This is a genomic window from Bradyrhizobium sp. SZCCHNR1051, assembly GCF_032489615.1.
In the GTDB taxonomy this organism is placed as follows: Bacteria; Pseudomonadota; Alphaproteobacteria; order Rhizobiales; family Xanthobacteraceae; genus Bradyrhizobium.
Window position 1 is genome coordinate 114692 of the sequence record NZ_JAUEYJ010000023.1, and the last position, 43669, is coordinate 158360.

The 43669-nt window shown below is 66.5% G+C and carries 37 protein-coding genes and 1 pseudogene (1 of these 38 only partly in view); 23 read left to right on the forward strand and 15 right to left on the reverse strand.

The genetic code is table 11. The annotated features are described in order from the left end of the window. The 3 genes from QW868_RS26280 to QW868_RS33615 all read left to right on the forward strand — a co-directional run. Positions 1 to 359: the 3' portion of a PTS sugar transporter subunit IIA gene (locus tag QW868_RS26280; protein ID WP_315734995.1), read on the forward strand. The gene continues 43 nt to the left of window position 1, outside the view; 359 of the gene's 402 nt are visible here — the last part of the coding sequence; its start codon lies beyond the left edge, outside the window; it ends in the stop codon at positions 357 to 359. Continuing rightward, complete coding sequence (locus QW868_RS26285) at positions 356 to 685, forward strand: HPr family phosphocarrier protein (RefSeq protein ID WP_315734997.1); 330 nt, start codon at positions 356 to 358, stop codon at positions 683 to 685. Before QW868_RS26280 ends, QW868_RS26285 begins: the two co-directional genes overlap by 4 nt. A gap of 87 nt (positions 686 to 772) precedes the next feature. After that, positions 773 to 1306, forward strand: coding sequence for a putative immunity protein (locus QW868_RS33615; protein WP_410051326.1), 534 nt, complete (start codon positions 773 to 775; stop codon positions 1304 to 1306). Between the two features lie 47 nt (positions 1307 to 1353). Here QW868_RS33615 and QW868_RS26290 read toward each other — a convergent pair whose 3' ends face one another. After that, complete coding sequence (locus tag QW868_RS26290) at positions 1354 to 2958, reverse strand: glycosyltransferase family 39 protein (RefSeq protein ID WP_316231883.1); 1605 nt, start codon at positions 2956 to 2958, stop codon at positions 1354 to 1356. A 116-nt stretch (positions 2959 to 3074) separates the two neighbouring features. On the opposite strand from QW868_RS26290, the gene lepA reads away from it, so the two are divergent. From lepA to QW868_RS26305, 3 genes are all read left to right on the forward strand, one after another. Further along, positions 3075 to 4886 (forward strand): translation elongation factor 4, encoded by a 1812-nt coding sequence (gene lepA / locus QW868_RS26295; RefSeq protein ID WP_315735001.1) that lies wholly within the window; start codon positions 3075 to 3077, stop codon positions 4884 to 4886. A gap of 73 nt (positions 4887 to 4959) precedes the next feature. Further along, positions 4960 to 5886 carry a hypothetical protein gene (locus QW868_RS26300; protein WP_316231884.1) on the forward strand — a complete coding sequence of 309 codons (927 nt, stop codon included), beginning with the start codon at positions 4960 to 4962 and terminating at the stop codon, positions 5884 to 5886. Positions 5887 to 6306: 420 nt separating this feature from the next. Further along, on the forward strand, positions 6307 to 8274 hold the full coding sequence (locus tag QW868_RS26305) for a methyl-accepting chemotaxis protein (protein ID WP_316231885.1): 1968 nt from the start codon (positions 6307 to 6309) through the stop codon (positions 8272 to 8274). Between the two features lie 18 nt (positions 8275 to 8292). Here QW868_RS26305 and QW868_RS26310 read toward each other — a convergent pair whose 3' ends face one another. Next, positions 8293 to 8691, reverse strand: coding sequence for a rhodanese-like domain-containing protein (locus QW868_RS26310; protein WP_316231886.1), 399 nt, complete (start codon positions 8689 to 8691; stop codon positions 8293 to 8295). A 97-nt stretch (positions 8692 to 8788) separates the two neighbouring features. On the opposite strand from QW868_RS26310, the gene ftrA reads away from it, so the two are divergent. Continuing rightward, positions 8789 to 9820 carry a transcriptional regulator FtrA gene (gene ftrA / locus QW868_RS26315; protein WP_315735007.1) on the forward strand — a complete coding sequence of 344 codons (1032 nt, stop codon included), beginning with the start codon at positions 8789 to 8791 and terminating at the stop codon, positions 9818 to 9820. Here the strand turns inward: ftrA and QW868_RS26320 are convergent. Beyond that, positions 9794 to 12013: a putative bifunctional diguanylate cyclase/phosphodiesterase gene (locus QW868_RS26320; RefSeq protein ID WP_316231887.1), complete on the reverse strand. Its 2220-nt coding sequence runs from the start codon at positions 12011 to 12013 to the stop codon at positions 9794 to 9796. The two genes, ftrA and QW868_RS26320, sit on opposite strands and share 27 nt — an antisense overlap. A 393-nt stretch (positions 12014 to 12406) precedes the next feature. On the opposite strand from QW868_RS26320, the gene mepA reads away from it, so the two are divergent. Both mepA and QW868_RS26330 read left to right on the forward strand, forming a co-directional pair. Next, on the forward strand, positions 12407 to 13348 hold the full coding sequence (mepA, locus tag QW868_RS26325) for a penicillin-insensitive murein endopeptidase (RefSeq protein ID WP_315735718.1): 942 nt from the start codon (positions 12407 to 12409) through the stop codon (positions 13346 to 13348). A 175-nt stretch (positions 13349 to 13523) separates the two neighbouring features. Continuing rightward, positions 13524 to 14042, forward strand: a complete 519-nt coding sequence (locus tag QW868_RS26330) for a hypothetical protein (protein ID WP_316231888.1) — start codon at positions 13524 to 13526, stop codon at positions 14040 to 14042. Positions 14043 to 14045: 3 nt separating this feature from the next. On the opposite strand, the gene QW868_RS26335 is transcribed toward QW868_RS26330, so the two are convergent. Further along, complete coding sequence (locus QW868_RS26335) at positions 14046 to 15839, reverse strand: potassium/proton antiporter (RefSeq protein WP_316231889.1); 1794 nt, start codon at positions 15837 to 15839, stop codon at positions 14046 to 14048. A gap of 209 nt (positions 15840 to 16048) precedes the next feature. On the opposite strand from QW868_RS26335, the gene QW868_RS26340 reads away from it, so the two are divergent. The 3 genes from QW868_RS26340 to QW868_RS26350 all read left to right on the forward strand — a co-directional run bounded on the left by QW868_RS26340 (position 16049) and on the right by QW868_RS26350 (position 19191). Next, the gene (locus QW868_RS26340) at positions 16049 to 17368 is read left to right on the forward strand and encodes a mechanosensitive ion channel family protein (RefSeq protein WP_315735015.1); all 1320 of its coding nucleotides are present in this window, start codon (positions 16049 to 16051) and stop codon (positions 17366 to 17368) included. Positions 17369 to 17465: 97 nt separating this feature from the next. After that, the gene (map, locus tag QW868_RS26345; RefSeq protein WP_315773590.1) at positions 17466 to 18290 is read left to right on the forward strand and encodes a type I methionyl aminopeptidase; all 825 of its coding nucleotides are present in this window, start codon (positions 17466 to 17468) and stop codon (positions 18288 to 18290) included. A 97-nt stretch (positions 18291 to 18387) separates the two neighbouring features. Then, on the forward strand, positions 18388 to 19191 hold the full coding sequence (locus tag QW868_RS26350) for an intradiol ring-cleavage dioxygenase (protein WP_316231901.1): 804 nt from the start codon (positions 18388 to 18390) through the stop codon (positions 19189 to 19191). On the opposite strand, the gene QW868_RS26355 is transcribed toward QW868_RS26350, so the two are convergent. Next, positions 19192 to 20382 carry an MFS transporter gene (locus tag QW868_RS26355; RefSeq protein ID WP_316231890.1) on the reverse strand — a complete coding sequence of 397 codons (1191 nt, stop codon included), beginning with the start codon at positions 20380 to 20382 and terminating at the stop codon, positions 19192 to 19194. It abuts the gene before it with no gap. Positions 20383 to 20567: 185 nt separating this feature from the next. Continuing rightward, positions 20568 to 21347 carry a methanethiol S-methyltransferase gene (gene mddA / locus QW868_RS26360; RefSeq protein ID WP_316177513.1) on the reverse strand — a complete coding sequence of 260 codons (780 nt, stop codon included), beginning with the start codon at positions 21345 to 21347 and terminating at the stop codon, positions 20568 to 20570. Between the two features lie 146 nt (positions 21348 to 21493). Here mddA and QW868_RS26365 point away from each other — a divergent pair, with 146 nt between their 5' ends. The 4 genes from QW868_RS26365 to QW868_RS26380 all read left to right on the forward strand — a co-directional run bounded on the left by QW868_RS26365 (position 21494) and on the right by QW868_RS26380 (position 24892). Then, the gene (locus QW868_RS26365; RefSeq protein WP_316231891.1) at positions 21494 to 23044 is read left to right on the forward strand and encodes an alpha/beta fold hydrolase; all 1551 of its coding nucleotides are present in this window, start codon (positions 21494 to 21496) and stop codon (positions 23042 to 23044) included. Between the two features lie 33 nt (positions 23045 to 23077). Further along, positions 23078 to 23245 (forward strand): hypothetical protein, encoded by a 168-nt coding sequence (locus QW868_RS26370; protein WP_316231892.1) that lies wholly within the window; start codon positions 23078 to 23080, stop codon positions 23243 to 23245. Positions 23246 to 23315: 70 nt separating this feature from the next. Next, the gene (gene radC / locus QW868_RS26375; RefSeq protein WP_316231902.1) at positions 23316 to 24029 is read left to right on the forward strand and encodes a RadC family protein; all 714 of its coding nucleotides are present in this window, start codon (positions 23316 to 23318) and stop codon (positions 24027 to 24029) included. 149 nt (positions 24030 to 24178) lie between these two features. After that, positions 24179 to 24892: a hypothetical protein gene (locus QW868_RS26380; protein WP_316231893.1), complete on the forward strand. Its 714-nt coding sequence runs from the start codon at positions 24179 to 24181 to the stop codon at positions 24890 to 24892. An 11-nt stretch (positions 24893 to 24903) separates the two neighbouring features. On the opposite strand, the gene QW868_RS26385 is transcribed toward QW868_RS26380, so the two are convergent. Continuing rightward, complete coding sequence (locus QW868_RS26385; protein ID WP_315753878.1) at positions 24904 to 25764, reverse strand: DMT family transporter; 861 nt, start codon at positions 25762 to 25764, stop codon at positions 24904 to 24906. 155 nt (positions 25765 to 25919) lie between these two features. Here QW868_RS26385 and QW868_RS26390 point away from each other — a divergent pair, with 155 nt between their 5' ends. Then, positions 25920 to 27326, forward strand: a complete 1407-nt coding sequence (locus tag QW868_RS26390; protein WP_316231894.1) for a PLP-dependent aminotransferase family protein — start codon at positions 25920 to 25922, stop codon at positions 27324 to 27326. Positions 27327 to 27329: 3 nt separating this feature from the next. Here QW868_RS26390 and QW868_RS26395 read toward each other — a convergent pair whose 3' ends face one another. The 7 genes from QW868_RS26395 to QW868_RS26425 form a co-directional block, all read right to left on the reverse strand. Further along, positions 27330 to 27659 carry a hypothetical protein gene (locus QW868_RS26395; RefSeq protein ID WP_315715302.1) on the reverse strand — a complete coding sequence of 110 codons (330 nt, stop codon included), beginning with the start codon at positions 27657 to 27659 and terminating at the stop codon, positions 27330 to 27332. A gap of 107 nt (positions 27660 to 27766) precedes the next feature. Beyond that, a complete protein-coding gene (locus tag QW868_RS26400; RefSeq protein WP_316231895.1) occupies positions 27767 to 29419 on the reverse strand; it encodes a PAS-domain containing protein in 1653 nt (550 codons plus the stop codon). Positions 29420 to 29578: 159 nt separating this feature from the next. Beyond that, positions 29579 to 30175 (reverse strand): AprI/Inh family metalloprotease inhibitor, encoded by a 597-nt coding sequence (locus QW868_RS26405; protein WP_315774075.1) that lies wholly within the window; start codon positions 30173 to 30175, stop codon positions 29579 to 29581. A gap of 92 nt (positions 30176 to 30267) precedes the next feature. After that, positions 30268 to 31251 (reverse strand): 2-hydroxyacid dehydrogenase, encoded by a 984-nt coding sequence (locus QW868_RS26410; protein WP_315753887.1) that lies wholly within the window; start codon positions 31249 to 31251, stop codon positions 30268 to 30270. Continuing rightward, positions 31251 to 31979: an ABC transporter permease gene (locus tag QW868_RS26415; RefSeq protein ID WP_410051328.1), complete on the reverse strand. Its 729-nt coding sequence runs from the start codon at positions 31977 to 31979 to the stop codon at positions 31251 to 31253. The genes QW868_RS26410 and QW868_RS26415 overlap by 1 nt, the downstream gene beginning before the upstream one ends. An 83-nt stretch (positions 31980 to 32062) precedes the next feature. After that, a complete protein-coding gene (locus QW868_RS26420; protein ID WP_315753889.1) occupies positions 32063 to 32863 on the reverse strand; it encodes an ABC transporter ATP-binding protein in 801 nt (266 codons plus the stop codon). A gap of 25 nt (positions 32864 to 32888) precedes the next feature. After that, positions 32889 to 33908, reverse strand: a complete 1020-nt coding sequence (locus tag QW868_RS26425) for an ABC transporter substrate-binding protein (RefSeq protein ID WP_410051327.1) — start codon at positions 33906 to 33908, stop codon at positions 32889 to 32891. A 99-nt stretch (positions 33909 to 34007) separates the two neighbouring features. On the opposite strand from QW868_RS26425, the gene QW868_RS26430 reads away from it, so the two are divergent. After that, entirely contained in the window at positions 34008 to 34838 is an 831-nt protein-coding gene (locus QW868_RS26430) for a creatininase family protein (RefSeq protein WP_315774066.1), read from the forward strand. A 229-nt stretch (positions 34839 to 35067) separates the two neighbouring features. Beyond that, positions 35068 to 35343, forward strand: a complete 276-nt coding sequence (locus QW868_RS26435) for a hypothetical protein (RefSeq protein ID WP_315774068.1) — start codon at positions 35068 to 35070, stop codon at positions 35341 to 35343. Between the two features lie 176 nt (positions 35344 to 35519). Here the strand turns inward: QW868_RS26435 and QW868_RS26440 are convergent, their stop codons facing one another. Next, on the reverse strand, positions 35520 to 37580 hold the full coding sequence (locus QW868_RS26440; protein ID WP_316231897.1) for a carbohydrate porin: 2061 nt from the start codon (positions 37578 to 37580) through the stop codon (positions 35520 to 35522). A 518-nt stretch (positions 37581 to 38098) separates the two neighbouring features. On the opposite strand from QW868_RS26440, the pseudogene QW868_RS26445 reads away from it, so the two are divergent. From QW868_RS26445 to QW868_RS26460, 4 genes and pseudogenes are all read left to right on the forward strand, one after another. Then, positions 38099 to 38590: pseudogene (locus QW868_RS26445) on the forward strand (creatininase family protein); the annotation flags it as partial. A gap of 146 nt (positions 38591 to 38736) precedes the next feature. Next, positions 38737 to 39021, forward strand: a complete 285-nt coding sequence (locus QW868_RS26450) for a hypothetical protein (RefSeq protein WP_316231898.1) — start codon at positions 38737 to 38739, stop codon at positions 39019 to 39021. Positions 39022 to 39285: 264 nt separating this feature from the next. Beyond that, positions 39286 to 41271 (forward strand): carbohydrate porin, encoded by a 1986-nt coding sequence (locus tag QW868_RS26455; RefSeq protein WP_316231899.1) that lies wholly within the window; start codon positions 39286 to 39288, stop codon positions 41269 to 41271. A 309-nt stretch (positions 41272 to 41580) separates the two neighbouring features. After that, positions 41581 to 42891 (forward strand): hemolysin family protein, encoded by a 1311-nt coding sequence (locus tag QW868_RS26460; RefSeq protein WP_315783982.1) that lies wholly within the window; start codon positions 41581 to 41583, stop codon positions 42889 to 42891. The last annotated feature ends 778 nt before the right edge of the window (positions 42892 to 43669 follow it).

Genomic DNA, 43669 nt, shown 5'->3' on the forward strand with positions numbered 1-43669 from the left:
AGTTCAAGGCGGCGCTGGAACACGTCATGGGCCCTCAAAAACAAATCGAAGCGGTCACGATTGGCGCCGACGATGATTCCGATCTCTGTCGCAGCGACATCATCGAAGCCGTGAACCGCGTCGACACCGGCGACGGTGTCGCCATTCTCACCGACATGTTCGGCGGCACGCCTTCGAACCTCGCCATCTCCTGCATGAGCCGGCCCAAGGTCGAGGTGCTCGCGGGCATCAACCTGCCCATGCTGGTCAAGCTCGCCAAGGTGCGCGAGGAGCGCTCGCTGCCCGACGCCATCGCCATGGCGCAGGAGGCAGGACGCAAATACGTCACCATCGCCAGCCGCGTGCTCGCCGGCAAATGAGCGACGAGGACGCCCCGCAGGACAACGTCGCCGGCCCGGCGGTCCCTGCCGGAGCCCTCTCGCGAGAGCTGCTGATCACCAACAAGCGCGGCCTGCACGCGCGGGCCTCGGCGAAATTCGTGCAGATGGTCGAAAAGTTCCAGGCCGAGGTCTGGGTGACGCGCGGCGGCGAGACCGTCGGCGGCCGCTCGATCATGGGCCTGATGATGCTGGCGGCGGCGCCGGGAACCAAGATCCTGGTGTCCGCCACCGGGCCCGAGGCGGAGGCCGCGCTGCAGGCGATCACCGACCTGGTGAACGACAAGTTCCACGAAGAAGGCGTGTGAGGGACTCCCGAACCTCGCTTTGCCTGCCGCAATGGGCATTCTACCCGATGTGCGCCTATCCTCGCATAGCGACGCGGTAAGGATGGCATGTCCAATAGCGCTATTCGGCTGAGCGAGGCAGACCTGCGAGCGGTGGCTGAATACGCAGCCCTCTCTGCACTTCCGGCGCTGGCGATCTTCGAACGCGACCGACCGGATGATCTTCGCGCACGAGCCGCAATACAGGCCGCCCGGAGCTTTGCGAGCGGCAGGAGTCGGAGCAAATCCCTACGGGATAGCGCGTGGGCGGCGCAGCGGGCGGCAATCGAGGCCCGCGATGAGGGGTTGCGCGCGGCCTATGAGGCCGCTCGCGCTGCCCTCGCCGCGGCGGGCGCGGGCTTCCTTCATCCCCTCCCGAACCCTTCCCAGGTCAAGCACATCCTCGGAGCTGCCGGCCACGCGGCGCGAGCTTTCGAAATCTCAGCCGGAGACGTTCCCGCCGTCGGCGCTGACTACCTCGCGCGATCACGGCTTCTTGCTTCTCAAGAGGTCGTGGACGTCCTCAGACGTTATCCTTGTCCACCGCCCGGCGGAGGCCGGGTCGGAGAGCTGATCCGCCGGCTCGATACCCTGCTCCGGTGATCGGGAGGCCTCGCGCGCAGGAGCGCTTGGCCGGGACGACAGCGAAGCTATCTCCCCGGTCCCTGAATATACACCTTCCAAACGATTGCAGGGCCCGCCTGGCCGTGGAAGAAGCGCTGGGTGGTCATCACCAGCGGCTCGGCCTTCGGCGCCTCCTTGGCCATCCAGGCCTCGCAGGCCGCGATCCGGTTGTCGGTGGTGTCGCAGATGCCGATGAATCCCTCGCGCTTGAGGTCCTCCAGCGTGCTCAGGCCGGAACTCCAGGTCTCCTCCGCCGTGGTGGGCACCGTGAACGACCGCGGGTGGTCCGGGCTATAGAAGGTCATCGGCGTGTTCATCTCGGAAAAGCCGGCCACGAGGGGCCAGGGCGAGCCGAACCGGGCGTGCCAGGCCTTGGTCAGCTCCCGCGCCAGCTCCGAACGGGCGCCATAGCCGGTGGCGCCGTTCGGATTGGCGGCCATCTCGCGCCGGGCAATCCAGGGCGAGGCGATCAGCGTGAGCAGCGACAGGACGAGCCAGACGGCGGCGAGCCGCGGCACCATGACCCGCCGCAGCCGCAGCGCGGGGATCGCGACCAGCGCCAGCGGCACCAGGAAGAACAGCGAGATGCCCCAATCGGTCTTCATGTAGATCGTGAAAGCGAGCCCGCCGAGAGGCGGCCCGACGGCGACGATCGCCTGCACCAGCCAGACATTGATCGCCTGGCTCACATTCACGCCGGGATTGGGACCGCCGCGCCAGTTGTGAAACGCAAAGCGCGGCGGCCAGGCCAACACGAGTGCCGCCAACACGACCGGCAAAGCGAGCAGTGCGAGATTGTGGCCGACATAGCCGAGCACGAGCTCGGCGGCCCGGCCGCGATCCGACAGCGTATAGACGTCCCCGGCATAGGTGATGGCGACGAAATCGACCCGCCACAGCCAGACCAGATGCGGGATCATCGCCACCAGCATCGTGACGATGGCGACCCAGGGCGCGGGCGACGCCAGGAAGCGCAGCCGCTCCGGGTGCAGCAGTGCCGCAAGGCCGATGGCGCCGATCATGGTCAGCACCCAGTATTTGGTCATCAGCGCCGCCGCGCCGGCGAGGCCGAGCCACAGGCCGGAGGCGGCGCTGCGCTTTTCGAACGCGTTGAGATAGGCCAGCACCAACAGCGGCAGGGTCAGCAGCTGGACCAGGTCGGCGTTGTACTTGAAGCCCTTGAAATTGAAGATCGGGTACAGCGCGACCATCACCACGACGAAGAAGGCGCGGCGGCGGTCGACCACCTTGAGGCTCGCGAGCCAGACGATCACGAGGCCGCTGCCATTCACGGCCATCGCCAGCGCATAGGTCGCCCAGTCCTTGACCGGAAACACTGCGAACCACAGCCCGGCGATCCAGCCCGACAGCGGCGGATGCTTGCCGTAGCCGAGCAGGAAGCGGCTGCCCCAGGCATAGGCCTCGGCGACGTCCATGTGGACGTCCTGCGCTGCCTTCAGATTGGTGAGGATCGCCGTCCACAGCACCGCGTGGACCACCGCGAAGCCGATGACGACCCAGATCGACGTTGCCGGCGCCGTGGCGCGCGCCACCAGCCAGGCGGAGATTCGCCGCGGTCCGAAACGGCCGCGCATGCGCGCCGCGAGAGGCGGGAGAGAGGTACTCGACATCCGCCCTCGGTAGCCTGTTTTCAGCGCCCGGGGAATCAGCTTGCCGTGAAGAAAGGCCCTGGAAATTCAGCAATATGGTTGCTGGTTGGGGGCTTGGGGTGCTATCTGCGCGACCCATGACGACCGCCCCCATTCCCAACATCCGCAACTTCTCCATCGTCGCCCATATCGACCATGGAAAGTCCACGCTCGCCGACCGCCTGATCCAGATGACGGGCGGGCTGTCGGACCGCGAGATGGCGGGCAAGGAGCAGGTGCTCGATTCGATGGACATCGAGCGCGAGCGCGGCATCACCATCAAGGCGCAGACCGTGCGCCTGCGCTATCGTGCCAAGGACGGCAAGGACTACATCTTCAACCTGATGGACACGCCCGGCCACGTCGACTTCGCCTACGAAGTCTCCCGGTCGCTGGCGGCGTGCGAGGGCTCGCTGCTGGTGGTCGATGCCAGCCAGGGCGTCGAGGCGCAGACGCTCGCCAACGTCTACCAGGCGCTCGACAACAACCACGAGATTGTCCCGGTCCTCAACAAGATCGACCTGCCGGCGGCGGAGCCCGAGAAGATCAAGCAGCAGATCGAGGACGTCATCGGCATCGATGCCTCCGATGCCGTGATGATCTCGGCCAAGACCGGCCTCGGCATTCCCGACGTGCTGGAGGCGATCGTCACCCGGCTGCCGCCGCCGAAGGGCGATCGCGACGCCACCCTGAAGGCGCTGCTGGTCGACAGCTGGTACGACGTCTATCTCGGCGTCGTCGTGCTGGTGCGCATCGTCGACGGCGTGATGAAGAAGGGCCAGCGCATCCGCATGATGGGCACGGGTGCGGCCTATGACGTCGAGCGCGTCGGCTTCTTCACGCCGAAGATGACCCAGGTCGACGAACTCGGCCCTGGCGAGGTCGGCTTCATCACCGCCGCGATCAAGGAAGTGGCGGACACCCGCGTCGGCGACACCATCACCGACGACCGCAAGCCGGTGACGGAGATGTTGCCGGGCTTCAAGCCGGCAATCCCCGTGGTGTTCTGCGGACTGTTCCCGGTCGATGCCGATGATTTCGAGACCCTGCGCGCCGCGATGGGCAAGCTCCGCCTCAACGACGCCAGCTTCTCCTTCGAGATGGAAACGTCGGCCGCGCTCGGCTTCGGCTTCCGCTGCGGCTTCCTCGGCCTGTTGCACCTCGAGATCATCCAGGAGCGCCTCTCCCGCGAGTTCGATCTCAACCTGATCGCGACCGCGCCAAGCGTCATCTACAAGATGAAGCTGACCGACGGCGAGGAGATCGAGATCCACAACCCGGTCGACATGCCCGACGTGGTCAAGATCGCCGAGATCCAGGAGCCGTGGATCGAGGCCACCATCCTGACGCCTGACGAATATCTCGGCAGCGTGCTCAAGCTCTGCCAGGACCGCCGCGGCAATCAGAAGGAGCTCACTTACGTGGGCAGCCGCGCCATGGTCAAATACGACCTGCCGCTCAACGAGGTGGTGTTCGACTTCTACGACCGGCTGAAATCGGTCTCCAAGGGCTACGCCTCGTTCGACTATCACCTGACCGACTACAAGCCGGCCGACCTCGTCAAGATGCAGATCCTCGTCAACAACGAGCCGGTCGATGCGCTGTCGATGCTGGTGCACCGGACCCGCGCCGAAGGCCGGGGACGCGCCATGGTCGAGAAGATGAAGGACCTGATCCCGCCGCACATGTTCCAGATCCCGATCCAGGCGGCGATCGGCGGCAAGGTGATCGCGCGCGAGACCGTGCGCGCGCTGCGCAAGGACGTCACCGCCAAGTGCTACGGCGGCGACATCACGCGTAAAAGAAAACTTCTGGAGAAGCAGAAGGAAGGCAAGAAGAAGATGCGGCAGTTCGGCAAGGTCGACATCCCGCAGGAAGCCTTCATCGCCGCGCTCAAGGTCGACAGCTGAGGCAGTGTGGTGTCCCGACACAACCGGCGTGCTACCTTAGATAAGTCCGTCGTTAGAGACCGGGAGACCAATAATGAGTTTATTGAGGGATATTCAAGGATCATTAGTCGAAGGAAAGCCGTTAGGTCCAATTCTGCTTAAGCTGCGTCTTCTAGCATCACGTTTAGGTAGCGAGACTCTTGAGGAATGGGTCAAACACGAGTCTGAGGGCTACCCTTCCGATATTGATTTACCGGACTACAGAAAGATCCCGATAGCTTACAAAGCCACCTTTACAGGTCCGTTTGGGAGCGGAATGCAGAATGCTCCCATACCTCCGTACTTAATTGAGAAATTTGCGGGCGCCAGCTGGAATTTCAGCCACATGCGCCAAAGCATCGCAGGCATCGATAAACTTGTAGGTGCAGAGCAAGACCCAGGACAGACTCTGCATATCAATGCGTCAAACCTGATCCTTCTGCTACAAGGTAACGTATACGAAGATTATGCCTGCAACAGCGTAACCGGCATAATATCGGTCGGGGCTCTGGTAGAAATACAGAACGTTGTTCGAGCCAAGATTCTCGAACTGACTATCCAGTTGGAAAAGTCAGTTCCTGATGCGGTCGAGATTGGCTTGGGTATCTCGCCGACAAATCAATTCAGCAAGGATCATGATCGAGTGACACAGATTACGCACCAGGTAATCAACGGCAATGTAACATCAATTTCGAACACTGGGGACAACGCTCTATTCTCTTTCAACAATTCAGCAGGCGACCGAGATGCTTTCGTAAACACGTTGACAAAGGCAGGCATAGCGAAATCGGACGCGCAAGAACTAGCCACGGTTATTGCTTCCGAGAAGCCAGATAGCAAAGCTGAGCCGTTTGGGCCTAGGGCCAAGGGGTGGATCGTGAAGAACATTGGCAAAGCTGCCGACGGAACCTGGAAAGCAGGAATGGCTGTTGCTACTAATGTGCTGACCGAAGCGGCATTGCGGTACTACGGACTGAAGTGAGCTCTTGAGCGGCTTGTTGATTTTGGGCAACGAGATCAGACGCGCCCTTCTCCAACATTCGCCATCGAGCGGATCGGCGGTCGGAGACGCATTCGCGCCAGCCGACTGCTCCGACGGACTGCCGCCCTGCCCGGCGCAGCCCGACAACATCAATCCCAGGAGCGCCACGACAGCGCGCGGTGGCACTCGCCCTTGGCGCGAGCCCGATATAAAGGCACAGCCTACACGCTCGTTTCAGAGGTATTGCACTCGCGTACGGACGACGTGTGGACCAGTGAGAAGCAATCACGGCCCTGCAACCCGCGCGGAGAGGAGGGGATGTCCGTAAGGATGATCAACAATCCGCGCCCCCGTAGAATCACGGTATTCGTTCCTTAATGGTATTCTGGGACCCTTGCTGCAAAGCAAGGAATGCCCCGAATGTCCCGCCTCCGGTCCATCTCCGCCCGCCTCATCGTCGCGCTCTCGCTCACCGTCGCCATCGCCTGTGCCGTGCTCGGCACCTTCTCCGTCATCCAGCAGCGCACCCTGACCCGGCTGGCGCTGGAGCAGCAACTCAAGCTGCAGTTCGACAGCGTGTCGGCCGGCATCGACTATGAAGGCCGCGCCGCGCTGGCGGTCAGCTCCACCCTGGCGGCGCTGCCGCCGATCGCCGATGCCTACCTCAAGGGCGACCGCGACGCGCTGGGCGCCCTGCTCGGCGGCGCCATGACATCGCTGAAGGCGCAAGGCATTCCGCTGGTGAACGTATGGGCGCCGCCGGCCACCAATTTCTATCGCGTGCACGAGCCCAAGGTGTTCGGCGACGACACCTCCAAGCGCCGCATCACCGTGGTGCAGGCCAACCAGACCGGCCGCCTGATCGCCGGCGTCGAGCAGAGCCGGCTGTCGCTCGGCATCTTCGGGATGACGCCGATCGTGCGCGACGGCAAGGTGATCGCGACCGTCGACGTCGGCGCCGCCTTCGGCAAAGAATTCGTCGAGCGCGCCAAGCAGCGCTTCGGCATCGATCTCGCGGTCTACTGGATCGACAACGGGCAGCCGAAGCGGCTGTCGTCGACGTTCGGCGACGATGTCGTCGCCACGCCGGACGAGGTGCTCGCGGTGTTCAAGGGCACGGCGCTGCTGCGCGATGCCACCCTGGCCGGCAAGCCCGCCGCGGTCTATGCCGGCCAGATCAGGAACTACGCCGGCGACCCGATCGCCGTGCTCGAGCTGATCAAGGACACCACGGCCTATGAGGCCGCAGCCAGCAGCGCGCAGCAGCAGCTGATCATCGGCACGGTCGTGATCCTGCTGCTTGCCGTCATCGTCGCGCTGTTCGTCGCCCGCGGCATCTCGCGGCCGCTGGTCGCGATCACCGCCGTCATGCACCGGCTGTCGAGCGGCGACACCGAGGTCGCGATCCCCGGCGGCCAGCGCAAGGACGAGCTCGGCACGATGGCGCAGGCGGTCGACGTGTTCCGCCGCAACATGATCGAGACGGCCAGCCTGCGCGAGGCGCAGGAGGCGACGCAGCACCGCGCCGAGCAGGAGAAGCAGGCGCTGCAGCGGCAGATGGCCGACCGGTTCGAGGCCGACGTCAAGGGCGTGGTGTCCTCGGTTGCCAAAGCCACGGCGGACATGGAGCGCGTCGTCCACGAGATCACCGTCAGCGTCAACGGCACCTCGCAGCGCGCAGCGGCCGCCGCTGCCGCGTCCGAGGAAGCCTCGAGCGGCGTGTCGACCGTCGCCGCGGCCTCCGAAGAACTCGCCTCCTCGGTGACCGAGATCGGCCGCCAGGTCGCGCATTCCAGCAAGGTCGCCGATGCCGCGGTCGTCAAGGCGCGCCAGACCACCGAGATGGTCGGCAGCCTCGCCGCAGCCGCCGAGAGGATCGGCGACGTGCTGCGCCTGATCGACGCGATCGCGAGCCAGACCAACCTGCTGGCGCTCAACGCGACCATCGAGGCGGCACGTGCCGGCGAGGCGGGCCGCGGCTTCGCGGTCGTGGCCGCCGAGGTCAAGGAGCTGGCCGGCCAGACCGCCAAGGCGACGGAAGAGATCGCCGGCCAGGTCACCTCGATCCAGGCCGCGACGTCTGACTGCGTGACCGCCATCGGCGGCATCAGCACAACGATCCAGGAGATCAGCGGCATTGCCGCGACCATCGCCGCCGCCGTCGAGCAGCAAGACTCGGCGACGCGCGAGATCGCGCGCAGCGTCCAGCAAGCGGCGTCCGGCACCAACGAGGTGTCGCAGAACGTCGTCGGCGCCAGTGACGCCGCCGAGCAGTCACGCCAGCTCGCCGACCACGTCATGGTCGCCACGCGCGACCTCGGCAAGCGTGCGAACGACCTGTTCAAAAGCGTCGACACCTTCCTCGCCGGCCTGCGCAAGGCCGCGTAGCTGGCGGGCCGCTTGCGCTCAGCCGCCCGGCGTGAGCGCAAAGCCCTCGTCGAGCCAGCCGGCAATGCCGCCGATCATCATCTTGACCGGCAGCCCGAGCTGCGCGAGGCGGATGGCCGCCCGGTTGGCGCCGTTGCAATGCGGACCGGCGCAGTAGACGACGAAAAGCTCGGTCTTCGGATACTCTGCCATCCGCTCCGCGGTCATGGTTCGGTGCGGAATGTTGATGGCGCCCGCGATGTGGCCCTTCGCGAACGAGGCCGGGCCGCGGACGTCGACCAGGATGAAGTCCGGGGCGGCCGCGCGGAGGCTCTCGTGAACGTCCCAGCAATCGGTCTCGAATCCGAGCATCGCCTCGAAATGCTGGAGCGCCAGCGCTGAGGGAGCGGCGGGTACTTCGGTGACACGCGTGGTCATTGGGTCTCCATTCGGTGATGTCAACAGACCCGAATCTCGCCCGAGATGCCCGGCGCCCCAAGTGACGGATCCGACAAAGTCCGGTAAGTTTCCGCCAATGCCGCCAGCCGCAGCCAGCAGCCATCGTCAGGATCCCGGCCTCGTCGCCGTCATTGCCTATGACGGGCTGTGCACGTTCGAGTTCGGCATCGCGGTCGAAGTGTTCGGACTGCCGCGGCCGGAGTTCGATTTCTCCTGGTATCGGTTCAAGGTGGTCTCGGCCGAGGGACGGCGGTCACGCGCGATCGGCGGCATCGTCGTTGAGGCCGGCGCGCCGCTCGCGCGCCTGAAGGACGCCCGCACGATCATCGTGCCGGGGTGGCGCGATCGCACCGAGCGGCCGCCCGAGCGCCTGCTGCGCGCCATCTCGCAGGCGGCTGCGCGCGGCGCGCGATGCCTGTCGATCTGCTCCGGCGTGTTCGTGCTCGCAGCCGCAGGCCTGCTGGACGGCAAACGCGCCACGACGCATTGGCGGCACATCCCCGACCTGAAGCGGCTCTACCCCCGCATTCAGGTCGAGGAGGACACGCTCTATGTCGACGAGGGCAACGTCATCACCTCGGCCGGCAGCGCGGCGGGCATCGACGCCTGCCTGCATCTGGTCCGGCGTGATTTCGGCAGCAAGGTTGCGAACACCGTTGCGCGGCGGTTGGTGATGCCGCCGCACCGGGACGGCGGGCAGGCGCAGTACGTCGTCGCACCGGTCCAGGCGCGCCCGGGACGGACGATCGGCGAGGTCATGGACTGGGCGCGGGCGCGACTGGCGCAGCCGATTGCGATCAGCGCGATGGCAAAACGCGCCGGGATGAGCGAGCGCACCTTGCTGCGGTCGTTCAAGGACAGCACTGGCGCGAGCCCTGCGGCCTGGCTGCAGCAGGAGCGCATGGCGCGGGCGCGGGAGCTGCTGGAGACTGCGACGCTCTCCCTGGCGGACATCTCGGCGCAGTGCGGCTACCGGTCACTCGAAACGTTTCGCGTCGCTTTCCGTCGCATCGTCGGAACATCGCCCGCGGCGTATCGCCGGCGCTTCGAGGCGCGCCCGACATCAGCCAGCGTCGCTCGCTCAAGCCACCAGCGCGTTGCCAGATGAGGCACCGTCCATGGCATCTCGCTGCGCCTGCAACAGCCGGACGATGTCGACATTGGGCCGGGGCCGGCTGAACAGATAACCCTGCCCTTCATGGCAGCCCTCGGCGCGCAGACAGCGGAGCTCCGCCTCGGTCTCGACGCCCTCGGCCGTGATGATGACGCCGAGCCCCTTGCCGAGGCTGACGATCGAGCGGACGATCGCCTGCGCCTCGCGATTGGCGGCGAGATCGCGGATGAAGGATTGGTCGACCTTGATCTTGTCGAACGGAAAGCTGCGCAGATAGCTCAAGCTGGAATAGCCGGTGCCGAAATCATCCATCGAGATGCGGACGCCGAGCGCGCGTAGCGCATGCAGGGTCGCCAGCACCTGGCCGCTCTTTTCAAGCACCAGGGTCTCGGTGATCTCGAGCTCGAGCCGGCTCGGCGGCAGGCCCGACTGCTTCAGCACGTCCATCACCAGCGACAGCACGTTGCCGACGCGAAACTGCAGCGGCGACATGTTCACGGCGACGCGGACGTCGTCCGGCCATTTCGCGGCGTCGCTGCAGGCCTGGCGCAGCATCGCGCGGCCAAGCGCCGAGATCAGGCCGGTGTCCTCGGCGACCGGGATGAACTCCGACGGCGGGATCATGCCGCGCTCGGGATGCGGCCAGCGCACCAGCGCCTCGAACCCGGTGATGCGTCCGGTCGAGAGGTCGATCAGCGGCTGATAATGCGGCTGCAGCACGTCGCGCTGGATGGCCTCGCGCAGCTCGGATTCGATCTTGCGCCGGCTCTGCGCGCGGGCATCCATGCCGGGTTCGAAATAGCTGAAGGTGCCGCGCGTCTCGTTCTTGGCGCGCGACAGCGCCATGTCGGCGTTCTTGAGCAGCTTCTCGGCATCGTCGCCGTCGTTCGGCGCCATGGCGATGCCGATCGTGGCGCCGATCGTCACCGAGCTGCCGTCGATGAGATAAGGATCGGCGATCGCCTGCAACAGCCGGCGGCAGAGCTGGGCCGCATCCTCCGGCCGTGCCTGCCCGCCTTGCACCACCGCGAACTCGTCGGAGTTGAGACGGGCGACGATGTCCTCCTGGCGCAGGATCGAGCGCAGCCGCTTGCCGACCCCGCGCAGCAGCCGGTCGCCGACGGCGTGGCCCAGCGTGTCGTTGATCGACTTGAAATGGTCGAGGCCGAGCACCAGCACGGCGATTTTCTCGGAACCGCGCCGCATCTGGGCGAGCTTGTCATCGATCTTCTGGCGCAGCAGGTTGCGGCTCGGCAGGCCGGTCAGTGCATCGTGCTGGGCCAGGAAGGCGAGCCGCGCCTCGGCGCGCTTGCGTTCGGTGATGTCCATCAGCGCCAGCAGCACGGCGGGCTGGCTGTTGTGGACGAGATGGCGTGAATAGATCGCGAGATCGATCAGGGCGCCATCGGCGCGGACATGCTTCCAGGTGCGCGCCGCCTGCTCCTCGGCGGACTGCTCGCCGGCCCAGGGCGGCTCGCTCTCATAGGCCTGCAGGTTGCGGATGCCGAGCCGCTCGAAGGCGGCGCGGCTGTAGCCGTAATGCTGGGCCGCCGCTTCGTTGACGCCGAGCACGCGCCCATCATCCGTCGCGCAGACGATCATCGGCACCGGATTGCCGTCGAACAGCAGGCGGAACGATTCCTCGCGCTGCTTCAATTCGGTGATGTCGACGCGCAGGCCGACGATCCCGCCATCGCCGGTCAGGCGCTCCTCGATCAGGATGGTGCGGCCGTCGGACAATTTCTGCTCGTGGCGGCCGCTCGGCTGGAACAGCCTCTCCAGCCGCTCGGCGATCCATTCCTCCTCGCGCCCGGCGGCTTCCGGATAGTCGCCCCGCGCCACGCCGACCCGGATGGTGTCCTGCAGCCGCGCGCCGGCTTCGAACAGGTCCGAGCTGCGGTTGTAGATTTCGGCGTATTTCTTGTTCCAGAGAATGTAGCGGCCGTCGGCGTCGAGGAACACGATCCCCTCGGGAAGAATGTCGATCGCTTCGATGAGACGATCATGCGCCTTCTTCGCCTCCGCCATCGCCACTTCGGCGCACTTGCCCGCGCTCTCATCGACGGGGCCGAGGTTACGCAGGTTGTGCCGCCGCAATTTCGGGCTCGGCTTGACCGGGTGAATTGCATCGCGGGCGCTTGGCACGCGATTGCGCTTTTTTGCCGTGGGTGGCCGAACGGGCCGCATTGCGTGCCTCACTCTCCTTCTCGACGAGCAGTTTTCGGCCACGTTTCTGAAAAAATGGTATCTTGATGCGGGGCACGACAGCCACTGGTTACGGGAACAGGCAGACGCACTCGCGTATTTGGAGAGCTGAGACTTGCGCGGAGGATCAACCAAGGGCTGCGGTACAACCAGCGATAAGTGACGTCGGTTGCCGCAGACCAAAAAAGACCCGCATACCGTGCAATGGCCCCGCACGTGGTGTTCATTTACCGAACGAACTCACGCAATTGAGCCGTGTTCAGCCTGTTCCGCCAATCCGGCAGCAGGGTTAAAATCAGGTTAAAGTGGCTCGAATGCCTGACGTTGACGCAGAATTGGGCATCTCGACCGGTCGGCAGCCGCTACACTCGCTCCATGCATGTCCGCCTGATTCTGGTCGCCATCATCAGTTCGGCCGTCATTGCCGCGACGGCTCCGGCCCATGCCCAGGACAAGGGCAGCGTCGAGCCGAAGGCTCTGCCGCCCTTGGCGCATCCGGACGATCCGGATACACCGGCCAAGGAGCTGTTCGCCCGCAGGATCCTGCCGTCGGCGCAACCGACCAAGGTGATTGGAACCTATAATCGCGGCTGCATCGCCGGCGCCGAGCGAATGCCGATCAATGGCGAGGGCTGGCAGGTGATGCGGCTGTCGCGCAACCGCAATTTCGGCCATCCCAACCTGATCGCGCTGCTGAAACGGCTGGCGACCCGCGCGCACAAGGATGCCGGCTGGCCCGGCATCCTGGTCGGCGACATCAGCCAGCCGCGCGGCGGGCCAGCGCTGAGCGGCCATGCCAGCCATCAGATCGGGCTCGACGCCGACATCTGGCTGACGCCCATGCCCGACCATCGGCTGTCGCGCAACGAGCGCGAGGAGATGTCGGCGGTCATGATGGTGCGGCCCGATCGCCTCGACGTCGATCCGCGCGTGTTCACGAAGGGCCACCTCGCCGTGATCCGCACCGCCGCGCAGGAGCGGTCGGTGCAACGCATCTTCGTCAACGCTGCGATCAAGAAGGCGCTGTGCCGTGACGCTAGGGGGGACCGCAGCTGGCTCACCAAGGTGCGACCGTGGTGGGGTCACGACTATCATTTCCACATCCGCATGGTGTGCCCGCCGGGCAACCCGGACTGTCATGGCCAGACCGACCAGGAGGGCGGCGACGGCTGCGGCGACCTCGACTATTGGTTCTCGGACGCGGTGCTGCATCCGCCGCCGCCGAAAGAGCCGCCCAAGCCGCCGCAACCGATCACGATGGCGCAGCTGCCGCCTGGCTGCCGGGCGGTGCTGCATGCGCCGGACGCCAAGAATTGATGCGACCGAAAGCCGACACGACGAAGGAGTCGCAGGAGCGGCTGGATCGCTCTCGGATGACGGCGCTCGCACCGTGAGCGCGACGATCGAAGGGGATGACGGTCCCTCCACCTCCTGTTATCGCGGTATCGAAATGCCGCGGGTTGCTGCGCGGCGTAACGGTAGCGAGTCCGTCATGATCCTGATCCGTCCCGCCGTGACTGCCCTCCTCCTCACGCTGGCCGCCAGCACGGTCGCGCTCGCCGCCGAGCCGAGCGGCTGCGACAAGTTCAAATGGGACATCGCGCGCGAGCGTGCCGCCCTGACCGCAGCCGACCGCGAGAAGCTCGCATCGGGTGTGGAGGTCGCCACCATCCCTGCGACCGGCATCGTGCTGGAGCTGCGTCCGGCGGCTGAGGCCAAGCTGGCGGTGCCGCCGGAACGCGCGCCCAAGGACGGCACTTTCGCCGGCCTCGCGCGGATTACCGCGGCGCCCAAAGCCGGCGTGTACACGATCAGCCTATCAGCCGCGGCCTGGATCGACGTCGTGCAGGACGGCAAGATCCTCAAGCCGGCCGGCTTCAGCGGCGCCACCGATTGCGACGGCATCCGCAAGACCATGAAGTACGAGCTGGGATCGCAGCCCTTCGTGCTGCAGGTCAGCGGCGCGCCGGAGAATACGATCTCGATCGCCGTCCTGCCGGCGGCAGAATGACGCTCACACCCCCGCGACCGACGACCAGACACTGGCCAGCCTGCGCTTCATCCGCTCCTTGCGCGTCAGCACCGGCACATCCTCCTCGTCCTCCGGCAGGCGCAGGCCGACCACGTTGACGCGGCCGCCGGAGATCGAGCGAGCGACCAGCACGATGGTATCGAGCGCCACGGTCGCGCCTTCCCTCGGCGCGTTGTCGAGGTGAATGTCGAAATAGTCGGCGAGCGTCAGCTTGTCCTCGCCCTCGTCGAGCTTGACGCCATAGATGCCGGCGACCTCGTCGAGCGTATGCTCGGCCGAGACCATGAAGTCGCCGAGCAGATGCGGGTCGGGCGCCGCCGACGGCGGCATGTCGACGAAGAAACGGTCGAGCGACTCGGCCTTTTCCGGCGGTGCCAGCAGATAGAGATAGTCGCCCGGCGCGATCGGCTCGGCCTCGGGCGGCGACAGAATCTGCTCGTTGCGGATCACCAGCGTCGGCTTCGACCAGGACGGGATCAGGCCGCGGCGGAAGTACAGGCTCTTGGAGCGGATCGAATAGCCGACCAGCTGCTGCTCGAGCTGGCCGGGCAGATCGAGCTCGATGCGGCGTGGGCCCCGATCGGTGCGCGGCAGCGCCACGTGCAGCTTGCGTGCGGCCACGCCGAGCGTCCAGCCCTGCGCGAGCAGCGAGATGATCACGACCACGAACGCGACGTCGAAATAGAGATAGGCCTTGGACAGCCCGACCAGCAGCGGGATCGAGGCGAGGAAGATCGCGACCGCGCCGCGCAGGCCGGTCCAGGCGATGAACGCCTTCTCCCGCCAGTTGAAGCGGAACGGATAGAGGCAGAGAAACACCGCGACAGGTCGCGCCACCAGCATCAGCATCAGCGCAACAGCGATCGCCGGCAGCAGGCTGTCGAGCAGCCGCTGCGGCGACACCAGCAGCCCGAGCAGCACGAACATCACGATCTGGGCGAGCCAGGTCGCGGCATCGAGGAAGGTGACGACAGAGTTGTGCGCGCGGGTCGGCCGGTTGCCGACGATGAGGCCGGCGAGATAGACGGCGAGGAAGCCGGAGCCGTGGGCGATCTGCGCCATGCCGAAGATGACCAAAGCGGCCGTGGTCACGAACGGCGCGTGCAGGCCCTGCGGCAGCGCCACCCGGTTGAGGCCGATGACGACGAGGCGGCCGCCGACGATGCCGAACAGCGTGCCGAGCACCGCTTCGCGGACCAGCTCGAATGCGAAATGTCCGAACGAGCCCTGACCGACCGAGATCAGCTCGACCAGCATCAGCGTGAGGAACACCGCGAACGGATCGTTGCTGCCGGACTCCGCCTCCAGCGTGGCGCCGACGCGCGGGCGCAGCCGCAGGCCTTGGGCGTGCACCAGCAGGAACACGGCCGCGGCATCGGTCGAGGCGATGACGGCGCCGACCAGCATCGCCTCGGTCCAGCCGAGGTCGAGGGAATATTTCGCCACCGGCGCGGTGATGAACGCGGTCATCAGCACGCCCACGGTGGCGAGCACCATCGAGGGCGCCAGCACGGTGCGGATGCTCTGGAAGCGCGTGCGCAGGCCGCCGTCGAACAGGATCAGCGCCAGCGCGACGGAGCCGACCAGATAGGTGGTACGGACGTCCTGAAATTCGATATGACCAGGGCCGGAATCGCCCGCCAGCATACCGATGACCAGGAACACCAGCAGCAGCGGTGCGCCGAAGCGCAGCGCCAGCAGGCTCGACAGGATACCGGCCATAACGAGGACCGCACCGAGGAGGATGGCAATGCTGACGGCGTCGAGGGATGTCATGAAAAAACGCTGATGAATCCGAGTTTTACATCCTTATCGTCGCCACACTTGCACGCCAACCGGATTTGCTCCTATCGCGGCGATATGCCCATTTTTCCATCCTTGGCCGTGTTCGGGGTATATTTCGCGGCAATCGCCCGTGACGAAAACGAACTAAATCCCGCTGATCCCGCCAACCCGCGCCACTGTTCCCCTCCGAGACCCCGCTGATGGACCTCGACCTGAAAGACGTTCTCGAATTCCTGCAGACCGTTGGCCGCTCGATCGGCGCCGAGGTCACCTCGCCGTGGTTCTACCTTCAACTCGGGCTGGTGCTGAGCGGCGCCGGCATTGCCTTTGCCGCACGCGCCGCCGTGCGCGCGCGCATCGACATGACCTCGCTGGCGATGGGCTGGCCGGGCCCGCTGCGGCAGCTGCTACGGGTGCTGCTGGAGAGCGTCGCCACGGTCGTGTTCGTGATCCTGATGCGGATCGCCCGCACCGGCATGTTGCTGTGGACCTGGCCGAGCCGCAGCTACCTGCTCGCCGTCGCGCTCAAGCTGGCGCTGGCTTGGCTCGTGATCCGGCTGATCACCTCGGTGATCCGCAGCACCTTCATCGTGCAGATCGTGTCGATCTCGGCCTGGCTGGTCGCCGCGCTCAGCATCATCGGCCAGCTCGACAACGTGGTCGACGCGCTCGATTCCATCTCGGTCGTGCTCGGCGGCCTCAGGCTGACGCCGCTGCTGGTGATCAAGCTCGGCGTGCTGCTGCTCGCGGTGCTGTGGCTGACCAACATCGCCAGCAATTTCGTCGAGAGCCGCATCACCCGCTCGACCGACCTGACACCGTCCATCCAGGTGCTCTTGATTAAGATGGTCCGCATGGGCCTGATGATCCTCGGCGTCGCGATTGCGATCAGCGCGGTCGGCATCAACCTGTCGGCGCTCGCGATCTTCTCGGGCGCCGCCGGTGTCGGTATCGGCCTCGGCCTGCAGCGCATCGTCGCCAATTTCGTCGCCGGCATCATCCTGCTGGCCGACAAATCGGTGAAGCCGGGCGATCTCGTCACCATCGGCGACAGCTCGGGGCGCATCAGCGCGATGAACACGCGCTACATCTCGGTCGCCGCCGGCGACGGCCGCGAGTTCCTGATCCCGAACGAGGACCTTGTCACCCAGAAGGTGACCAACTGGACCTACACCGACAAGAACACGCTGGTGAAGGTCAATTTCGGCACCAACTACGACGCCGATCCCCGGGTCGTCTGCAAGCTCGCCACCGAGATCGCGGCCGAGACGCCGCGCACCTTGAAATCGAAGGCGCCGAACTGCCTGCTGACCGAGTTCACCGAGGCCGGCATGAAGTTCTCGCTGACCACATGGATCGCCGACCCCAGCTACATGGACAGCGTCAAGAGCGAGGTGATGCTGGCCCTGTGGGAGGCATTCAAGCGCGAGGGCATCAGGGTGCCGTATCCGGTGCGAGAGCTTCGCGTTCGCGGCGGTGCGCTGCCGGTGGAGACCACGCTGGAGGTGCCGACCGGCTAGGCGGCAGATCCGGCCGTGCACACCCGGCTTGCACCGGCCGGCACGATCATTAAATTAGGCGATCACCCCGCGACACCCCTGAGAACGAAACAGGCCCATGAACTATATCGAAGCGACCGACACCACTGCGCGCAAGAACGGCCAGATCAAGCTGCACGGCCCGAGCGGCTTTGCCGGCATGCGCAAGGCCGGCGCGCTGGTGTCGAGGTGCCTCGATGCGCTCACCGACATCGTCAAGCCGGGCGTGCCGACCTCGCGGATCGACGATTTCGTCCGCGACTTCGCCTTCAGCCACGGCGCCTATCCGGCGACGCTGATGTATCGCGGCTATCGCTACTCGACCTGCACGTCGATCAACCACGTGGTCTGCCACGGCATGCCGAACGACCGGCCGCTGAAGGAAGGCGACATCATCAATGTCGACGTCACCTTCATCGTCGACGGCTGGTACGGCGATTCTAGCCGCATGTATGGGATCGGCCCGATCGCGCGCAAGGCCGAGCGGCTGATCGAGGTCACCTACGAATCGATGATGCGCGGCATCGCCGCGGTGAAGCCCGGCGCCACCACCGGCGACATCGGCCATGCGATCCAGAGCTTCGTCGAGCCGCAGAGCATGAGCGTGGTGCGCGACTTCTGCGGCCATGGCCTCGGCCGGCTGTTCCACGACGAGCCGAACATCATCCATGTCGGCCGGCCCGGAGAGGGCGTGCTGCTCAAGCCCGGCATGTTCTTCACCATCGAGCCGATGATCAATCTCGGCAAGCCGCATGTGAAGATCCTGTCCGACGGCTGGACCGCGGTGACGCGGGACCGCTCGTTGTCGGCGCAGTTCGAGCATTCGGTCGGCGTCACCGCCGATGGCGTCGAGATCTTCACGCTGTCGGAGCGCCATGGCGAGAAGCCGCTGACGCAGGTGTGAGCGGGCTCCCTGGACGAATGGTCGCAGGGCGTCCGATTGTTGCCATGTCCGGCTGATCGACTGCCGGCTCCATCGCATGCGATTGCGGGAGGCAGCTCTGACCATCGCAACACGCCGTGGCGTTCTCGGCCTTCTCTCCGCGGGCGCAGCGCTGCTGACGCCGCCGGCGCGCGCCGCGTCGGAGACAGTTCCTGCATCGGCGAATGCCGACGATGCCTGCATCCTGACGCCGCAGTCGGAGTCGGGACCCTATTATCTCGATCCCAAGCTGGTGCGCGCCGAGATCGCCGAGGACCGGCCGGGCGTCCCGCTCAGGCTGCGCCTTCGCGTCATCGAGGCCGGCTCCTGCGCACCGATCCCGGGCGCACGGGTCGACGTCTGGCACTGCGACGCCCGTGGCATCTATTCGGGCTATCCCGGCCAGAGCGACAATCACAAGCTCGACCAGAGCGGCAAGACGTTCCTGCGCGGCACCCAGATGGCCGATGCCGCCGGCTGGGCCGGCTTCAGGACGATCTATCCCGGCTGGTATGCCGGCCGCGCCACCCACATCCACTTCAGGGTGTTTGTCGACGAGGCCACGGTGTTGACCGGACAGACCTTCTTTCCCGAGGCGCTGAACGAGTTCATCTACACCAACGTGCCCGACTACACCGGACGGCCTAAGCAGCGGCTCGTCATCAACGCCAACGACCGCGTCGCGACCGAGGCCGATCCCGATCACCGCGCGCATTGCGCGGTGAAGGAGGAGCGCGACCATTATCTCGCGACCCTGACGCTCGCGGTGGGCCGCAACCCGGCCGCCGCGGTCGAGATGCCCACCGGCAAGCTGCCGCCGGCGCCGTGGATCAAGGACCGGCTGGCGGCGCTGGTGCCCGGGCTGAGGCGCAGCCCGTTCTGATCAATTCGGCTCGGTGAACTGATAGGCCAGCGCGGCGAGCGGTAGCGCCATGCCGAATGCGGCGGCGGCCGTCCAGCCGCCATGCGCATAGGCCCACGCGCCAAGGCCCGACCCTGCTGCGCCCGCGACGAAGAAGGTGGTCATGTAGAGCCCGTTGAGTCGGCTGCGCTGGCCTGCGCCGAGCACGAACAGCACGCGATAGCCGAGAATGAGGCTGAGCTGCGCGCCGCAATCGATCGCGATGGCGGCGATCACCAGCGTGGCCAGCGACCCATTCGTTCCGAGCGGGACCGTCAGCGTCAGCGCGAAGCCGACCGCGCACAGCAGCATCGATGCGACCGTCGCCGGACGCGTCCAGCCGCGGTCGGCGATGCGGCCGGCGACCGGCGCCATGATCGCGCCGGCGACGCCGGCCAGCGCGAACAGGGCGATGCCGGTCTGCGACATCCGGAAATCGGACCCGGCCAGCAGCAGCGGGGACGTGGTCCAGAACACGCTGAAGCCGCCGAACAGCGCGGCCTGGTACAGCGCGCGGCGGCGCAGCGCCGGCGTGTCGCGATAGAGCTCGACCATCGAGCCGAGCAGCTGGCCATAGCTCAGCCGCGCCTGCGGCTCACGCGGCGGCAGGGCCAGGCGCAGCACGACGGCAAGGATCAGCATGGCGAGCGCCGAGGCCATATAGATGACGTGCCAGGAGGCATGGGCCGCGACGAAGCTCGCGAGCGGCCGTGCCAGCATGATGCCGAGCATCAGGCCGGTGGTGACATTGCCGACGGTGCGGCCGCGGATCGCCTCCGGCGCCATATGGCCGGCATACGGGATCAGGATCTGCACCGCGACCGAGCCGAAGCCGATCAGCAGCGCCGAGAGCAGGAATGTCGATGGGCTCGTCGCCAGGGCCGCACAGCCGAGTGCGGCGGCGCCGACGATGATGGTCGTGATGACGAGCTTGCGGTTCTCGATGAGGTCGCCGAGCGGCACCACGAACAAGAGACCTGCGCCGTAGCCGATCTGGCTCATCGTCACCAGCAGTCCCGCGAGCTGCGGCCGCAGCCCGAGGTCGGCGCTGATCGGCCCGATCAACGGCTGCGCGTAATAGATGTTGGCGACGATCAGCCCGCAGGAAAAGGCCAATAACAGCGTGATCCAGGCCGACAGCGAGTCGCCGGAATCGGACGTGATGGTGGTCAACGCGGCTCTCTCTCAGGCGGAAACGGCAGGCCATAGGGCCTTACGAGAACGGAGGCTGTCGAGCTGCGATTTTGCATCGCAGCAATCAAGCCCGACATAGGTCTTGAGGTCCCCCGCACCAATTCACGTCTACGTGGGCGCTGCATCGCCCAAGCCGGAGCAGAGGGAGCAGGCAATCGAGGCCGCTAGCGCATGCCACGCGCTGACGTTTCGGTCTCTTCGGTGCGCCGGCCGCCGATCAGCCGCGGCAGCAGCATCGGCACCCGCTGGCGGTAGCGCCGATAGCTCTCGCCGAACTCGACAATCAGGTCCCGCTCCTCGAGCTGCAGCCCGATCAGGATGTAGGCCGTGCTGAGGACCGCGAACAGCAAATGACCGACCGACATCTCCGGCGTGGCCCAGAACGCGAGCAGGAAGCCCAGCATCAGCGGGTGGCGCACCAGGCGATACAGCAGCGGGGTCTTGAACGGCTGCGCCGTCGCATCGGTGCCGCGGAGGGCGAGGACGGCCTGCCGCAGGCCGAACAGATCGAAATGATCGATCATGTAGGTCGAGCTGAGCGCGATGAGCCAGCCGAGCCAGTGGACGCCGGTCAGCACGGCCGCGGCGACGCCCTCGACGCGCCAGACCGGGATCGGGATCGGACGCCATTGCCAGAACAGCAGCAGCAGGATCACGCTGGACAGCAGCACATAGGTGCTACGCTCGGCCGCCGCCGGAATGATGCGCGTGAACCACCGTTTGAAGGCCGGACGCGCCATCACGCTGTGCTGGGCCGCAAACAGCGCCAGCAGCAGCACGTCGACGACGACGGCCTCGGTCACGGTGCTGGACTCGCCCACGTCGATCGACTTGGCCGTGAGATAGTTGTAATTGCCGACGAAACCGACCGCCCAGACGAACGACCCAAGAAAGACGGCATAGCTCGTGATGGCGTAGAGCATGATGAGGAGACGTCCGGACATGAATGTTTCCTTGTTGCATCGAGGACGGCATGGCCGTGATCGAGACGCCCGATCCTGGGATCGTTCACGTCCCGCGCGAGCCTGAGCCTTACCAATCGACCGTCCCCCGAGCGTCCCCCGGACGCAGCCATGCAGGTCGCACGACAATGGTTCAGTTCCGCGTCCGGACATTCGGCTTTCCCGAGCTGCATCGCGACGGCCAGCCATACCCGCTGTCGCTGCGCAAGGGCCTCGCTCTGCTGGTCTATCTGGCGGAGGCCAAGGGCCGCGTCGCGCGGGACGTTCTGGCGACGATGCTCTGGCCCGAGAGTTCCGAGGAGGTGGCGCGGGCGCGGCTGCGGCGCCTGCTGCACCGGCTCCAGCTCACGCTCGGCGACGGCTGCCTCACCATCGATCGCGCGACGATTCGGTGGGCGGCCGCGGTCGAGCTGGAGGTCGAATCCGGGCTGTTCGAAACGGCCTGCGACCGCGGCGAATTCGAGCTGGCCTGCCGCCTCTATGCAGGTGACTTCCTCGACGGCTTCACGCCCGGCGATTGTCCGCAGTTCGAGGAATGGGCCTTCTTCCGGCGCGAAGCCTTGCGCGGCCGGGCGGTCCAGGCGCTGGAGCGCTTGGTGCAGGACCGCAGCGCGGCCGGTGACCATGCCGCGGCGGCGGCCCACGCCCGGCGCCTCGTCGCGTTCGATCCGCTCAGCGAGGTCTATGGCCGCGCCCTGATCCGCAGCCTGCTGCTGGCCGGCGACCGCGCCGCCGCCGAGCGTCATCTCGACGCCCTGACACAGCGCCTGCGCGACGAGCTCGGCGTCTCCCCCGAACCGGATACGCTGGCGCTGCTGACGCAGGGCGTCGCGGCGCAAGGCGAGAGCGCGCCGCCGACGCGCTATATCCTGGGCGACGGCGTTCATCTGGCCTATCAGACCTACGGCACCGGTCCGCTGGACATTCTGCTGCTGCCCGGCTTCGTCTCGCATGTCGAGCGGATCTGGGAGGAGCCGCGCTGTCGGGCCTTGCTGTCCGCGCTCGCCAGAATCGGCCGTCTGATCCTGTTCGATCGCCGCGGCATCGGGCTCTCCGACCGGGTCGGTTTCAGCCCGAGCGTGGAGGCGACGGCGCGCGACATCGCGACCGTGCTCGACGCCGCCGGCAGCCGGCGCACGGTGCTGCTCGGCGCCTCCGAGGGCGGGCCGGCCTGCATCACCTTCGCGGCCGACCATCCCGAGCGAGTCGCCGGGCTGATCCTGTTCGCCTCGCTCGCCAAGGGCAGCGCGACATCAGACTATCCGCATGCGCTGCAGGCCGGCCAGTACAGCATCTGGCTGCGACAGCTCGTGGCCGAATGGGGCGGACCGGCGGGCATCGAGACGTTCGCACCGAGCCTGGCCGGCGATCCCCAGGCGCGAGCCTGGTGGGCCGGACTGCTTCGCGCGGCATCCAGCCCCGGCGCCATCAAGGGCCTGCTCGAAGCCTTCAGGGATATGGACGTCCGCCACCTGCTCGCCCGGGTCTCTGCGCCGACCCTGGTGCTGCACCGTCGCCATGATCGCGCCGTGCTCGTCGGGGCCGGGCGGCATCTCGCCAGCCATATCCGCCGCGCGCGCTTCGTCGAGTTCGACGGCGCCGACCATTGGATGTTCGCCGGCGACCAGAGGCCGGTCCTCGCCAGCATCGAAGCCTTCATCGGCAGTCTGCAGCCATAAGCAGGATCGCCCGGACGAGATGGACGTCGTCCGGTGCTGCTCACGCTCGTGATCCTGTTCGGCCTCGGGCGGCTGCTGTTCTGGCTCGGCTATGCCAGGGGCGCGGCGGGCCGCGCCTTCGGCGTTGCGCTCACCTTCCACCCCACAGCGTTTCCGCTCATCATCGGCCTCATCCTCGTGCTGACCGGGCGCGCGGCCTAGCAAGGCGCGCCCTGCGGCGCGCGAGCACTTCGAGGTTGCAAAAATGCGGCATCACGGCATGCTGACGCCGATGCCCGAGAAAGCCCCTCCTCCCAACGATACGCCGCCGGACACGCCGCACTATCACGGCCACCGGCAGCGGCTGCGCGAGCGCTTCCACAGCGCCGGCCCCGACGCGCTCAACGACTACGAGCTGCTGGAGATGGTGCTGTTCGCCGCGCTGCCGCGGCGAGACGTCAAGCCGCTGGCGAAGGCGCTGCTGAAGACGTTCGGATCGTTCGCCGAGGTGATCCACGCGCCGGAGCCGCGGCTGCGCGAGATCGACGGCGTCGGCGACGCCTCGATCACCCAGCTCAAGCTGATCGCCGCCGCCGCGCACCGCATCGCCAAGGGCGAGGTGCGGCAGAAGCACGCGCTGGCGTCATGGCAGGACGTCATCGCCTATTGCCGCACCAGCATGGCGTTCGCCGACAAGGAGCAGTTCAGGCTGTTGTTTCTCGACAAGCGCAACCAGCTGATCGCCGACGAGGTGCAGCAGACCGGCACCGTCGATCACACGCCGGTCTATCCGCGCGAGGTGATCAAGCGCGCGCTCGAATTGTCGGCCACTGCGATCATCCTGGTGCACAACCATCCTTCGGGCGATCCGACGCCGTCGCAGGCCGACATCCGGATGACCAAGACGATCGTGGAGATCGCCAAGCCGCTCGGCATCACGGTTCACGATCACATCATCGTCGGCAAGAACGGCCACACCAGCCTGAAGAGCATCGGGGTGATGTGAAGGCGCGACGCCGACGAGACGACGCATGCAGCGTGCCGCGGTCGGAGCCGCCAAAAGATCGCCGCGGGATAGACGAAACGTCGGGGCGCGTTGAACCGGCCGTCTTCCCACGTCGGCTAATGCTGGCGAAGCGTGGAGAGGAATGACGGATGCGCGCGGCCTTCATCGGACTGATCCTCGGCGTCCTGACCGTCACGGCGGCGGCTGCCTACGACGCCAACGATCCCGCCAATTGCAATGGCATCGGCTGGGACGATGCGCGGCCGCTCGTCGTCGCCAAAGTGAGCGGCCAGCCGCGCGTGAATTTCGTCAAGAGCCCCTATGACGATGACTTCAAGGCCGCAGGCTGTCCCGCTGCGACCGACGCCTGCCGGAAGAAGGCGTACCTCGTCGGCGACGACCTCGTGCTGGTCGGCAGGACCCACGGCGATTTCGTCTGCGTCAGCTACCAGGCGCCGCGTGCGAAGGCCCAGATCTGGACCACCGGCTGGCTGCCGCGCGCAGCCCTCACCACCGTCGCGCCGATGGCCGCGCCGGCAATGTCCGACTGGGCCGGAAGCTGGGAGCATCCGGGAGGGGGACTGACGATCAAGAAAGCGGCCGGCAACCGGCTCAGGATCGAAGGCGATCAGGTGCTGCCGGCCGGTCGCGAGTTGCGTAACGGATCGCTCGGCGCGACGGCAGAACCCAAGGGCGGCCTCATCGCCTTCGTCGACGACGGCAGCACGCCGTTCGATCGGCCGAATGCCGGCGACGAGTGCCGCGTGCGTCTGCAGCGCATCGGCGCGCTTTTGCTGGTCGAGGACAACAATGATTGCGGCGGTGCCGGCGTCAGCTTCACCGGACTCTATCACCGCAAATAGCCGCTGACGGCTTACGCCCAACGGCGCGCCATCGCCACACAGACGACGACGATTCCGGCTGCGGCGATCATCGTGGCCGACACCGGCTCATGCAGCAGCAGGCTCGCGAAACCGAGGCCGAGGAAGGGCTGCAGCAATTGCAGCTGGCCCACCGTCGCAGTGCCGCCGCGCGCGAGCCCGCGGTACCAGAAGGCGAAGCCGATGAACATGCTGAAGACGGAGACATAGGCGAGGCCCAGCCACGCCGCGGCCGTGATGTCATGTGACGCGCCGGGTAGCGTCAGCACCGCCATCGACAGCATCAGCGGTGCGGACAACAGCAGCGCCCACGAGATCACCTGCCAGCCGCCGAGCCGGCGCGTGAGCATGGCGCCCTCGGCATAGCCCAGGCCGCAGACGATGATCGCGGCGATCATGGCGAGATCGCCGATCGGCGCCGCGACGCCGTCCTGCGACAGGGCGAAGCCCGAGACCGCCGCAGCGCCAAGGGCTGCGAACAGCCAGAACAACGGCCGCGGCCGCTCGCCGCCGCGCAGCACGCCGAACAAGGCGGTCGACAGCGGCAGCAGACCGACGAACACGATCGCATGGGCCGAGGTGATGTGCTGGAGCGCGAGCGCCGTGAGCAGCGGAAAGCCGATGACCACACCGAGCGATACGATCCCGAGCGACACCAGATCACGCCGGCCGGGCAGCGGCTGCCGCAACAGCAAAAGACAAAGCGCAGCCAGCACGGCCGCGAGCGTCGCGCGTGCGCCCGTCAGGAACAGCGGCGCAAAACCCTCCAGCGCCGCCCGCGTGGCCGGCAGCGAGCCGCTGAAGATCGTCATGCCGACGATGCCGCTCCCCCAACCTTCGATCGATCCCTTCATGCACGGCTCCTCCTCGCAGATCCCTTAGCCGGATCGGGCTTGTTGCGGCAGTCACAGACCGATACAATTTCGACATTCTGTACTGATGCAGGAGGCAATACACTTTGGAATCAAGGACGCTCGAGTCCCGCCGAGACGGCACGCGGACCACCGCCGTGGTCGATGCGATCCGGCAGCGTCTGGCGACGCGCGCGCTCGACGTCGGCCAGCGCCTGCCGTCGATCCGCGCCTTCGCCGCGGCAATGGGCGTCTCGCCGGCCACCGTCGTCGAGGCCTATGACCGGCTCGCCGCCGAAGGGGTCATTCGGGCCCGGCGCGGCTCCGGCTTCTATGTCGCCGACACGGCGCTGCCGCCGTTGGCCCTCGCCGATCGCGAGCCGCACCGGCCGCGCGCGGTCGATCCGTTCTGGGTGTCGCGGCAGTCGCTCGACGCCGGGCCGGGAACGCTGACGCCCGGCTGCGGCTGGCTGCCGGCCGAGTGGATGCCGCAGGACGCGCTGCGGCGCGCGGTCCGCGCGCTGGCGCGCGGCGGCGGCCCAGTGCTGAGCGACTACGGCGCGGCGCGAGGATCGGCGGCGCTACGACGGCTGCTGCAGGGCCGCCTTGCCGGCCTCGGCATCGACGCGTTCAGCGAGCAGCTGGTGCTGACCTCGTCCGGCACGCAGGGGATCGACCTGATCTGCCGCATGCTGCTGCGTCCCGGCGACGCCGTGCTCGTCGACGATCCCTGCTACTTCAATTTCCTGGCGTTGCTGCGCGCGCATCAGGCGCGGATCGTCAGCGTGCCGATGACGCCGGGCGGACCCGACGTCGCGCGGTTCGAGGCGATGCTCGCAGCCGAGCACCCGCGGCTCTACATCACCAATTCCGGCCTGCACAATCCGACCGGCGCGACGCTGTCGCTGCAGACGGCGCACCGGCTGCTCAACGCCGCGGCGGCGCATGACACGATCATCGTCGAGGACGACATCTACGGCGATTTCGAACCCGAGCCGTCGCCGCGGCTCGCCGCACTCGACGGGCTGACGCGGGTGATCCTGGTCGGCAGCTTCTCCAAGACGCTGTCGGCCTCGGTGCGCTGCGGCTACATCGCCGCGCGCGCCGACTGGATCGAGCCCCTGATCGATCTGCAGATCGCGACCGGCTTCGGCGGCCCCGGACAGTTCGCCGCGGAGACACTGACCCAGGTGCTGACCAGCGGCAGCTACCGCAAGCACATCGAGGAGCTGCGCGCTCGGCTTGCGCGGGCGCGGCCGCGCGTGGCAGCACGGCTGCAGCGCATTGGCATCGCGCCCTGGCTGATGCCGCGCGGCGGCTTTCATCTGTGGTGCAGGTTGCCGGACGGCTGCACGGCGATCGAGGTGGCCCAGGCCGCGCTCGAGGAACATGTGGTGCTCGCGCCCGGCGACGTCTTCAGCGCGGCGCAATCCGCCGCGACGATGATGCGCTTCAACGTCGCGCATTGCGAGGATCCGCGCGTCATCCACGCGCTGGAGCGCGCGACCAAGCCACCGGCCGCGCGTTCATCGCGCCGCCAGGCGGCCAATTCGGCCGACGGATAAGGCTTAGTAGCAGTAGCGCGGGTGTGCGCGGACCCATGACCCGTCGCCGCGTTGCAAATAGCAGCCATTGCGATAGGAATAATAACCGCCACGACGGCGCTCGCCATCGGCCGCGATCGCAGCTCCGGTGCCGGCCCCGATCACGGCGCCGATCGCAGCGCCCCGGCCACCGCCGATCGCGCCGCCCAGGATCGCTCCGCCGGCGCCGCCGAGGATCGCTCCGCCGAGCACGTCCTGCGCGGCAGCCTGATGCACCGGCGCGACGACGGCGAGCGTGAGCAGCGCCGCAGCGCCAAGGCGGGTAGCAAAGGGAATCCCCAGACGTCGGATCATGGACAGGCCTCCGTTCCGGGCACGCTAGTCCGCCCGGCGTGGCCGTTCTTGATGCAGATCAAGGCGACGTCAAGGCAGGGCAATCCAAGGCCTTGCCACGTGGCGCATCATGCCGCCACGCGCTGATCCTGCGTGCGGTCCTCGATGATGCTGAGCAGATATTTCGGCTCGCCCTCGCCGATCGAGACCGGCAGCCGGCGCACGACGATGTCGCGCGGACCATTTCCGGGTGTGAGGATGCTATGGGCTCGCGGCTCATCGTCGCCGCGCCCTGCGAGCTGTTCGCGGGCGGCTTCCTCGAGGATTGCGCCGGTCGGCGCGGAGAACAGTTCGCCCGGCGTGCGGCCGATGATGTCGGTGCGAGGCACGCCGAACAGACGCTCGGCGGCGCGATTGACGAACATGTAGCGCAGCGACTGCGCATCCTTGGCCAGCACCGCCTGCGGGATGTTCTCCAGCAATGCGGCGAGGAAATATTCGGCGCGCGCGAGCTTGCGCTCGGCACGGCGCTGCGCGGTGAAATCCTCGTGCGTCGCGATCCAGCCGCCGCCGTCCATCGGCCGCTCCGAGATGCGGATGATGCGGCCGTCGGCGAGCTCGACCTCAACGATCTCCGCCCTTCGCTCCTTCATGCGCTCCCGCAGCGCGGCGAGGAACTCCGACGGCTTCTCACGCAGCAGGCCGAGCTTGGCGCGGTGCGCGAGGATCTCGCGCACATGTGCACCGGGCTTCGCAACCGAGGCAGGAACGCCGTACAGCTCGCGGTACTGCTCGTTGACCATCAGCACGTAGCCGAAGCTGTCGAGCATGATCAGGCCCTGGGCCATGTTGGCGACCGCGGCATCCAGACGCTGCTGGTTGCTGAGCGCGCCCTGCTCCAGCCGCTCGTGCTCGCGCAGGATGTCGGCGTGCTGGCGCTCGATCTCGACCTCGTGCTGCTCGAGCTCCTGAATCCGGAAGGCGCCGTTCTGGAAAGTCTCCACCGCATGCGCGACCCGTCCGATCTCGTCATGGCGCCGCGCATGGGGAATCTTGAGCTTGATGCGGCCGGCGGCGATGCGGTCGGTGACGCGGGCGATGTCCAGCAGCGGCATCAGCACGCCCCAGCGCAGCGCCAGCGCCGCGGCCGCGATCAGCACGATGATCACCGCCCCGAGCGCGCCCAGATAGAACGCGGCCATGCCGCGCGCGTCGGCCGCCTCGCCGAGCTCGCGGGTGCGGTCGGCATAGAGCCGCGACAATTTCTCGAGGTCCTCGTTGAGCGCGGTGCGCACCGCGCGATTCTCGTCATTGTCGCCGAGCTCGCGCGCCGCCGACGATCCGACCGAGATCGTCTGCCGCGCCATCTCGGTGCGGAATGCGACGAACTGATCGATCCGCTTCCTGAACGGGGCGAACAGCGCGGCGTCGTCATCGGTGACCCGGCTTTCCCATTCGTCGACCACCTTGCTCAGCTGCGCAATCTTCGCAAGCTGCGAGTCGGCGTAGCGCCGCGCGACGGTGCGGTCCAACGACATGTAGATGCCGCGCGATTCCATCACGACCGCGTAGATCAGCGCGTTGGTGCGCTCGATGTTGCGGGCCGCAATGGAAAGCGCTTCGAGCCGGTCGTAGAACAGGCGCTGCTCGCGCAGCGCCGACAGCGCGCCCAGTGTCGACAGCATCACCAGGACGGCGAACGCGGCCGCAGCCGCAGAGATCTTGTCGTTGAGGCTGAACGACGGCAGCGACCTGTTGAACCGGCGCAACAACTCACGCATGACGGGCCCCCTCGATGGAATGCAACCATCAGACGCAAGATGCGTAAACAACAAGTTCCAATTGGTGGAACAGGCACGTAACCGACCGTTAACCAAATCCGATGCCGGAAGAGGCTTGCCCGACGCGCGGCAAGGGCGCTCAACGGCGCGCGTCTCGCCCTACTGCCTGAGCATGATCAGCGGATTGGCGCTGTCGGGCACCAGCCGCCACTGCGCATTGTCGTCCGCCTCGAACCGCCAGGTCTCGCCGCGATCCGACATCAGCATCATCTGGCCGTGCTCGAGCCGCCACTGGCTCGGCGCGAACGCTGCGATGGCGGCGTCGCATTTCGGCTTCACGAACACCTGGAAATTGTCGTGGCCGGCGTCGTTGTTGGTCAGCACCAGGCTGCAGATCGTGGCGCCATTGCCGCGGACCATGGCCCAGTCGCCGATCATCTGGTCCATGGATTTCGCCAGCGACCGCGCCGCCGCCAGGTTCTGCAGGATGTAGACGCCTTCGCCCTGGCGCAGGCCCTCGAAGATGCCGGCCTCGACCTCGGTGAAGTCGATCACCGCCTCGCCATTGGCGGCCTGGAGACTGACGATGTCGAGGCCCTTCACGTTCCAGCCGGCGATGTCCTTGGTGAAGGGCAGCGCGGCGGCGCAGCCCGGCTCCAGCTCGAGCTTCTGCCCACGCGGCGCCGCGTCCGGCTTCAAGGTCACGACGCAGGTCTTGCTGCGCTCAGTGGTCGCAAGCTCCCACTGCCCGATCATCGCTTTCTTCAGGCCGGCGGCGTCCTGCGCAACGGCAGGGACGCCCGCCACTGACGACAGCAGCGCGATCAGCATTGGGAGCGAACGTTTCATCAGCGGCCTTTCACCGGCGTTTCCGGAACGGGCGTCAGCGGCGGCTTGCCGGCAAACCAGACCTTGAGATTGTCGACCACCAGCTGATCCATCGCGTTGCGCGTTACGATGGCAGCCGAGCCGATGTGTGGCAGCAGCACGACATTGTCCATCGCCTTGAGCTCGTCGGGCACCGCCGGCTCCTTCTCGAACACGTCGAGGCCGGCCGCGAGAATCGCGCCGGATTTCAGCGCCTCGACCAAAGCCTGCTCGTCGATCACCGAGCCGCGGGCGACGTTGACGACGACGCCGCGCGGTCCGAGCGCCTTCAGCACCTCGGCATTGACGATCCTGTTGGTGCCGGCGCCGCCGGGCACGATCACGATGAGCGTGTCGACGTCCTTCGCCATCGCGAGCAGGTCGGGATAGTGCTTGTTGGCGACACCGGCCGCCGGATTGCGCGAGTGATAGACGACGGGGACCAGCGAGGCTTCGAGTCGGCGCGCGATCGCCTGGCCGATGCGGCCCATGCCGACCATGCCGACAGTGCGGTCGCGCAGCGAGCCGACGCTGAGCGGATAGGGCTTCGACGTCCACTCGCCGGAGCGCACGAAGCGGTCGGCCTTGATGAACTCGCGGCAGGTGGCGATCAACAGGCCCATCGCGACGTCGGCGACCTCCTCGGTCAGGACATCGGGCGTGTTGGTGACGATGATGCCGTGCTGACCGGCATGGGCGGCCGCGATGTGGTCATAGCCGACGCCGAAGCTTGCGATCATCTCCAGCTTCGGCAGCATCGCCATCACGGCGGCATCGGTCTTCACGGTGTGGAAGGTCACCGCGACGCCGCGGATCCGCCCTTTCACGTCCGCTGGCAGCGCTTCGAGATCGGCCTGTGTCGTCGCATGGTGCACGGTGAAGCTGTCCGGGAAACCCTTTTCCAGGATCGGCCGCAGCGGCCCATAGATCAGAACATCGATCTTGTCAGACGAAGTGGCCGCCATCAGTTGTCCTTTCCAAGAGCACTTTCGTGCCAGCGCCGCAAAACGAGGTGCGAAACTAGCGCCAGCAAGCCATAGATGACAATCCCGGCGACCGACAGCAGCACCAGCGCGGCGAACATGCGGGGTATGTTGAGACGATAGCCGGATTCTGCGATGCGATAGGCGAGGCCTGATCCCGCGCCGGCGCTGCCGGCGGCGATCTCGGCGACGACGGCGCCGATCAGCGACAGGCCGCCGGCGATGCGCAGACCGCCGAGAATATAGGGCAGAGCGGCGGGCAATTTCAGATGGCGCAAGGTCTGCCAGCGCGAGGCGCCGTAGAGCTGGAACAGGCCGGCGAGATTGCGATCGACCGAGTTGAGCCCGAGCGCGGTGTTGGACAGCACGGGGAAGAAGCCGACGATCCAGGCGCACACGACCACCGCGGTCTGCTGCGGCAGATAGATCAGGAGCAGCGGCGCGACCGCGATCACCGGCGTCACCTGCAGCACCACGGCATAGGGAAACAACGCCCATTCCAGCCATCTCGACTGGTTGAACAGCAGCGCCAGCGCGATGCCGCCGAGCGCGGCGGCGATGAAGCCTTCGAGCGTGGTGACCAGTGTCGTCAGCAGCGACTGCGCCAGAATGTCCCAGTCGGCAACCAAGGTCTTCAGGATCAGCAGCGGCCCCGGCAGCACATAAGGCTGGATGCCGTTGACGCGCACCACCAACTCCCACGCCGTCATCGCTGCGACGAAAACCAAGGCCGGAAAGGCGAGGCTCGCCAGCCGCGCTGCCGCGACGAACGTTCTCTGCTCTCGTACGCCGCTCACAGCGCATGCACTCCGGTGTAGGCCGGCGCCAACGCGTCCGAGACGCGGCGGCAGTATGCGGCGTAATCCGGCGAGGCGCGGAACGCATCATCGCGCGCGTCGACGTCGATCCGGATCTCGGCGCTGAGCCGGCCGGGCCGCGCCGTCATCACCAGGACGCGCTGCGACAGGTAGACCGACTCGAACACCGAATGGGTGACGAACAGGACGGTCATGTTCAGGCTGCGCCACAGCGCCAGCAGGTCGTTGTTGAGGCGGAAGCGCGTGATCTCGTCGAGGGCCGCGAACGGCTCGTCCATCAGCAGGATGTCGGGCCGTGTCACCAGCGCTCGCGCCAGCGAGGCGCGCATCTTCATGCCGCCGGACAATTCGCGCGGGAATGCATCGGCAAAATCCGACAGGCCGACCTGCGCCAAGGCGGCATCGATCCGCGGCCGTGCCTCCGTGGCCGGGACATGCGCAAGCTTCAACGGCAAGCCGACATTGTCGCGCACGCTGGTCCAGGGCATCAAGGTCGGCTCCTGGAACACGAAGCCGATGCGATGGCCCGGATGCGTCTCGGACGCGGACGCCGCGACGTCGACCGTACCGCCGCTCGGGCTCGCAAGCCCGGCGATCAACCGCAGCGCCGTCGACTTGCCGCAGCCGGAGGGGCCGAGCAGCGAGACGAACTCGCCTTTGGAAATCGTCAGATCGATCGGCCCCAGCGCGGCGACGCCGGACTCGTACACCTTGGTGACGCCGCGCAGGCGTACCGCGGTCGCAACGGCGCGCTCGGACGAAGGGGGTGAACTCATGTGCTGAAAGCGCCGCTCAAGCGTCCTACTTCTTCGGCCGGAGATCGATGCCGACGCCCTTGTTGACGAAACGCAGCGTATAGGACTTGCGATAGTCGATCGTCGACTTGACCACGCCGGCCCGCACCATCTTGTCGAAGAAGCTGGCGATGCGCTCCTCCGTCATGGCGCCGATGCCCTTGTCCACGCTGTCGCCGGAATCGACGATGCCGTACTCCTTCATCTTGGCGACCGAATAGGCCAGCAGGTCGTCGGTCATCTCCGGGTTCATCTTCTTGATCAGCGCATTGCCGGCGGAATTGTCGCCGTAGATGTAATTGTACCAGCCGATGATCGAGGCATCGACGAAACGCTGCACCAGGTCCGGCTTGCTCTCGATCAGGTCGCGCCGCGTCTCGATCAGGGTCGAATAGGTGTTGAAGCCGTTGTCTGCGAGCAGGATCACGCCGGGCTTGAAGCCGGCGGCGCGCTCGACCGCGAACGGCTCTGATGTCACGTAGCCCTGCATCGCGCTCTGCGCGGTGGCGATGAACGGCTGCGGATTGAACGTGTAGGGACGCACGTTCTTCTCCGAGAAGCCGTATTCGGACTTCAGCCACTGATAGTAGCTGGAGATGCCTTCCTTGGAGACGAACAGGGTCAGCGGCTTCAGCTCTTCGAGCTTGGTGATCCTGGACTCCGGATGCGTCAGGAACACCTGCGGATCCTTCTGGAACATCGCGGCGATCGACACCACCGGCACGTTGTTGGCCACCGCGTCGAACGACATCAGCGTGTTCGCGGCCATGAAAAAATCGATCTTGCCGGAGATCAGCAGCATGCGGTTGTTCTCGTTCGGACCGCCCGGCACGATCGTCACGTCCAGACCGTAGCGCTTGTAGGTGCCGTCGGCGACCGCCTGGAAGAAGCCGCCATGCTCGGCCTCGGCGACCCAGTTGGTGCCGAACGAGACCTTGTCCAGGGTCTGGGCCTGGGCCGCCGGGACCAGCGCACCCGCGACGAGCAAAGCCGCCATTAACGTTCGCGACAGAAGCCCCTGCGTCATGATTGGATTCCCCGGTTAGTCTCGCCCAAGATGCCGTTCGAAGTGCTATGGTCGGGCGATAAGTACCCTGCCCGAGGCACGAAAGAAACAGCCAGCACGATGACCACCCCGCCCCGCGACTGGACCGAGCTGCACTGGCCCTTGATCGGAACGTCCGAGGCGGCGCGCTGGATCGCAGTGCTGCCGCTCGCGGCCACCGAGCAGCACGGACCGCATCTGCCGCTCGGCACAGATGTTTACATTGCGGAAGCCTATCTCGCCCGCGTGCGCGCGCTGCTGCCGCCGGCACTGCCGGTCACCTTCCTGCCGGTGCAGCCGGTCGGCATTTCCACCGAGCATATCGATTATCCGGGCACGCTGACCTTGCCGACCGAGACCGCGCTGCGGAGCTGGCGAGCGCTCGGCGACAGCGTGGCCCGCGCGGGAATCAGGAAGCTCGTGATCGTCACCAGCCATGGCGGCAACAGCGCCGCGATGACCCTGGTCGCGCAGGACCTGCGCGCCGCCTTTCGGATGCTGGTGGTGACGACATCGTGGTCGCGCTTCGGCGCGCCCGACGGCCTGTTTTCTTCCGACGAGCTGCGGCACGGCATCCATGGCGGCGCCGTCGAGACCTCGATCATGCAGGCCTGTCATCCGGAGCTGGTGCGTGGCGACGCCATCGCTGCCTTCGCGTCATCTGGCGCTGAGATCGAGAAGAACAATCGCGTGCTCTCGACGCAGCGGCCGGCGCCGATGGCCTGGCAGACGCAGGACCTGAATGCGAGCGGTGCGGTCGGCGATGCCACGCAGGCGTCGGCGGAGAAGGGCGAGCGCGTGCTCGACCACGGCGCGCGGGCGTTCTGTGCGCTGCTCGAGGATATCGATAACTTCGACGTGAACGGGCTCGGCGGCGGCCCGCTGGCGAGCCGTTGGATTGGGCCCAACTAGAGCATGATCCGGAAAAGTGGAAACCGGTTTTCCGGAAAGATCATGCTCAAACAAAGAGATGAGATCATGATGCGATTCCGTGGAATCGCATCATGATCTAACTGGATTTTCAAACGAATCTCTGAACCGCCCCGGCCTTGTTCGGGCGATTCGAACCGCTTTCGAGAAGCCTCCGTCCAATTTGACAGACGGCCAGCACCGGCCGCCCAACGGAAAACAGGAGCCTTCCATGTCCATCAAGACCAAGCTTGCCGCCCTGACCCTCGCCGCCCTGACCGTGACCGGCGGCGTCGCCGCGACCTCCACGCCTGCCGAGGCCCATGGCTTCCATCACGGCTGGGGCTGGGGCGTCGGAGCCGGCCTCGTCGGCGCCGCTGTCGTCGGCAGCGCCATCGCCGCCAGCAACGACGGCTATTACTACGGCGGTTATCGGTACTGCCACTGGGTGCCCCAGTACGACGCGTTCGGACGTTACGTCGGCCGGGTCAGAGCCTGCGGCTATTGATGGCGCGACGGTCACCTTGCCCAACCGAATCCACCAGGGCTCGCCACGTCGGCTCGTGAACGCGCTGCAGCACCGGTCCCGCGTCTGATACGGGTGTCCCCATCAGCTTAGACCCGTGTCCCAACCCGCCCGGCTATCCCCCCCGGGCGGATTGTCGGGGTGGCAGGTCGTTCGACTCAGAACTGCGCGTGCAGCCGCGACCCGATGATCGAGACCGGCCCGCGATCGCGGCTGTAGGCCGGGTTGACGATGAACTGATAGTCAAACGTCAACTGCCAATTGAACACCGGCAGCGAGTAATACGCTTCGAGGATCTTCTCGGCCCCGGGGTGCGGCAGCTGCCCATCACCAATCAGCGCCGTATAGCCGCCCGCGGCCAAATAGGCCTGATGCGCCGGCGAGATCTGATTGACCACCCCTGCGAGGCCGAACGTGTCGTCCGGCCGTCCCCAGAATCTGCCTGACACCGAGGTGCCGGCGGCAAAGGTCGTGTCAACGTCGGTGAACGCGTAGGCCTCCAGCTTCCCGGGCGTGTAGCCGGCGCGCGCGAACACGCCGAGCCCCGGCAGGATCTGCTGCTCCCAATTGGCGGAGATGCCGGGCTTGCTCTTGTAGGTCCGGACCGCCGCGAGATCCGGAGCGGCTCCAGTCTGCGCCGCCAGGGTCACCGCATCCTGGAAATTGCCGAGGCGGGCCCGCGTCAGATAGCCGGTGACCAGGATCTTGCCCGGCTGCCCCCAAAGCTCGTAGCGGCGTTCGAGTTCGCCGACCATCTGGAATTGGCCGAGCTTGGCATCGAGATCGGTGCTGTTTGGGACGGCCGGACCATCGAAGATACCGGCGCGGACCGTCCACGGGCCGGTGTACCACTCGGCCGCTGCGCCATAGGTGAACGCCCAGGCATCCGCGGCATAGTCGAACGTGCCGGTATTGACCAAGGTCCAGTTCAGGAAGTCGGCACGCGGGTCGTGGGCGTATTTGTTCTGGTCGAAGATATCGACGACGCCGAACTTGCCGACGGTGAAGACGAGACGATCGGATGTCTGTGATCCCGCGAACTGGTTGATGCCGGCCTCGACCTTCTGGCTCTCGCCGCCGAGATCGATGGTCTGGCGCAGGAAGGCGCGCGGAATGCGGGCATAGGGATAGCTTGAGCCGACCTTGTAGGCCTCAGCACTCGGGAAGCCGGCGACGCCGAACGTGCCGCTCAGGCCAAAGCCCTGGTCGATTTCGGGGTTGATCCAGATCTCGGCGCCGTCCCAGGGGCGGAAACCGACGTACAGGTCGAGGTCAAAGGTTTCGCGGCCGATATTGGGATCCAGGCTGTTCCGGCCGGCATAGGGGGCACGGAACGGAAAGTCGTACTGCGTCGTGATCGTGGTCTGGCCATGCACGGCGAAATTGTCGAGCTCGGGTGGCACGATGCCCTTGCCGAGCAGGTCCTTCTTGGCCGGATCCGTGCCCAGCTGGTAGTTGAGCCCGAGTTGCAGCCTTTGGATCGACAAATCGGAGTCGTAGAGCTGGCCGGCCGCGGTGAAGCGTTTCCGATGATGCCCGAACTCGGAGTCCAGGAATTCGAGCTTGGCGCTCCAGGCCGGCGCGATCGGCACTTCCACCCCGAGACCGGCGACCCAGCCGAGCCGCCAGGTCAGCGCCGTATCGACGTCGCCCACCGCCGCATTGCCGGCCGTGCCCGCGAGCTGAGTCCGCTCCAGACGGTCGTAGCTCCAGGCGAGGCCGCCGGTCGCGTAGACCAGCCATGGATTGAAGTCGTAACCGATACGCCCGCGCAGCGTACCCGTCCCCAGCATCGTATCGCGATAGGCCGCCTGGCCAGTTGCCGGGGAGGTCGGGGCCCGCACGCCGGCGAGCGTGTTCGGAGCCGAGAAGTCCCCCTCCACGCCGAGCAGGAGGCGCGGCGACAGCATCCGGTTGTAGCCGGCCTGCAGGCCGAACAGATAGCTGCCGGTCCCCTTGAAGGCATCATAGGAGTTAAACAGGCCGGTCGATCCCGAGAGCATCGGGACTCCGGCGCCGGCCTCGAGGGCGGTCCAGCCGGACTTGCCTGCGGCGTAGCCGAGGTGCCCGCCGATATAGAATCCGTTCCAGTCAGGGGCCGCCGAATTGTCATACGACTGCGGCCGCGAATTTACCGACCCGAGATCGGCCGCTGTCGCGGTTTTGGACAAAGTGAGCAGGAGACCGAGCGTCGCCCGAGCCAGGAGCCGGTGGTCCATCTTGTTCAATTCACGTGAGAATTACGATCAGTGCCGTTCTGACATCATCTCGTAACGGATTTGCAACACGCGGGTCTCCCACCATGCGGCAGTTCCGTCTTCGAATCGCTCGTCAGCTCGATTGCCTTGCGACGTCATGTCACAAGCGAGCTCGATCGCGAAGGGCCGACACCCGTTCCCACAGCCGATAGGGCCATCGAAAATCACCGCTTCCGCGCGCGAGCCGTGACGTGTGACTTCAAAGTCATTGCAAGTAACTTGCAATATTCGCTAGGGTCCGCATCACCAGCGCCTCTGTTCACTCCTGCTCCTGCGGTCCATACGCTTGCCGACGGTTACGCCAATACGATCCGGACGATCGCGCGTCCGAAGCTGGACCGGGCTTGCCGCCGTCGTCGTCCTCGGCTCGGGAGCTGCGGCCCAGGCCGCGGATTTGGCGCTGAAAGCGCCGGTCGCACAGACGGAGTTCGATTGGACGGGTGTCTATGTCGGCGGCCACGCCGGCTATACGCGCGATCGGAATCACGAAGCTCGTGATTGTCACCAGCCATGGCGGCAACAGCGCCGCGATGACCCTGGTCGCGCAGGATCTGCGCGCAGATCACCGCATGCTGGTGGTGACGACGTCATGGTCGCGCTTCGGCGCGCCCGATGGCCTGTTCTCCGCCGACGAGCTGCGTCACGGCATCCATGGCGGTGCCGTCGAGACCTCGATCATGCTGGCCCGCCATCCCACGCTGGTGCGCAGCGATGCCATCGCCGCTTTCCCCTCGCGCGGCGCTGAGATGGAAACGACCTACGAGGTGCTCTCGACGCAGCGGCCGGCGCCGATGGCCTGGCAGACGCAGGACCTGAATGCGGGCGGCGCGGTCGGCGATGCCACGCAGGCCTCGGCGGAGAAGGGCGAGCGCGTGCTGGACCACGGCGCGCGGGCGTTCTGCGCGCTGCTGGAGGACGTCGATAACTTCGACGTGACCACGCTCGGCCACGGCCCGCTGCCGGGCTCCTGAGCCAAAGATAACATTCTGGATCTTCTGATGAATCTCCGGATGGCGTCGATCGCCATCAGGCGATTCGAACCGGTTTCGAAAAGGCTCCGTCCAATTTGGCAAGCGGCCGACGCCGGCCGCCGCAACATCAAACAGGAGCCTTCACCATGTCGATCAAAACCAAGATTGCCACCCTCGCGCTGACCGCGCTCGCCGTGACCGGCAGCATCGCCGCAACGTCGACGCCTGCGGCGGCCAACGGCTTCCATCATCATCACCATTGGGGCTGGGGCGTCGGTGCCGGCCTCGTCGGAGCCGCCGTCGTCGGCAGCGCCATCGCCGCCAGCAACGACAGCTACTCCGATGACGGTGGCTATCGGTACTGCCGCTGGGTGCCGCAGTACAACGTCTACGGCCAGTATGTCGGCCGCGTCAGGGCCTGCGGCTATTGATGCCGGGCGTTCGTCGCGTCCCGCCCGGCCGCCCGGGCGGGCTGATTGTTGCGTGGGCGCCACACCCTCAATCGGAAACCGGATGAGACCGCCTCACGATTGCTGTTGCGAATTAATCGCAATATAAATCATCCACAAATTACCGCGTGCCGTCCACACTTCCGATCGAACATCGACGACTCCGTAATCTTCTCGTGACTGTGCGCGGGCAATCAGTTGTGACGTTTGCCTGTGTCGTTTGCCTCGCCTTGGGAATCCGCCGCCATGATCCGTTCGAACTGCACCCGGGAGATGATCGCGGCCGGCGCCATGATCGCCGCGCTCGCTGCCCCCGCAGCTGCCGCCGACCTGCCGGTCAAGGCGCGGATGGCGCAGACGGTGTTCGACTGGACCGGCCTCTATGTCGGCGTCCATGCCGGCTATACGCGCGACCGCGCCCAGGCGACGCTGACCGACCCGAGCGGGACGGTCAGCGCCGGTAGCCCGTTCAGCGGTCTCACTGGCGGCGTGCAGGCCGGCTACAACTGGGTCACCCGGTCTGGCCTGCTGCTCGGGCTCGAGGGCGATTTCAGCTTCCCCAACTATCTCACCTCCAACCACACCGTCGCGATGCTCGGCACGCCGGCATCGAACGTCTCGGAGCTGTGGGACTATGTCGCCACCGCCCGCGGCCGCGTCGGCTACATCAGGGGCGACTGGCTGGTCTATGCCACCGGCGGCCTCGCCTGGACCGGCGGCCGCTTCATCAACACGACGGCAGCCGGCGACACCGAGAAGCTGCTGACGACGCGGCTCGGCTGGGCCGCCGGCGCCGGCATCGAGCGCAGCTTTGCGCCGCATTGGAGCTGGCGCCTCGAATATCTCTACAGCCATTTCGAGAACGGCGGCGTCCGCTTCTCCAACGGCGCCAGCTACAATTCGCAACTCGACTTCCAGACCCTGCGGGTCGGGCTCAACCGCAAGCTCGATTTCGTGGGCGGTCCCGACCTGAAGCTCAAGAGCGATCCGTCCGATCCCGAATCCGACCGCTGGGAGATCCACGGCCAGGCGACCGTGATCGGCCAGGGCTATCCGGCGTTCCGCGCCGCCTACACCGGCGCCAACAGCCTGACACCCGCGCGTCAATTCCAGGAGACCTGGAGCAACAGCCTGTACATCAACGCGCGGCTGTGGGACGGCGGCGAGGTCTACTACAATCCCGAGCTGCTGCAGGGCTTCGGCCTCAGCAACACCGTCGGAGCAGGCGGCTTCCCCAATGGCGAAGCGCAGAAGTCCGACTTCCCCTATCCGCACTACAACACCTCGCGGCTGTTCCTGCGCCAGACCTTCGGCTTCGGCGGCGAGCAGGAGCAGCTCGGCAGCGGCCAGCTGCAGCTGTCCGGCAAGCAGGACATCTCGCGTCTCACGCTTCAGATCGGAAAATTCCCCGTGCTCGACGTGTTCGACGGCAACGCCTACGCCAAGGACGCACGCAAGGACTTCATGAACTGGTCGGTCTGGGCGCCCGGCGCCTTCGACTATGCCGCTGACAAGCTCGGACTGACCTATGGCGCCACCGCCGAGTTGAACCAGAAGAACTGGGCGCTGCGCGCCGGCTATTTCCTGGTCGATGCCGAGTCGAACTCGAACAATTTCGACACGCGCGTGTTCAGGCGCGGCGAGTATGTCGTCGAGCTGGAGACGCGCTATCAGCTGTTCTCGCAGCCGGGACATTTGCGCACGATCGGCTGGTTCAACAGCGTGTTCGCCGGCAGCTATCGCGAGACGCTGGACAATCCCGCGCTCAATCTCGACATCAGCCAGACCCGCCGCGGCCGCGGCAAATTCGGCTACGTGATCAGCTTCGACCAGGCGCTCTCCGACGATGTCGGCCTGTTCGGACGCTGGAGCTGGAACGACGGCAAGAACGAGATCATGGCGTTCACCGACATCGACAGCAGCCTGTCGTTGGGCACCTCGATCAAGGGCACGCGCTGGGGCCGTCCCGACGACACCATCGGCCTCGCCGGCGTGACCAACGGGCTGTCGCGCGACCACCGCGCCTTCCTCGCCGCCGGCGGCCTCGGCCCGCTGATCGGCGACGGCGCGCTGAACTACCGGCGCGAGAACATCATCGAGGCCTACTACGCCTACTCGATCAACAAATACCTGACCTTCACGGCGGACTATCAGTTCATCAGCAATCCCGCCTACAACGCCGACCGCGGTCCGGTGTCGATCTTCTCGGGGCGGCTGCACGGGGATTTCTGAGCGGCGGCTGTTTTTATTTGCGCAGGCCATAGCTCCTCACTCGGTGTCGTCCCCGCAAACGCGGGGACCCATACCGCGGAAGCTATCGAGGGACGTCACTGCCGATTGCCCGCCTCACGACCGCCGGTGGCTATAGGTCCCAGCTCAAGGCCGGGACGACAGCGGAGGTCCAGGCGCGGCAAGCCCCAATCTGACCGCCCACCCGTCTCCAGCCATGCCCCCACCGCAACGCGGCATTGGGCGCTTGCCACCCCCATATGCTAGGACCTGTCCCCATCCCGCCCCCTCCGGGCGCCAGACCAGGTCGAAATGCTCTCCGTCGAACTCGCCATCATCGTCGTCCTCATCGTCGTCAACGGGCTGTTGTCGATGTCCGAACTCGCGATCGTCTCGTCGCGGCCGGCACGCCTCGCCATGCTGGCCGAAAAGGGCATCGCCGGCGCCCGTCGGGCGCTGGCGCTGGCGTCCGATCCGGGGAGGTTCCTGTCGACGGTGCAGATCGGCATCACCCTGGTCGGCGTGCTCTCTGGCGCATTCTCGGGCGCCACGCTCGGCCAGCGCCTGACGCAGTGGCTGCTGGAGCTCGGCCTGTCCGCCTCCGTTGCCGACATCATCGGCGTCGGCCTGGTCGTCACCACCATCACCTATGCGACCCTGATCGTCGGCGAGCTGGTGCCGAAGCAGCTGGCGCTGCGCGACCCCGAGGCCGTGGCGGTCCGCGTCGCGCCCGCCATGCAGGTGCTCGCCAAGGTGTCGCTGCCGCTCGTGGTGCTGCTCGATCTCTCCGGCAAGTTGATCCTGACGCTGCTCGGCCGCTCCGGCGAGGCCGAGGAGAAGGTGTCGGAGGCGGAGATCCACCATCTGGTGCGCGAGGCCGAGACCGCAGGCGTGCTTGAGCCCGGCGAGAAGGAGATGATCGCCGGCGTGATGCGGCTCGGCGACCGCCCGGTCGGCGCCATCATGACGCCGCGCCCCGAGGTCGACGTCGTCGACCTCAACGACGATCCCAAGACCATTCGCGAGCTGCTCGCCAAGAGCCCGCATTCGCGCCTGCCGGTGTCGGACGGCGAGCGCGACCGTCCGATCGGCGTGCTCCAGGCCAAGGACCTGCTGGCCGCCTATCTGCGCGACGAGACGCCGGACCTGCGCAGCCTGGTGCGCGAGGTGCCGATCATTCCCTCCACCGTCGATGCGCGCGACGTGATCGCGATCCTGAAAGTCGCGCCCGTGCACATGGGGCTCGTCCACGACGAATACGGCGCGTTCGAAGGCGTCGTGACCGCGGCGGATATTCTGGAGTCGATCGTCGGCGCGTTCTCCTCGGAGGAAGGTCCGCCGGAGCCGGCCTGCCTCCGCCGCGACGACGGATCGCTGCTCGTCTCCGGCTGGATGCAACTCGACGAGTTCGCCGACGTCCTCGCCATCGAGGTGCCGCCACATCGCGGCTACCACACCGTCGCCGGCCTGGTGCTGCAGCATTTCGGCAGCGTGCCCGCGATCGGCCAGAGCTTCGAGCTGCAAGGGTGGCGCTTCGAGATCATCGACCTCGACGGCCGCCGCATCGACAAGATCCTGGCGACCAGGCTCGCCCCGGAGGGCGGCGAGCCGAACGTGGGGTAGCGCTCGCTCAATTGCGCCAGGGCGTTTCATGATGCGTATCTCGGCCCGCATCATCGAGAGACCCGCGCAGGCACGGCACCGGCGGTGCGCCCCCTCTCCCGCTTGCGGGGGAGGGCTGGGGTGGGGGTGCCACAGCGGCAGTCTTTCCGGAGCAATCCCCCACCCGCATCGCATCTGACGATGCGATGCGACCTCCCCCGCACGCGGGGGGAGGCGCTGACCGATCGCGCCGCGCCTGCGTGCCACAAACAACTTTGCAATCCCCGATTCGCCCGTCGGGCGGAGTGCCGATCTCCAACACGCCGGCGGACGGCCGATGCGCCACGCATGTCGCCTGCGCCAAAACACTCATTTCCCCCGCGCCCTCAATATGAAGACCCATTTCAAGAGCCTCTGCGAAAAATAGACAGCTTCCGAAAATCATAATTCATGTCCTATGCTCCTCCCATTCCGGTCCTGATGAGGGGCGTACGCGCGTCGTCACGAACGTTGGACCGGCAATGCGATGGACGTGACGGCGGCGCTGGACGAGCGCTGTCGTCGCGGACGGCGAAATCGTGTGGTCCTGACCTCCCGACGCTGAGGTCCGCGGCAGCGCGCGTGATGCGCGCGTTGTCGCCACGGTGGCCAGAAAGCCGGTGCACCGAGGAGAGCAAGTATAAGCCGTTAAAACCGATCGCGCAGGGAGGGCCGGGTCGTTCCGGCTGAACCTTGTATGGGGAGTAAGTTGTCAAGAGGGGCGTCGTTTGTTGGGGGCGGTCTTTGGCGCCAGGGAGAG

Coding starts and splice junctions, on each gene's coding strand:
- map (WP_315773590.1), top strand. CDS start 17,466: ATGAACTATATCGAAGCGACCGACACCACTGCGCGCAAGAACGGCCAG.
- QW868_RS26300 (WP_316231884.1), top strand. CDS start 4,960: ATGAGTTTATTGAGGGATATTCAAGGATCATTAGTCGAAGGAAAGCCG.
- QW868_RS26420 (WP_315753889.1), bottom strand. CDS start 32,863: ATGAGTTCACCCCCTTCGTCCGAGCGCGCCGTTGCGACCGCGGTACGC.
- QW868_RS26440 (WP_316231897.1), bottom strand. CDS start 37,580: ATGGACCACCGGCTCCTGGCTCGGGCGACGCTCGGTCTCCTGCTCACT.
- QW868_RS26365 (WP_316231891.1), top strand. CDS start 21,494: ATGGTTCAGTTCCGCGTCCGGACATTCGGCTTTCCCGAGCTGCATCGC.
- mepA (WP_315735718.1), top strand. CDS start 12,407: ATGCATGTCCGCCTGATTCTGGTCGCCATCATCAGTTCGGCCGTCATT.
- ftrA (WP_315735007.1), top strand. CDS start 8,789: ATGCCGCCAGCCGCAGCCAGCAGCCATCGTCAGGATCCCGGCCTCGTC.
- QW868_RS26320 (WP_316231887.1), bottom strand. CDS start 12,013: ATGCGGCCCGTTCGGCCACCCACGGCAAAAAAGCGCAATCGCGTGCCA.
- QW868_RS26415 (WP_410051328.1), bottom strand. CDS start 31,979: ATGACGGCGTGGGAGTTGGTGGTGCGCGTCAACGGCATCCAGCCTTAT.
- QW868_RS26305 (WP_316231885.1), top strand. CDS start 6,307: ATGTCCCGCCTCCGGTCCATCTCCGCCCGCCTCATCGTCGCGCTCTCG.
- QW868_RS26435 (WP_315774068.1), top strand. CDS start 35,068: ATGTCCATCAAGACCAAGCTTGCCGCCCTGACCCTCGCCGCCCTGACC.
- QW868_RS26395 (WP_315715302.1), bottom strand. CDS start 27,659: ATGATCCGACGTCTGGGGATTCCCTTTGCTACCCGCCTTGGCGCTGCG.
- QW868_RS26380 (WP_316231893.1), top strand. CDS start 24,179: ATGCGCGCGGCCTTCATCGGACTGATCCTCGGCGTCCTGACCGTCACG.
- QW868_RS26385 (WP_315753878.1), bottom strand. CDS start 25,764: ATGAAGGGATCGATCGAAGGTTGGGGGAGCGGCATCGTCGGCATGACG.
- QW868_RS26330 (WP_316231888.1), top strand. CDS start 13,524: ATGATCCTGATCCGTCCCGCCGTGACTGCCCTCCTCCTCACGCTGGCC.
- radC (WP_316231902.1), top strand. CDS start 23,316: ATGCCCGAGAAAGCCCCTCCTCCCAACGATACGCCGCCGGACACGCCG.
- QW868_RS26450 (WP_316231898.1), top strand. CDS start 38,737: ATGTCGATCAAAACCAAGATTGCCACCCTCGCGCTGACCGCGCTCGCC.
- QW868_RS26285 (WP_315734997.1), top strand. CDS start 356: ATGAGCGACGAGGACGCCCCGCAGGACAACGTCGCCGGCCCGGCGGTC.
- mddA (WP_316177513.1), bottom strand. CDS start 21,347: ATGTCCGGACGTCTCCTCATCATGCTCTACGCCATCACGAGCTATGCC.
- QW868_RS26430 (WP_315774066.1), top strand. CDS start 34,008: ATGACCACCCCGCCCCGCGACTGGACCGAGCTGCACTGGCCCTTGATC.
- QW868_RS26335 (WP_316231889.1), bottom strand. CDS start 15,839: ATGACATCCCTCGACGCCGTCAGCATTGCCATCCTCCTCGGTGCGGTC.
- QW868_RS26310 (WP_316231886.1), bottom strand. CDS start 8,691: ATGACCACGCGTGTCACCGAAGTACCCGCCGCTCCCTCAGCGCTGGCG.
- QW868_RS33615 (WP_410051326.1), top strand. CDS start 773: ATGTCCAATAGCGCTATTCGGCTGAGCGAGGCAGACCTGCGAGCGGTG.
- QW868_RS26455 (WP_316231899.1), top strand. CDS start 39,286: ATGATCCGTTCGAACTGCACCCGGGAGATGATCGCGGCCGGCGCCATG.
- QW868_RS26460 (WP_315783982.1), top strand. CDS start 41,581: ATGCTCTCCGTCGAACTCGCCATCATCGTCGTCCTCATCGTCGTCAAC.
- QW868_RS26290 (WP_316231883.1), bottom strand. CDS start 2,958: ATGTCGAGTACCTCTCTCCCGCCTCTCGCGGCGCGCATGCGCGGCCGT.
- QW868_RS26425 (WP_410051327.1), bottom strand. CDS start 33,908: ATGACGCAGGGGCTTCTGTCGCGAACGTTAATGGCGGCTTTGCTCGTC.
- QW868_RS26405 (WP_315774075.1), bottom strand. CDS start 30,175: ATGATCGGGCAGTGGGAGCTTGCGACCACTGAGCGCAGCAAGACCTGC.
- QW868_RS26400 (WP_316231895.1), bottom strand. CDS start 29,419: ATGCGTGAGTTGTTGCGCCGGTTCAACAGGTCGCTGCCGTCGTTCAGC.
- lepA (WP_315735001.1), top strand. CDS start 3,075: ATGACGACCGCCCCCATTCCCAACATCCGCAACTTCTCCATCGTCGCC.
- QW868_RS26410 (WP_315753887.1), bottom strand. CDS start 31,251: ATGGCGGCCACTTCGTCTGACAAGATCGATGTTCTGATCTATGGGCCG.
- QW868_RS26340 (WP_315735015.1), top strand. CDS start 16,049: ATGGACCTCGACCTGAAAGACGTTCTCGAATTCCTGCAGACCGTTGGC.